This window comes from Maribacter sp. MAR_2009_72, from assembly GCF_007827235.1.
GTDB classification, from domain to species: Bacteria; Bacteroidota; Bacteroidia; order Flavobacteriales; family Flavobacteriaceae; genus Maribacter; species Maribacter sedimenticola.
In genome coordinates this window covers 1,903,159-1,960,829 of the sequence record NZ_VISB01000001.1, presented here as the reverse complement: position 1 = coordinate 1,960,829, position 57,671 = coordinate 1,903,159, and the positions used below count along the sequence as shown (strand labels likewise).

Here is a 57,671-nt window from a genome sequence, read left to right as displayed (position 1 = left end):
AAGAAGTACTGGGTAGTCATGATGGGTATGGGAGGCAACAAGTACATTTACCGTACTGGAAAAATTAGAACCCTCAAAACCAAGGTGCATGGTTTTGTTATCAAAACTTTTGCCTTGCATTCCCGGAAAAAGAGGTTTTTTAAAGAATAGCCCAGAAGCTTCTATATTGGTGCTCCAGTCCGCATCTGGTGTCATACCATAGAAAAAGGACATGCGTTCATCCTTGGTGGCCTTAGTGATGAACAACGTACCCCCTTTTGAAACAAATTTCAACAAACTGTCCACTGCAGTATTGCTTAGGCCGGCAGTTTCATGAAGTGTTACCACCCTTGTAGTTGGCTCAATCTTAAGTTTTTCGTTGAATTGATTGATCCATAATGTTTTATGGGAAATTTTGGAATAATCGTAAGCCTTGGCCAAATTTTCCGTTTCGTAAATGGCACTATAGTTGGTAGGTTCGATCAAAAATTGAACGAGCGGCTCTTCCGTACTTTTTTCAGGAATATTATATTTATTGTTAGACTTGTATAGTTCTTGTTGACAACTGGCTAACAAACAGATAATTATAAATAGTATACAATATCTTATTTTACTGACAATCATAGGTGTTAATTTCATATTCCAAATTTTGGTTGTAAAAAAATGATCGATTAACCAGATTTGGAACCAACTAAGTACCTAAAGAACGTTTGCAAAGTGCAATTTATTCGATAAATGTAAAATTTCCTCTATTAAACAATCTAAAAAGAAGGTTTTTAAGGTTGTTTTTAATATGTAAAATATTAGTTTACAGGTATTTATAAATAACAAAGGCCCGCAATCAGCGGGCCTTTGTTATGAACTTTTTTTATAATATTATTCTCTAGACATGCGTCTTTCTTTTTTGTGGTCTTTTCTTTTATCGTTAAACTTGCGCTTTTTATGATGGTCCATCTTTTCCCATTTTGCGTATTGTTCCACATCAAGAATGGATTTAATTGCATTTTTACGTTCTATTTGATGGTCTAACCGTTCATTCTGGCGCTTATACCGTTCTTCTGCTGTTAATTTTTTACCATCTTCTTTCTGTGCTTTAAAATCCTCCATTCTTGACTTGCGCATTTTGGCCTCCTCAATAAAAATGGATTTTAATTTGGATTGCTGAGTTTCGTTCAAATCCAATGCCAACGTCATTTTCTTAGTTTGTAACGTAGCTACTTGTTCTGGGCTCAGATCTTTCATGGTTCCTCTTTTAGACTTCATGTCATGATCCTGTGCCGTTGCCGATAATCCTGCCATTACTAAAATGGCCAATACTAATTTTTTCATCTTTTTATTTTTTTTGCATTTGTTTCTTTGACAGCATTTTGTAGCATTGGTTTAAAAGTATTACTCATTTTGGCAATTAATTAACGGCGTGCCAAAAATTGTTAAATGCAAAAGCACGACCCTTGGATCGTGCTTTTAAGTAGGTTAGAACTGTAAATGTCTTAATTCGTTTGAACTCTGTCGTGCTCCTCGTAAGGGTTAATGACAATGTCTACTTCTTGCTCAATTGTGTTAGAGGCCAATTCTTCTTTTGCTTCTGTATTTGTAGTTTGATGATACACTACAGAGGCAAAAATAAAACAGCTTAAGTAAACTAGACTTTTTAATTTATTATTCATGATTTGGGGGTTTAAATTCAAGTCTAAACTATAGAACTAAATAACATGAAAAAGCCCATTGTTGTGAAATGGGCTTTTTTTGATGTGTAATGTATTTAGAATGTGGTCAACCTTAAACGTTCATCGATCTTATTGGTTTTTCATCGATAGGCCACTAAAATCGGCTAAAATCAGCAACAATTATTTTGGGTCCAAAATGTCGTTAATACGCTCAAAAACATCGTTGTAATGATATGTTGTCATTAAATTGGATGTCCTATTTCTTGCATTCCTGATTTCACGTCTTAAAATGTTCAATTCTGCCCGCGCCATGGTGCGAATATCAGATTGGCTAGTGTTGACAACTGTCGATTTTCTGTAGCCACCGTAATCAGACGCCTTAGTTTGGTTTTCTGCGGTCAATAGATATGCTAAACGGTCTATATGGGCTTTTTGAAGGTTTCTTCTATAAGTATCCACAGCTTTCCCGTTTTTGGTTTCGGACCAGATGCCGGTTCTAAGTTCACCCATCATTTGCGCAAGTGAATAGGCATTCTTTTGGTCTAACGTTTCATTTTCTATAAGTCTTGCCATTTTGCCTAGGCTCAGTACATTGTTCAAGGTGCGTACCTGCATGCTACGCATTTGCTCTAAAAATCCGGAGTATTCCGTACGTTTAAGAATTTCCTCGTCCAACATCCACGTGGGGGTAGAAAATAACTCTTCGTTCAGGAATGCCATAGCCCTTTGTTGATGATCTTTGGGAACCGCTGTATAAACCGCACCCTCTTGATCATAGGTCTTATGGTTTTCGTATACCCCGCCAATATTGTTGGATACATGTCCCATATATCTATTGAATTGGGCAAAGACCTGTCCGTATAGTTTATCTAGGTCTTCATAGTTTTTGCCGTCTTCTGCCGTCCATTCTATTAATTTGGGTACAATACGTTTTAAGTTGGCAATACCATATGCACTTGCTTTCATGGCATCGTCACCTAAATCTTCGGTCTGTGAGCTTGGATCTACAATATCGCCAACCTGCTGATGGCCAAAACGGTATAACGGATCACCGGCATGTGCCAATATCCATTTATCCAAAATGGGTTTTTCCTCTTCAGCAGATGTATTCAAAATAGGCTTGTAACCCCATTGTATGGCATATTTGTCATATATGCCAATATTTGGCATTAATGCAACCCCTTCATCTCCTGGTTGGGCTATATAGTTAAATCGTGCATAATCCATAATGGAAGGTGCCGTACCGTATTTTTGGGTAAAGGTTTTTGATCGTAACGAGTCTACAGGATAGGCAACACTGCTACCCATATTATGTGGCAGCCCCAATGTATGGCCAACTTCGTGTGACGAAACAAACCGTATGAGCCTACCCATAATTTCATCATCAAAAGATACACCCCTGGCAGCTGGGTTTATGGCCGCAGTTTGTACAAAATACCAATTTCTCAACAAAGTCATGACATTATGGTACCAGTTGATGTCCGATTCAAGAATTTCACCGCTACGTGGATCGCTAACATGCGGTCCGTTTGCATTGGGTATGGGCGATGCAAGGTACCGAACAACGGAATACCTTACATCTTCTGGAGACCATTCCGGGTCTTCCTCTACCGTTGGGGGTTCCTTGGCAATAATGGCATTTTTAAAACCGGCCGCTTCAAAGGCTACTTGCCAATCTTCAATTCCTTGTTTTATATAAGGAACCCATTTTTTAGGGGTTGCCCTATCAACATAATAAACAATCTGTTTTTTTGGTTCAACGAGTTCGCCATTGTTATATTTTTCAATGTCCTCATCCCTGACCTCCAAACGCCAACGGTCTAGAAATTTAATGGTTTTACTTTCTTGGGCATCTAGGCCATAATCTACTTGACCACGTGCAAACCAACCTACACGCTCATCAAAGTATCTACGTTTCATAGGTTCCTCAGGTAATAGTACCATAGAGTTATTGATTTCTACCGAAATTGAACCTAAGGTAGAATTACTTGGTGGGTTACTGGCCAAATACGTTTTTACATGGCGTACTTCTACATTTAAAGGATAGCTCTTTATAGACTCTATGTATCCCCTGCCTTCATCTAAACGCGAAACCTTATATCTCTTTCGGTACTGTTCTGGCATTCCAAAAGCTTTGGTATCCTTGGTAAAAATATCATTTACCTCAATGACCGTACTGGGCGAGAGCGAATCTTTTTTTACGGCCTTTATATCAAAGGAAAAAAGTACAGGCTCAAAATTAGAATTGACAACCGCTTCATGTACAGGTAGGGAATCTGCCGCCACTACGTCATGTGAAACCACACGAAGCAATACTTTTTTATCTTTCTTTTCCCAGCGAAGTACCTGAGTATTGATTTTTCCACCACCAAACCCTATTCCCGATGCGGTTTTGGAAATACGGCTTACCATCAACATTTCTTTATTGAAAAGCGAATCCGGTATTTCAAAAAAGTGATTTTCATCTACCATATGGGTGGTAAATAGTCCCGTATCGCTAATAGCGTCTTTGGTAATAACCTTGCTATAGGGCTGGATCTTGTCTTTAGAGGGTTTACCGGCTTCCTGCTCGGTATCTTTTTTCTTTTTCTTAAAAATTTGTGCTTCGGTATTCTGATAACCAAAAACACATACTAGAACGAGTAACTTTAGAAGTAGTTTTCTTTTCATTTTCTTGAGTTAGTTAGGTAATTTTCAAAGATTGAAATAATATCTGTAACAAATAGTTAATAATTTCTTAAGCCTATTTGTAACAATGTCCGGAAGAAGGCGTCTATTAAGTAGGAATAATCATTTTTTCATTCTGAATTAGTCAATTATAAAGCCTTTGCAAACCGCAAGGGCTTTATTTTATATTATGGATTAGTGAAAATAATGGGAAGGATAAAATGGAACATTCCAATAAGCAATAGAACGGCAATGAGGTTTAATACAATACCGGCACGTGCCATTTCATGAACCTTAATATAACCACTGGCAAAAACGATTGCATTGGGCGGTGTGGCCATAGGAAGCATAAATGCACAACTACTGGCTATGGTAATAGGTATAAGTAGATGTACGATCGGTAATCCCAAACCTAAGGCAATACCTGCGACGACCGGTGCCAAAACGGCTACAAGGGCAACGTTGCTCATTAATTCTGTCATAAAGAGCATTAAGATAATTAATAGAGTAGCGGTAAATAGAATGCTAAGGTTACTCTGTCCTATAAGCTCTGCAACCAAATCCACAATACCAGATACGGACATGCCATTGGCAAGGGAGAGTCCGCCACCAAATAAAATAAGGATACCCCAAGCAAGTTTTTGGGTATCCTGCCATTGAAGGATAAAATCTCCTTTCTTTAAATTATAGGGCAAAGTAAATAAGGCTATAGCGGCAAACATACTGATAAGGGTATCCGTAAGTCCCAAAGAAGGAAATAGCGTATTTATGAGTGTTCTAAAGACCCATAGAAATACGGTAACCGCAAAAATGATAAGTACCATTTTTTCTTTCCTTGAAGTAGGTCCCAATTTGTTAAGCTCTTGATGAATAATGGTGTTGGATGCCTTGAACCTTAAATTTTGTGTGGGAAAGAACAATTTGGTTAAAACCAAATAACATATGGAAATCATGATGAGGGAAAAAGGTAGCCCTATGATCATCCACTTTAAAAAAGATATTTCAATTTGATATTCATTTTCCAATAGGCCAATGAGTACGGAATTTGGGGGCGTACCTATGACCGTTGCAATACCACCGGCATTGGCCGCAAAGGCAATACCCAACATTACGCTCAAGGCAAAATTTCTGTCCCTTTTTGTAAATCCGTCCTCATCCTCTATTAACAGATTGATCACGGACATGGCTATAGGTAACATAACAACGGTACTGGCCGTATTACTGATCCACATGCTCAATACCGCCGTAGCGATCATAAAGCCCAATACGACCTTATTGGCGGTAGTACCTGTAAGTCTAATAATATTCAGGGCAATACGTTTATGTAAGTTGACTTTCTCCAAGGCCAGAGCCATAACAAAGCCGCCAAAAAAAAGAAAGACAATAGGGCTGCCGTAATTTGCTCCTACATCTGCAATGGGCATTATTTTTAAAATAGGAAAAAGCAACAGGGGCAACAATGCGGTTACTGATATGGAAACCGCTTCGGTTACCCACCATATTACCATCCACAATGCAACCGCTATAACAGCATCAGCATTTTCAGATATAATAACACTGGGCAGGGCAATTAAAATACAAAATACAATAGGACCTGTAATCAATCCTATTTTACTACTTAGGTTCATGCTGGTTGGTTTTGCCAGCTTCTAAGCTACTATTTTTTATTTTTCCTTGAAAAGGCTATTTTAATATTTCAACTAAAAGAACATCGCCCTCCTTATAGATTTTAGCCAACTGTTGTTTTGTAATACCTTTAATGCCCTTGTCCCATGCTTTGTTACTTAGATCGGCCTTGTTTTTAAGGGCATCCAATTCTATTTTCTTTTCTGACTTTAAAATGTCAAAAATAACTTTCTCGTTATCCGATAATTGTAGAGGTTTTTTCTCCGGTCTCATTTGCGGGAAGAACAATACTTCCTGTATAGAGGCATTATTGGTCATGAGCATAACCAAACGGTCAATGCCAATACCAATACCAGAGGTAGGGGGCATACCGTATTCTAGGGCCCTAAGAAAATCTTGGTCAATGAACATTGCCTCATCATCACCTTTTTCCGAAAGCTTCAATTGTTCTTCAAATCGCTCTCTTTGGTCTATAGGGTCATTAAGCTCTGAATAAGCGTTCGCCAACTCTTTACCATTTACCATAAGCTCAAAACGTTCTGTTAACGCAGGGTTGTCCCTATGTTCCTTTGTTAGCGGACTCATTTCCTTGGGGTAATCGGTAATAAAGGTTGGCTGTATATAATGATGCTCACATTTTTCGCCAAAAATTTCATCGATCAGTTTGCCTACACCCATAGTATCATCGACCTCTAAACCTAATTTTTTAGCCGTTTCACGTAGTTCATCTTCTGGCATTCCTGCAACATCAATACCTGTGTGTATTTTTATAGCCTCTAAAATAGGTACTCTTGCGTAAGGAGCCTTGAATTCAATTTCGTGTTTGCCTACGGTTACCTTAGTGGTTCCATTGGCATCCATTGCAATTTTCTCCAATAATTTTTCAGTGGTAGCCATCATCCAATTGTAGTCTTTGTAGGCTACATACAGTTCCATTACCGTAAATTCTGGGTTATGGGTACGATCCATACCTTCGTTTCTAAAATCCTTGGAGAATTCATAAACACCATCGAACCCACCAACGATCAATCTCTTTAGGTAAAGTTCGTTGGCAATACGTAAATACAATGGAATGTTCAGGGCATTATGGTGCGTTAAGAAAGGACGTGCCGTAGCACCACCTGGTATTGGTTGCAAAATAGGCGTTTCTACCTCTAAATAACCTTTATCATTATAGAACTCACGAATACTATTGGTAATCTTGGTTCTCTTAATGAACGTTTCCTTTACTTTTGGATTGACTACCAAATCTACATATCGTTGGCGGTAACGTAATTCTGGGTCGTTGAACTCATCGTAAACCTTGCCTTCCGCATCTTTTTTAGGCAATGGCAATGGTCTAAGCGATTTGCTCAACATGGTAAACTTCTTTACCATTATCGTTTTTTCACCCACCTGAGTGGTAAATAAATCGCCTTCTATACCAATGATATCTCCAATATCCAACAATTTTTTATAAACATCGTTGTATAAGGATTTGTCCTCTCCAGTACAGATTTCATCTCTATTGAAATAAACTTGAATTCTACCAGAACTATCCTGTAGCTCGGCAAAAGAGGCTTTTCCTTGAATTCTACGAGACATTAATCTACCGGCAACGATAACCTGTTTACCTTCCTCATAATTGGATTTTATGCTTGCCGATGTGGCATTAACAGGGTATAGCGCAGCTGGATATGGATTGATGCCCAGCGCTCTTAGTTTTTCCAATTTTTCTCTTCTGATAAGCTCTTGCTCCGATAATTGCATGCCGTCGTTTATTTAGCTGGCAAATATAATCGATATGTATTAATCTTTCAATCTTGTGGACACTAAAGGATAGAGTCTATCCACAAATTTTTTATAGGCAAGGGAAGAAGGGTGTAGCCCGTCATCGGCAACCAGTTCGGGCTCGTTCAAACCATTTCTAGTAATATCCGTAATGTTAAGGAAGGTTATGCCCATTGATGTACAGGTTACTTTTGCAAAATGATTATAATCGTCCAGTGCTTTAGAAATTTGTTCATTACCATTTAGTTGACCATAAGGGGTATAAAAATAGTCTGGTATTGATAGTACGATCACTTTGTTGGAATCATTGCCCGCCAGTTGAACGGCTTTTTTCAAAAGTTCTGGAAATTCTGATTCATATTGGGCAAATGGCCGGGATTGAAATTGATTGTTTACCCCAATGAGCAGGGTGACCAAATCATAATTGCCAGATTCCCTACCCATTATAGATGCAATCAATTGGTCCGTTCTCCACCCGGTTTGGGCAATGACCGTGGTCTCTACGTTTAGGTTTTTTGTTTCCTCTATTCTAGTATCCAATTGTGCAGGAAAGCTTTGTTCAAAGTCTACACTTTCACCGACCGTATAACTGTCTCCAAGAGCTAAATATGTTGCCTTTTGCGTATTGCCATTTTGCTCTTGTATAGGTTCTGATCTAATGTCATCGGTTTGGCTACAAGATGGTGCTGTAGTAATGAGCAATAGAAGCAATGTAATTTTAAACGGTGTATAAATTTGTTCCATATAGTAGATATAACGTAAAAAAGTAGCTAAGGTTCTTTAAAATATAAGGAATTTACTATAGTCGTAAAAGGATTATTAATCAATCAAAATGTAAGGTAGTAGCATAATTGGGAATATATGCCTCGCCGGAAACAATTTTAAATATATCATCTTCTAAAGTAGAAATAGGGCTTTCTATAATTCTGTTGACTTCCCTGCCATTTTTGTAAAATATAAATGTTGGAACCCTACGAATATGAAGCGCCCATTCCTCACCTTGCGGACTTTTTTTGTAATTGTCCTTTCGTTTGTCCACCGCAACTATTTTTAAATTCTCCATAGGATAATTGGCCTCTTTCAGGATTTTTACAAATCTAGGTAGCTCACGTTTGCTATCCCCGCACCATGTTCCCATAAAAACTAAGATTTTAAATGCACTTAAATTTGGTCTAAACAACGTTATTTGGGAGTTATCAGTTTCATATTTTTCATAATTAGGTGTGTACCAAGATGCATAATTTTGGAACATTAGGTGATTTTCGGTAATTTTTCCTAGCAAAAAAGGTTCTTGGTTAACAAGGGTAATTTCCTGGTAAGATTGTTGTGCAATTACATTGTAGATAATGCCTAATACCAATGTAGTAATCAAAAAGGGTAATCTCATAATATTCAGATTTAAAATTAAGCCTGAAAATTCTGGAAATTGCGGATATATAACGATTTGTAGTGGGTGGAAATAGGTACTAGACCCGTGGTGGAAATAATTGTATTAGTGATATTGTTGTTTTATTTCAGTGCGGGTGGTTACTTCTAATTTTTTGTAAATATTATTGATGTGGGTCTTAACGGTGCTTACTGATATAAACATTGTAGAGGCTATTTCTTTGTTGGTCTTGTTTTGTAAAATCTGCTTTACTATATTTTGCTCTTGTTCCGTTAATTTGGCATAGGCAAGTTGGCGTATCTTTTTTGCGTTTATTTTAGGCATTGCCAGTAAATAAATATTAAAGACCACTGAAATGAACAGTAGTAACGGTAATAACCATTTCCACAAAGGTGAGCTTCCGGTATTATTGTTTGCTATTTGTTCGTCTATCTCTATTTCCTTTTTATATTGTGCGGTAAACACGGTATTGGGATATTTAGTGGACAATCTTTCACCCAATTCCTTATAATAATTATTGGCGATTATATCCTTTATATAATAGGTGTAAGTTTCGTTCCTTTTATCCGATAAAAAGTTGTAGATATAAAGTTCTGCCAAAGGTTCGTTTAACTGTTCTCCAAAATCCTGTAATGTTCCAAACCATTTTTGTAGGTTCAATTTCTTACTTGCATCACTTCTAAAATCATTAAATTCAAAAGCCATTTGTTCTTTTAGTACATCTATTTCCAAAAAAATTTGAGAAGTATTGTTTGTAGATATTATTTCACATAACATTTCATCTGAAAAGGACCTTGGAAAGTTTATGGTATCTGTATTTTTTGCTATGAATAGAATACTCTTACTGCTTTTGCAATTACCGAAAAAATGATCTGGCAATGATGAGGTTTCGCTACAATCGTCTAAATGAATCCTATATATTCTATTTTCCTCCAGTAAATTGTTTCCGTAAAAATTAAAATATCCTAAAGAATCTGTACCTGTTTTTTTGACAACTTGCTCCAAGGAGATCCTATCTAATTTTCTATAGTCTTCAATGATGGATAAATAGATGGATTTTTCGTTTTGGGGATTCGCTATCTGGCCGCTAAATTTGTACTGGGCCAAACTTACGCTACAGCAACATAACGAGATTGCGAAAAAGATGTGTTTAAACATTGATTCTGATATGAGCATCTAAAATAAAAGATTTTGTAACAAAGCGGTTTTATTAACGACCAATAAGGTACATCAATCAATCAAAATATAAATCAAATGAGTTTAATTAGAGTATTGCTTGCCATTTTTTTTCCGCCTTTGGCAGTTTTGGGCAAAGGTTGTGGGTCTTTTTTAATTGTTCTACTTTTGACCTTTTGTGGCTGGGTGCCTGGGGTAATTGCCGCATTGGTAATTTTGAACAATCCTAACTAGATATAAAACATGAAATTTTCAAAAATGCTAACCGCTGTATTAATTGCAGTGGTGTTCGTTGCGTGCAATTTTACCGAGGAAATCTACTTTAACAATGACGGGTCTGGGAAGATGAGTATGCGTTTTGATGGTGGTGAAATGCTACAAATGCTTCCAAGTACAGATTCTACCGCATTGGAAAAAGCTATAGACTCTACAATTGTGTTTAAGGATGTTCTAAGGGATAAAAAAGATAGCATTGCCACATTGACGCCGGAAAAGCAGGCCAAACTAAAAAAATTGGAGCCTTTTAAATTGCATATGCAGGTAGATGCGGAAAGAGGTATAATGAATTTTGACCTGTTTAGGGATTTTAAAAAAGTTGCCGAGATCAACGATGCATTTAATACTTTTCAGAATGCCAGTTCAGTGGGTCCAATTGCAGGGGGTAAATCCATGCCGGGCAATGTTTCGGAGGAAAGTACTAGGGTAGACTATACATTTAAGAATAATAGGTTTAAACGAGAAACAATTGTATTGGATCAAGCTTTATTTGAAAATAGTATAGATAGTTTGGCCAGTGCAGAGATGTTTTTGTCAAGTTCTACCTACACATTCAAATACCATTTTCCAAAACGTGTTAAGTGGACCAACATTAATGAAGCTACCTTTTCAATGGATGGCAAAACTTTGGTGCATGAAGTTAGTTTTTTGGATATGATGAAGAATCCTGAATCTATGGTTATTGAGGTGGAATTGGAAAAATAGGATATAGCTTTTATATTTTTGTGAAATGAATAAACGGTTGCACATACAGGATTTAGGTCGTAAGGATTATAAGGAAACTTGGGACTATCAAGAACAATTGTTCAAGGAAATCCTTGATCTTAAAATACGCAACAGAAGAGAGTCGCTTGACTTAAAAACACCCAATCATTTTTTGTTTGTTGAGCATCCTCATGTTTATACTTTGGGCAAAAGTGGCGATATGGCCAACCTACTGGTAGATGAAAAAATATTGGAGGAAAAAGGGGCTGCTTTTTATAAAATCAATAGGGGAGGTGATATTACCTATCATGGTCCGGGACAAATCGTTGGTTACCCTATTCTAGATTTGGACAATTTTTTCACGGATATTCATAAGTATCTGCGTTATTTGGAGGAAATGGTCATTTTAACATTGGCCGAATATGACATCAAAGCTGAGCGTTCCCCTGGCGAAACAGGGGTTTGGTTAGATGTGGGCACTCCTTTTGCACGGAAAATTTGTGCCATGGGAGTTAGGGCAAGTAGATGGGTGACCATGCATGGCTTTGCTCTAAACGTAAATGCGGATTTGGGTTATTTTGACATGATGATTCCGTGTGGTATAAAAGGTAAGGCGGTAACTTCCTTGAATGTTGAATTAGGTAAAAAGGAAGTGGACCTGGAAGAGGTAAAGCAAAAGTTGCTAAAACATTTTCAGGTACTATTTGAAATTGAGTCATAAAAAAAACCGAAGCGAAAGCTCCGGTTCAAGATATTGGATAGTTTGGTGTTTACTTATTATAGGAGGTAAGCATTGTACTGCTCATTAAATCTCCATTTTTCTTATAAGTTTCTTGTTTTACCATACCTACGCCTTCTGACAACCAAACCCTTGAAGGGAATACTTGATTGGCCATCATCATTTTAGAACGGTTTTCACTGTAGAGTACAAAACATTCATAAGTACCGGCAGGGGTAGTTACACTTTCTTTTTTCTCCACTTTTCTATTTGTCATATCTACGGCCATATTCATATTTATACCGCTCATACTTATTTTCATGGTTACATTGGCGTCATTTAGGTTTTGCCCTACACTAAGATCATTGGGTATTTCAATATCGTTACCGGATATTTCAATATCCATATCGCCGTACTGCTGCATCATTTCAGTTGGTAGCAGAGATTCATAATCTAAGGTAACCATATTTCCTGTACAGGAAAGGTTATAATCAGTATCGTAAATATCCTTTCCCTTATTATCTTTTAAGTTTATTGCCATTGTGGCATTGGTGGTACCTCCTGTATTAGAAACATTGACTACCTTAAAAGAACTTACATTTTCAACTTTGCCTTTTTTGTTATAGTTCGTGTATTCCATGGCGACCCCTTCGGTCATTGGATAGAATTTACTGCAATTATCCTGAGCGATCATGGTGGTTATACTTAATAGTAAAACCAAAAATAATATTGCCTTTGTTTTCATATAGTACGGTTTACTTTAATGTCCTAAATATTTAAAAATATGAAAATAAGCCAGTGTAATTATGCAATTTGTATGAACGGTATATAAATCTTTGTCAAACCTAACATAACATGTATCATCGTATTTTATATACTTTAATACTATTTTCTTGGTCTTTGAAAACAAACTCTACTTTCTTATTGTTATTAATATCGGCCATGTCAATAGATGAGCTTCCAAAAATGGGGAAATCGGGAATGGGTTTGGCTTGACTATCGAAAACATATATTTTTTGGTTCTGTATATCGGTAACCGATACATAGATTTTATCGTTCAAATAAAATATTTCCGGTTTAGAATATACTCCTAGTTCAAGTTCAACTTTTTTATCACGTATGCGCAATATATTGTCGTTCATAATAGCCAATGTTTTAGAAGTGGCATCCATTCCGTGATCTTTAGTAAGTTGTAATTTACTAGATGTTACTTTTCCTTGTGTATCTATTTGAACCAATGAACCGTCTAAGGTGGTAAAAGTGAATTTATTTTGATAGAGTTGAACGGGGTTATTGGAAAACGAGAACTTTTCCTTTACTGGTATTCTTGTCTTGCCCACTCTATTTACAATTCTCAAAAGTCCGTTTGCAAGTTTAAAAACAAGATAATCCTTTCTCCCAATACGGAAATGTTGGGGGGTGCCTTCTATATTGCCCTCGGCTGAGGTATAGGTAAATCCTTTTACAATTTCGCCCTTACTATTGTACATGAATACCTTATTTTCTTGGGTAACCACAAAACGGTAGTCCTTACGGCCTTCATAATCAAATACCGCTAAAGGATTTACATTGCCGCCACTATAGTTCATGGTAAAGGGTTGTACTTCATTGCCATTTCTATCCAATATTAGAAATTCGTTATTTGTGGTAAAAGCAAGTTGTAATTTTCCGTTCTTAAAAAGGTCTACTTGATGAATTTTGCCCTGTATGTTGCTGTTAAGTTGTTTTTTCCATAAAATCTTTCCATTTATTGAAATTAGATACAAGGTATTTTCCTGGTCTTGGACAATAATTTCTTTTTTACCGTTATTATGGTTGGTCACAAATTGAGGTAATGTGGCTAGATCGGTTTGTAGCTGAGTCTCAAATACAGGGCTTACAGTATGTTGTTCATCTTCTTCGGTAATTTTCTTGATCAAGAAGTTTAAATGAAAAAAACCTTTATCCGCAATTACTTGATTTGCAAAGACATAATCCTTTAGATTGCTCTTTAGAAATTCATTACTTAGTGATTCTGAAACTGATTTCTTTAAATAAGTTCCTGCACCTTCTAAATTTGAAATTGTCATTTTACTTGAAGAGGAGGTAAGTTTGGCTTCGGCATTTTTAAATAAAATGGTTTTATCAAACGTATCCCCTGTGCTGATTTTTGAAATGACAGATTCAATTCCGGTCTGGTTTTTTGTGAATACAATGGTATTGTCAACAATACTGGCATAGTTAAATGAAAGATTGCCAATTAATGGATGAAGAGCGGTAAATAGACCCAGTTGTGGTTTTAACTCCAAGATTTCATGTCCGCTAAATTCATGGGTAGCGGTTTTTTCATTTTGTATATAATCTACCAATGAGGCGGTACCAAAAGTTCTTAAAAAGAGAATGTCCTCTTTGTTATATGATGCAATTCCTATTTCTTCTACCGTATATAATAAAGAGTCCTGTTCGTTAATAGGAAACCCTTCTGTTTTTTTGTTTTGTACAAATGCAGCGTATTCTTCAAATCCGTAGGAAGTTACAGAGGTTGCATTGTTTGGGCTAAGTTTCCAAAGGGTATTGGTAATGGGTTTGGTGTGGTTGAGTAGGTTAAGTGAATAATTTGGGGTCATGGAAGGTAGAGCAACACCGTTCATTTGCAATTCCTGTTCTTTCAAGGTTATATCCAATGATAGCCAACTGGCAAAATCAAGATCGGTTTGGTCTTGTGGTAAAATTTGTTGCAATAAAGTTCTGCCGTGTTCTAGGTCTATCCAGATATTTGCCAGTTTTTCCTTATTGGCAGTATTTAAAAATTCATTTATGGATAGATTGTTATTTGATGTGGCATCACGGTTTAAGATAGAACTTAATACCGTTTTTGATGAACTTAAAATGGAATAGCTGCCATAAGGTGCGCTATAAAAGTGAATATCGTTGAACTGATAAGAAGTAATGGTGTTAGAATTATCGGTGATTTTCTCAATATGTTTATTGGTAATTTCGTCTACCTCGATCAGGGCAATACTATCCAAGGTAATGTATGTGAAATCAAAAGTGGTATTATCGTTGGCTGTAAAAGTTAATAAACCTTTAGTTTGATTAGTTAGGAAATTGAACGTTTCTAGTTTGCTGACAATACTTTTAATGGGCCGTAGGTGTTCCAATTTATTATATGGCTCATTTGATGCAATAGCGGACTTGAGCGATTCATATTCATTTATTTGTATGGCAAGAACGGTATGGTCGGGAATTGCTTCTAAAATATCATTCTCCGTGTTTTTGTGGGGTGTACATGCAAAACAAAAAAGTATAGCAAAAACATATATAAGTAATAATCGCATGAAAATTGATTTGTGTAAAGTTATGGTATTTGTATTATTTGGAGAGGTCGTCCGCTAAAAGCCTAAAACTCATTCTATGGTATTTGGTTGGGCCGTATTTTTGAATTGCGGCCCTATGTTCTTTGGTAGGGTAGCCTTTGTTTTTTTTCCAATTGTACATAGGATATTCTTCATGGAGCTGTAACATGTAAGCATCCCTTGCTGTTTTTGCCAGCACTGAGGCGGCTGCAATGGTGGTGTATTTGGAGTCGCCTTTAACAATACAGGAATGTGCTATTTTTTTGTAGGGCTTAAATCTATTCCCGTCTACTATAATATATGAGGGTTGCGGAGTAAGCTGGTCAATGGCTTTATGCATGGCTAACAATGATGCGTTTAAGATATTGATTTCATCAATTGTTTCAGGGTGTATATGTACAATACCAAAAGAAACGCATTCCATTTTTAATATGGGTTCCAGCGTAATTCTTTTATGGTGCGATAGTAACTTGGAGTCGGTTAAAACTGAATTTTCAAAATGTTCTGGTAAAATGATCGCAGCGGCGGTTACTGGACCTGCTAAACAACCTCTTCCGGCTTCATCTGTACCTGTTTCGTTAATGTTTTTATGATATTTAAGAAGCATTATGTTTTTTTTAACTTAAAATTTGGAATTTTAAATTCAACTAAAAAGTTAAATGATTGAATATATTTTATTAAAATTTCAAAAATTAAGAATAATTAAATAATAGTGATATTGTTTTTAACATTTGATTTTTTTGAGTTAAGATAGATTTTGCATGAGAGTGCAATTTTTATGAATTTTACCGCAAGCTAATTCAAAAACAAATTTTATGAAACAGAAGTTGACGTGGATGTTGACGCCGCTATTGGTGTTCTTCATGACATTTTCCTATGCACAGGAAAAAACAGTGACCGGTGTTGTAACCGATCAAAGCGGATTGCCTCTACCGGGTGTATCTGTTGTAGTGGTTGGAACAACAAACGGTACTCAAACAGATTTTGATGGTAATTATGCCATTAATGCAACTCAAGGTGGGCAATTAAGGTTTTCTTACCTAGGGCAAAAAACAGTTACCTTAAATGTTGGGGCGTCCAATACATTGGATGTACAATTGGAAGAAGATGCGCAGGCATTGGAAGAAGTTGTGGTAACGGGATATACCTCTCAGAGAAGATCGGATATTACCGGTTCTATTGTTGAGGTAAATGCCGATAAATTATCGGAAATCATTACTCCTAGTGTTGAGCAGGCATTGCAAGGTAATGTATCTGGTCTTGCAGTTTCTGCAACTTCCGGTACTCCTGGTTCTACTGCTAACATTAGAATTCGTGGTATTAGTTCTATTACCGCGGGTAACGAACCATTATATGTAATCGATGGTGCTCCGGTAAGTAATGATAATGTTGGGTCAAGTGGTGCATTTTCATCATTGTCCGCATTGGCAGGTTTGGACAATAACAACATTAAATCCATTACGGTATTAAAAGATGCATCTGCAACGGCACAATATGGTGCTAGGGGTGCAAACGGTGTTATCTTGATCACTACCAAAAAGGGTAGGGCTGGAGAAACTGTGTTTGATGTAAATTCAAGTTACGGTTTTCAAAGAGATGCAATTACTGGACCAGTTCCATTAACTGCTGCAAATCGTTTGGAGTTAACTGCCGAAGCTTATTTCAATGATGGAATTACAGCTACCAAGGAAGAGGCTATAAGCCAATTATTGGCAGGTAGTTTTGCTGATTGGGATGCAGCTGGCAGACCAGAAGCACGTTGGGACCTTGCAGTTAGAAACAGTGCTGCGTCGGTACAACAACATAGTATATCTGCTTCCGGTGGTGGCGAGGGTCATACGTTCTACGGATCGGTTGGTTATATGAATCAAGAAGGTACCGTTGTTGGGCCTTCATTTGAAAGAATTTCCGGTGCATTGAACTTTTCAAAGGATTTGACTGAAAACATTACGTTCAGCTCTAATAACTCGGCAACCCATTCTTTACAGAATGCTTTCTTGGAAACTAGTGCATATTTTGAAAGTCCTAGATCGGCAAAATTCTTTTTGTCTCCGTTAGTATTGCCATATAATGCAGATGGTTCTTACAATGAGTTTGGTGGTTCTTTGCCAAACCCACTATATAATAATGAGAACAACATCTATGAGAACAGGTTAACGAGAATTATTTCCAATAACAACTTAAATTGGAATTTAGGTGGTGGCCTTTCATTTGGTTCTTCGTTCAATGTAGATTACCAAGGATATAACTACAGAAATTATTCAAACAGAAATTATGGTTACGGTGTGCCAACATCTGGTGATGCTGAGCAATATGACAGAACCAATGTATTCTATGTTTTCCAGAACTATTTTGATTACAACTATGATATCAATGATAACCATAGGTTTGATTTCAAGGTGTTACAGGAATACCAGTCCAATAGAAGATATTTCTTAGGTGGTTCAGGTCAGAATTTTGCTGATGACGGTCTGTTTTATTTGGATAACGTAGGTACACCTAATTCAGTTAGTTCTAGCTTTTCTGACTTTTACGTAGGTGCTTACATGGGACTTATGAAATATTCTGCCTTTGATGGTAAGTACGTTTTAGATTTATCTTACAGAAGAGAAGGTAACTCAAGATTTGGTAAAGATAACAGATGGGGTAACTTCTGGTCTGTTGGTGGTGCTTGGAACATCCATAGAGAAGACTTTTTGGCAGATTCTAATGTAATAGATAACTTAAAGTTAAGAGGTTCTTATGGTGTAACAGGAAACGCAAACATAGATTTGAACTTATACCAATCATTATTTGGATATAGTGAGGATTATGGTGGAGAAGGTGCGCAATATGTAGATACATTTGGTAATGACCAATTATCTTGGGAGCTTTCCAAGACCATTGATGTAGGTGTAGATTTTGGATTGTTCAAAAACACCGTTAGTGGTAGTGTTGCTTATTTTCATAGAACTTCAGAAGATTTATTGCTGAATGTTCCACTTTCACAAACTACTGGTTTTGCAAGTCAATATGCTAATATTGGTGAGTTGACCAATAAAGGTGTTGAAGTAGATCTTAACTTTAACGTTGTAAATACTGAGGATGTGAATTTCTCCATCGGCGGTAATTTCTCTACGGTTAAGAACGAGGTTACTAAATTACCTTTAGATCCAAATGGAGTTGAAAGAACCATTACTACGACAAGGACAAGAATTGAAACTGGTCATCCGGTAAGGGAGTGGTACATGCCAACTTGGGCAGGTGTTAATCCAGAAACAGGTATAGAAGAGTGGTACGTTAATGGAGTTGATGGTGAAACAACTGCTAACTTCAATGAAGCAGAAGCTGTATTTCAAGGGTCAAATGCCGTACCTACTTTTACTGCTGGTCTTAATTTAAATTTCAAATACAAGAACTTCTTTATTAATGCTAACGGATATTACTCTGGTGGTAACAAAATATATGAAGGATGGCACTTGTACCTAAACCAATCTAATGCTTATCCTATATTGGCTTTCAACGGCTATACGTCTTTGTTGGATAGATGGCAAGAGCCTGGTGATATTGCCAGAAACGGTAAATTTACTACTGGTGCTCCAGGATGGCAGAGACATTCTAAGTACTTATATGACGGTGATTTCATGAGACTTAGAGCGTTAACTGTTGGTTTTGACCTTCCACAAAAAGCGGTGGATAGAATTGGTATCAATAAACTTAGGTTCTTTGTAAGAGGAAATAACCTATTGACTTGGGTTAAGGATGATAACTTATTGCATGATCCTGAGGTTGATGTGGATAGTCAAGGGGGTGATGTTACACCTGGTGAAACTGGATTGGAAACTCCTCCTGCTAGAACAATTTCTGTTGGAGTTAATTTGAACTTCTAAAAAAAATTAAATATGAAAAATAATAAAATAATTATGCTATTATTGGCCTCAATGGCGATAATAGTCGGTTCATGTACTACAGATGATCTTGATCCTACGTTGGCTCAAAGTAAGAACGTAGAAGGTAGTATCACAAAAGTGGATAACTTGTACAGTATTCTTAAGGGTGCTCATAATGTTATGACCTCTGAGGAGTATTATGGTAGGGACTTAATTGCCAATAATGAGGTAAGATCGGATAACGCTTTTTCCAATGGTAATTCAGGAAGGTTCACTACTCAATCTCAATTTCAATATAATGCAAATACAGGATTCATTTGGGATGATGTATATGAAATGATGTCCAATGCAAATATTATTATTAATACAGACTTATCTTCATTGGAAGGAGACTTGGCATATGGTGAGCATATTCAAGGTCAAGCAATGATTTTAAGGGCTCTTGGTAATTTTGATTTGTTAAGGGTTTATGGTCAGCAGCATGCAGGTGGTACTTTAGGTGTGCCAATTGTAAATACGTTTAAAGGAGATGATTTGTTCCCATCAAGGAGTACTGTTGAAGAGGTAAAACAAGCTATTTACACAGACTTACAAACTGCTTTTGATATGATGGATTCTTCTTATGATACTTCTAAGATTCTCGTTTCTAAGTATGTTGCCAAAGCTTTAGAGTCTAGGGTTGCAGTTTATTTTGAAGATTGGGGTAGAGCGGTTACGGCTTCAGAGGCGGTAATTAATTCTGACCTGTATTCAGTTATCGGTGCTGATGCTTATGTGTCTAGCTGGGCCGGTGATGGTGGTTCTAACGTAATATTTGAACTTGCCTTTAGTGGGTCAGACAATTTAGGACCTAATGCTTTATCTTACATCTACAGATATCCAAGTGATGCTCCTGCAGGTTACGGGGATCTTCAAGTTATGTCAGATGTATTGGATATTTATGATGATGGTGATGTTCGTTTGGGAATCTTTGGATTTCAAAATGAAGGAACTGAACTAAGAAACATTGGCAAATATCCAGATACTGCCATAGGTGCGGATAATATTCCTTTGTTCAGATATGAGGAGGTTATTTTGAACTATGCAGAGGCATTGTTCGAAACCAGTGGAGATGCTTTGACTCAGTTAAATTTAATTGCTGAGAATAGAGGTGCGGTACCTTATACTTCCGTAACCAAAGAAGATATTCTTAACGAGCGTAGAAGAGAACTTATTTTTGAAGGTTTCCGTTTTGATGATTTAATGAGAACGGGTCAATCTGTAAATACAACGGGTGTATTGGAGAATACTGTTGAGACATTGACGTATCCAAACAATTTATTTGCTTGGCCAATTCCAATATCGGAAATCAATGCAAATTCAAATATGCAACAGAACGACGGTTACTAAACCCATATTTTGTAAATAATAGTAAACCCTGCTAAAAAGCAGGGTTTTTTTGTTATAATAAAATTCACATTTACTTAGCAACAAAAAAATTAACTTTGCACGGGTAACATCGCTTCATGAAATATATATTAATAGTTTTTTTATTTTTTACATCCTGTATTGTATTTGGTCAAAAGGGGGAGTTAAGAAAAGGGGCCAGTATAGATTCGCTGGCATCATTAAATAAGAAAAAGGTAAGTGGTCCAATGGGTAGGCAAAAATCGGATACCATAGGTATCACGATCAAGGACTACAAGATAATTACTTTTGCTAGGGATACCACATATTTGGATACTACACTCACCATCAATAAGGAATACAAGTATAATTATTTAAGGAAAGACGATTTTGAACTTATGTCCTTTTCCAATATAGGAGAGGCGTATAATTCATTGGGCTTGGATTTAGAAAGAGCTAATATTTATCCTTACCTCGGGGCAATTGGTAAGGATCGGAAATATTTGGAAAAGGAACAGATAGTATATTATAACGTTCCAACCCCAATGACCGAGTTGTTTTTTAAAACAACCTTGGAACAAGGTCAGTTTTTGGACGCGAACCTAACATTTAACACATCGCCCAGACTTAATTTTTCCATTGGTTATACCGGTCATCGTTCTTTAGGAAAATACAATGACAACCAAATACAGTCGGGCAATTTTACCATGACAACTAATTATTTGTCTAGGAACAATAGATATGCATTGAGGGCGCATATAGCTGCGCAAAATATTATATCACAAGAAAATGGTGGGCTGTTGGAAAAGGAGCTGCAATTTGAATCTGGCGATGAAGATTTTACAAATAGGCCTAGGGTAGATGTTCGTTTTGATGATGTCGACAATAAGATATTAGGTAAAAGATATTATTTGGATCACACCTATAAACTTATTAGGAAACAATTGGATTCTACCCGCTCAGAGAAAACTTCATTGTCCATTGGTCATGTGTTTAATTATGAAACCAAGTACTATCAATTTATGCAAACGGTCAATGATACCATATTTGGCAATGCCATACTTTCAGGTATAAACGATAAGGCCGTTTTGAAAACATTTTACAATGAGGCAAATGCACAATTTTATAATAGAACTTTGGGGAAATTAACAGGTGGTCTGCAAATGTATAATTATGATTATTATTTTGATAGTCAATTTACCACAGAGGAAGGAGTGGTTATACCTAATAGATTAAATGGTACTGAACTGGCCTTAGGGGGTAAATATGAAAAACGTATTGGTGGTTTTGATTTAAATGCGGAGCTTAAGTATAATTTATCGGGCAATTTGACCGGAAACCTTTTAAATGTTACCGCATCATATAAGATCAATCCTAAAAACAACCTTAAATTCACTCTGCATACCTCTTCAAGAATGCCCAATTTTAATTACCTGCTTTATCAAAGCGAGTATTTAAATTATAATTGGGATAATTCAAATACCTTTAATAAGGAAAGGGTAAGTAGTCTTAGGGGAGAATTGAATTCTGTAACATGGGGTAATCTTATGGTAAAATTCAGCAATTTGGATAATTACACATATTTTGCACCGGTTTCTGATGTTGAAATTGATGCCGGTATGGAGCAAGCTTTTATAAAACCGGTTCAAGAAAGCAATGGTATAACCTATTTAAAGGTTAAATATGAAAAGGAATTTAGGGTTGGTATGTTTGCATTGAACAATACGGTGATGTATCAAAATGTAACGCAAGAGGAGCAAGTAATGAATCTTCCTCAATTAGTTACTAGGAATACATTGTATTTTTCTTCGGATGTATTTAAAAAAGCAATGTATTTACAAACAGGCATAACCTTTAAATATTTTACTGCATATAATATGAATGCGTACAATCCTGTTTTAGGAGAGTTTTATACTCAAAACAATGAAGAGTTGGGGGGCTATCCATTACTGGATTTTTTCATCAATGCACGTATTCAGCAAACACGTATTTATTTAAAGGCAGAACATTTTAATTCTTCATTTACGGGGTATAATTATTATGCCGCACCCAATTATCCGTATCGGGATTTTGTTATCCGTTTTGGTCTAGTCTGGAATTTCTTTTCCTAGTTGCCTGGTCTCGTTTCTCAACCTGCTGTAAACATGTTGGTTAGCGCGCCGTTGCAATGGTCGTATGTTTTAAAAGGCTGTTTATCAGAACGTTGTGTATTATTTATCCTTTAGGGGTATTTTCCGTTCCCATAAAGTTCAGTAAATCAGCGGGGTAGGTGGCGGTCCAAAAAAAACCTCATTTTTTTTAAAAAAAGCCTTGTAGGTTTGGAAATAGGGTGTACATTTGCAGCCCGCTAACGATGAAGATCACGGTCTTTGTCCGCCGCCGGGGCAAGTTCATAAAAATGTTGTTTTACCGGGCCTGTAAAGAAAATTTTATTTTTTTCACAAAGTAGTTGTCAGGTTAAAAAACAGTTGTATATTTGCACCCGCTTAGGGAATTACCTAGGGGAAACGAGGCGAGGGAATCGGGAGATTCGGTGCCTGGTTTATGGAAGTTCATTGAAATATTGTGGAGATAGGAATCGAGTTCAGGTGAGGACCTGGATGAGAGGAACAAGAATTAAGGAAACATACAATTTAATATATCGTAAGGTATATATAAGGAATTGAATCGAGAGTCGGGGCCGGGAGAGATTTTGACTTCGTTGGGACGAATATATACAGAACAACGATGAAGAGTTTGATCCTGGCTCAGGATGAACGCTAGCGGCAGGCCTAACACATGCAAGTCGAGGGGCAGCGGGGAAAAGCTTGCTTTTCCGCCGGCGACCGGCGCACGGGTGCGCACCGCGTATGGAACCTGCCTTGTGCAGGGGAATAGCCTTTGGAAACGAAGATTAATGCCCCATGGTACCACGACCCGGCATCGGGATGTGGTTAAAGCCCTCGGGCGGTACAAGATGGCCATGCGTCCCATTAGCTTGTTGGTAAGGTAACGGCTTACCAAGGCTACGATGGGTAGGGGCCCTGAGAGGGGGATCCCCCACACTGGTACTGAGACACGGACCAGACTCCTACGGGAGGCAGCAGTGAGGAATATTGGACAATGGAGGAGACTCTGATCCAGCCATGCCGCGTGCAGGAAGAATGCCCTATGGGTAGTAAACTGCTTTTATACGGGAAGAAAAAGGGCTACGTGTAGCCTACTGACGGTACCGTAAGAATAAGGACCGGCTAACTCCGTGCCAGCAGCCGCGGTAATACGGAGGGTCCGAGCGTTATCCGGAATTATTGGGTTTAAAGGGTCCGTAGGCGGGCCGATAAGTCAGGGGTGAAAGTCTGCCGCTCAACGGTAGAACTGCCTTTGATACTGTCGGTCTTGAGTTATAGTGAAGTTGCCGGAATATGTAGTGTAGCGGTGAAATGCATAGATATTACATAGAACACCGATTGCGAAGGCAGGTGACTAACTATATACTGACGCTGATGGACGAAAGCGTGGGGAGCGAACAGGATTAGATACCCTGGTAGTCCACGCCGTAAACGATGGATACTAGCTGTCCGGGGCCTTGAGTCCTGGGCGGCCAAGCGAAAGTGATAAGTATCCCACCTGGGGAGTACGTTCGCAAGAATGAAACTCAAAGGAATTGACGGGGGCCCGCACAAGCGGTGGAGCATGTGGTTTAATTCGATGATACGCGAGGAACCTTACCAGGGCTTAAATGCATATTGACAGGTCTAGAGATAGATTTTCCTTCGGGCAATTTGCAAGGTGCTGCATGGTTGTCGTCAGCTCGTGCCGTGAGGTGTCAGGTTAAGTCCTATAACGAGCGCAACCCCTACCGTTAGTTGCCAGCATGTCATGATGGGGACTCTAACGGGACTGCCGGTGCAAACCGTGAGGAAGGTGGGGATGACGTCAAATCATCACGGCCCTTACGTCCTGGGCCACACACGTGCTACAATGGCAGGTACAGAGAGCAGCCACGTCGCAAGGCGGAGCGAATCTATAAAACCTGTCACAGTTCGGATCGGGGTCTGCAACTCGACCCCGTGAAGCTGGAATCGCTAGTAATCGGATATCAGCCATGATCCGGTGAATACGTTCCCGGGCCTTGTACACACCGCCCGTCAAGCCATGGAAGCCGGGAGTGCCTGAAGTCCGTCACCGCAAGGAGCGGCCTAGGGCAAGATCGGTAACTAGGGCTAAGTCGTAACAAGGTAGCCGTACCGGAAGGTGCGGCTGGAACACCTCCTTTCTAGAGATTGTCCTTTTAAGGACGGTCCCTGACGAAGAGAAGAATGGAACCACGGTCCCGGTCTTTTGATTTAATAATAGTTTCTTTGGTAATTGTTCGATTGTTACATCTCCATAATTATGATATATAAGTAATTGCTTTTTTCTGCGAGGTATTTATACTGAAAAGGAAGAGTAGGGACAGTCCCATAGCTCAGCTGGTTAGAGCGCTACACTGATAATGTAGAGGTCGGCAGTTCGAGTCTGCCTGGGACTACAAACAAAAAGGTCGTTTTTGGTTAAGCGGCACGTTCATTAAGGATTGAAGGAAATTTTAGGAGTTGGGTATCCCAAGTTGGCGTATGGTCATCGATTAACTGATAACTGTTAACTGATAGCCGACGACTGAAAACGGGGGATTAGCTCAGCTGGCTAGAGCGCCTGCCTTGCACGCAGGAGGTCATCGGTTCGACTCCGATATTCTCCACCAGGCAATGCCCGGGATATGAAATACGATCTTAGGAGCTTGCAGTGATTGGCATAGATGATTTAATTGTCTATCGCGACTCGCGATCGTTCATTGACATATTGGAACAGGAGGTAAGACATTTTTAATGTTTTACCGACTAAAAAAGAAAGAAACACGAATCTTTATTAAGTAAAGAGTACGAATTAAGAATAGAATAGATTAAAGATCTGGCGACAAGCTGGAAAAGGGCGTATGGGGAATGCCTAGGCTCTCAGAGGCGAAGAAGGACGTGATAAGCTGCGAAAAGCTGCGGGGATCGGCACACACGATATGATCCGCAGATATCCGAATGGGGCAACCCGGCATATTGAAGGTATGTCATGGCGTAAGCCAAGCAAACCCGGGGAACTGAAACATCTAAGTACCCGGAGGAGGAGAAAACAAAAGTGATTCCGATAGTAGCGGCGAGCGAAATCGGATTAGTCCAAACCGTTGTTGTTTCGGCAATAACGGGGTTGTAGGACCACGACATTCGAGATGTGATGAACTAGAACGCTTTGGAAATAGCGACCATAGAGGGTGATAGTCCCGTATAGGCAAAGAGCATTTAGATAGTGGTATCCTGAGTAGTGCGGGGCACGTGAAACCCTGTATGAATCCGGCGGGACCATCCGCCAAGACTAAATACTCCTGAGAGACCGATAGTGAACCAGTACCGTGAGGGAAAGGTGAAAAGAACCGTGAATAACGGAGTGAAATAGATCCTGAAACCATACGCTTACAAGCGGTCGGAGCCCATATGGGTGACGGCGTGCCTTTTGCATAATGAGCCTACGAGTTACTTTTACTGGCAAGGTTAAGTTCTTCAGGAACGGAGCCGTAGCGAAAGCGAGTCTTAATAGGGCGCCATAGTCAGTAGTAGTAGACGCGAAACCGTGCGATCTACCCATGGGCAGGTTGAAGCTGTGGTAACACATAGTGGAGGACCGAACCCGTTGACGTTGAAAAGTCTTGGGATGACCTGTGGGTAGGGGTGAAAGGCCAATCAAGCTCGGAAATAGCTCGTACTCCCCGAAATGCATTTAGGTGCAGCGTGTAGATAGTTTCATAGAGGTAGAGCTACTGATTGGATGCGGGGGCTTCACCGCCTACCAATTCCTGACAAACTCCGAATGCTATGAAATGTTTCTGCGCAGTGAGGGCATGGGTGCTAAGGTCCATGTCCGAGAGGGAAAGAACCCAGATCACCGGCTAAGGTCCCAAAGTATATGCTAAGTTGATATAACGCGGTGGAACTGCATTGACAGCCAGGATGTTGGCTTGGAAGCAGCCATTCATTTAAAGAGTGCGTAACAGCTCACTGGTCGAGCGGTTCCGCATGGATAATAATCGGGCATAAGCATATCACCGAAGCCGTGACTTTGTATTTATACAAGGGGTAGGGGAGCATTGTAACTGCGTCGAAGGCGTACCTGCGAGGGATGCTGGAGCGGTTACAAACGAAAATGTAGGCATAAGTAACGATAATGCGGGCGAGAAACCCGCACGCCGAAAGACCAAGGTTTCCCCAGCTATGCTAATCAGCTGGGGGTCAGTCGGGACCTAACGCGAACCCGAAGGGGATAGTGGATGGACAACAGATTAATATTTCTGTACCTGCTCACGCTAAAAGTGACGGAGGCGAGAAGTTGGTGCGTACAGACGGAATTGTACGTTGAAGGGAGTAGTAATACCCCGATAGTACACCGAGGCCACGGCCAAGGTGATAATCCAGCATATCGACTTCCAAGAAAAGCGAGTGAAGCAGCCCGTACCGTAAACCGACACAGGTGGTTGGGATGAGTATTCTAAGGCGCTCGAGAGATTCATGGCTAAGGAACTAGGCAAAATAGACCCGTAACTTCGGGAGAAGGGTCGCCCCCTTATGGGGGGCCGCAGTGAAGAGGTCCAGGCGACTGTTTATCAAAAACACAGGGCTCTGCAAAATCGAAAGATGAAGTATAGGGCCTGACACCTGCCCGGTGCTGGAAGGTTAAGAGGAGATGTCATTCCTTCGGGGAGAAGCATTGAATTGAAGCCCCAGTAAACGGCGGCCGTAACTATAACGGTCCTAAGGTAGCGAAATTCCTTGTCGGGTAAGTTCCGACCTGCACGAATGGTGCAACGATCTGGACACTGTCTCGGCCATGAGCTCGGTGAAATTGTAGTATCGGTGAAGATGCCGGTTACCCGCAGTGGGACGAAAAGACCCCGTGCACCTTTACTATAGCTTCGTATTGACCTTGGTCAAGCAATGTGTAGGATAGCTGGGAGACTTTGAAGCCGCATCGCCAGGTGTGGTGGAGTCATTGTTGAAATACCAGCCTTTGCTTGTCCGGGGCCTAACCCTCCAAGAGGGAACAGTGCGTGGTGGGTAGTTTGACTGGGGTGGTCGCCTCCAAAAGAGTAACGGAGGCTTCTAAAGGTGCCCTCAATACGGTTGGCAATCGTGTGTAGAGTGCAATGGCACAAGGGCGCTTGACTGGGAGACATACAGGTCGATCAGGTTGGAAACAAGAGCATAGTGATCCGGTGGTTCCGCATGGAAGGGCCATCGCTCAAAGGATAAAAGGTACGCCGGGGATAACAGGCTGATCTCCCCCAAGAGCTCATATCGACGGGGGGGTTTGGCACCTCGATGTCGGCTCGTCACATCCTGGGGCTGGAGAAGGTCCCAAGGGTTGGGCTGTTCGCCCATTAAAGTGGCACGCGAGCTGGGTTCAGAACGTCGTGAGACAGTTCGGTCTCTATCTACTGCGGGCGTTAGAAATTTGAGTGGATCTGACTCTAGTACGAGAGGACCGAGTTGGACCGACCGCTGGTGCACCAGTTGTTCCGCCAGGAGCATCGCTGGGTAGCTATGTCGGGATTGGATAAGCGCTGAAAGCATATAAGCGCGAAACCAGCCACAAGATGAGATTTCTTTAAAGGGCCGTGGGAGATGACCACGTCGATAGGCTATAGGTGGAAGGGCGGTAACGTCCGTAGCCGAGTAGTACTAATTGCCCGTCAGGCTTGCGCATACGCTCGTCCCGTTCCTTGGAACGGGGCGGACGAGGGTCTTTACTTCTTTCTTTTTATACCGAAACATACTTTTTGATATAAGTGCCTCTTTCCTTTATAGTATCCTGTTCCATTCATGTCAACGATATTGCGGCGGAGGCCGCGATCGGGAATGCCCGATCCAAAACTTAGGTGGCCATGGCGACGGGGCCCACCCCTTACCATTCCGAACAGGGAAGTTAAGACCGTTTGCGCCGATGGTACTGCTATACCAAGTGGGAGAGTAGGTAGCCGCCTTTTTCGAAAGCCCCTTACAACTTTGTAAGGGGCTTTTTTTATGTCATGCGGAAAGGTCACCGTAAGTATATCACACCGGACAAACGGTGATAAAATAGGATATTTATTTATGGATGAAATCTTTAAAGTCCAAACAAAGGATTATTTTATAGTATCAAAATTTATTTAAGCTGTACAATTCGCCAATTCTTAACTTAAAATTTAAATAGAGGATTTATAATAAAAGGCAATCATAATATTCTAGCCACTTTATTTTTAAAATTTAGTAATATATGGTTATGATGAGAAGGTGTTTTTTATTTTTTTTCTGCTACTACATTTATATGATTAATAAACCAATTTTTTAAATATCAATAGTAATTGTTAAGTGATTTGCTAATTAATTGCGATAAAATTATTATAAATCAATATTTTTTAAAGGGTAATTTTGGTAAGGATATTATTTTTTTAGTTTTTTTTTACAAAGTAGTTGTCAGGTTAAAAAACAGTTGTATATTTGCACCCGCTTAGGGAATTACCTAGGGGAAACGAGGCGAGGGAATCGGGAGATTCTGTGCCTGGTTTATGGAAGTTCATTGAAATATTGTGGAGATAGGAATCGAGTTCAGGTGAGGACCTGGATGAGAGGAACAAGAATTAAGGAAACATACAATTTAATATATCGTAAGGTATATATAAGGAATTGAATCGAGAGTCGGGGCCGGGAGAGATTTTGACTTCGTTGGGACGAATATATACAGAACAACGATGAAGAGTTTGATCCTGGCTCAGGATGAACGCTAGCGGCAGGCCTAACACATGCAAGTCGAGGGGCAGCGGGGAAAAGCTTGCTTTTCCGCCGGCGACCGGCGCACGGGTGCGCACCGCGTATGGAACCTGCCTTGTACAGGGGAATAGCCTTTGGAAACGAAGATTAATGCCCCATGGTACCACGACCCGGCATCGGGATGTGGTTAAAGCCCTCGGGCGGTACAAGATGGCCATGCGTCCCATTAGCTTGTTGGTAAGGTAACGGCTTACCAAGGCTACGATGGGTAGGGGCCCTGAGAGGGGGATCCCCCACACTGGTACTGAGACACGGACCAGACTCCTACGGGAGGCAGCAGTGAGGAATATTGGACAATGGAGGAGACTCTGATCCAGCCATGCCGCGTGCAGGAAGAATGCCCTATGGGTAGTAAACTGCTTTTATACGGGAAGAAAAAGGGCTACGTGTAGCCTACTGACGGTACCGTAAGAATAAGGACCGGCTAACTCCGTGCCAGCAGCCGCGGTAATACGGAGGGTCCGAGCGTTATCCGGAATTATTGGGTTTAAAGGGTCCGTAGGCGGGCCGATAAGTCAGGGGTGAAAGTCTGCCGCTCAACGGTAGAACTGCCTTTGATACTGTCGGTCTTGAGTTATAGTGAAGTTGCCGGAATATGTAGTGTAGCGGTGAAATGCATAGATATTACATAGAACACCGATTGCGAAGGCAGGTGACTAACTATATACTGACGCTGATGGACGAAAGCGTGGGGAGCGAACAGGATTAGATACCCTGGTAGTCCACGCCGTAAACGATGGATACTAGCTGTCCGGGGCCTTGAGTCCTGGGCGGCCAAGCGAAAGTGATAAGTATCCCACCTGGGGAGTACGTTCGCAAGAATGAAACTCAAAGGAATTGACGGGGGCCCGCACAAGCGGTGGAGCATGTGGTTTAATTCGATGATACGCGAGGAACCTTACCAGGGCTTAAATGCATATTGACAGGTCTAGAGATAGATTTTCCTTCGGGCAATTTGCAAGGTGCTGCATGGTTGTCGTCAGCTCGTGCCGTGAGGTGTCAGGTTAAGTCCTATAACGAGCGCAACCCCTACCGTTAGTTGCCAGCATGTCATGATGGGGACTCTAACGGGACTGCCGGTGCAAACCGTGAGGAAGGTGGGGATGACGTCAAATCATCACGGCCCTTACGTCCTGGGCCACACACGTGCTACAATGGCAGGTACAGAGAGCAGCCACGTCGCAAGGCGGAGCGAATCTATAAAACCTGTCACAGTTCGGATCGGGGTCTGCAACTCGACCCCGTGAAGCTGGAATCGCTAGTAATCGGATATCAGCCATGATCCGGTGAATACGTTCCCGGGCCTTGTACACACCGCCCGTCAAGCCATGGAAGCCGGGAGTGCCTGAAGTCCGTCACCGCAAGGAGCGGCCTAGGGCAAGATCGGTAACTAGGGCTAAGTCGTAACAAGGTAGCCGTACCGGAAGGTGCGGCTGGAACACCTCCTTTCTAGAGATTGTCCTTTTAAGGACGGTCCCTGACGAAGAGAAGAATGGAACCACGGTCCCGGTCTTTTGATTTAATAATAGTTTCTTTGGTAATTGTTCGATTGTTACATCTCCATAATTATGATATATAAGTAATTGCTTTTTTCTGCGAGGTATTTATACTGAAAAGGAAGAGTAGGGACAGTCCCATAGCTCAGCTGGTTAGAGCGCTACACTGATAATGTAGAGGTCGGCAGTTCGAGTCTGCCTGGGACTACAAACAAAAAGGTCGTTTTTGGTTAAGCGGCACGTTCATTAAGGATTGAAGGAAATTTTAGGAGTTGGGTATCCCAAGTTGGCGTATGGTCATCGATTAACTGATAACTGTTAACTGATAGCCGACGACTGAAAACGGGGGATTAGCTCAGCTGGCTAGAGCGCCTGCCTTGCACGCAGGAGGTCATCGGTTCGACTCCGATATTCTCCACCAGGCAATGCCCGGGATATGAAATACGATCTTAGGAGCTTGCAGTGATTGGCATAGATGATTTAATTGTCTATCGCGACTCGCGATCGTTCATTGACATATTGGAACAGGAGGTAAGACATTTTTAATGTTTTACCGACTAAAAAAGAAAGAAACACGAATCTTTATTAAGTAAAGAGTACGAATTAAGAATAGAATAGATTAAAGATCTGGCGACAAGCTGGAAAAGGGCGTATGGGGAATGCCTAGGCTCTCAGAGGCGAAGAAGGACGTGATAAGCTGCGAAAAGCTGCGGGGATCGGCACACACGATATGATCCGCAGATATCCGAATGGGGCAACCCGGCATATTGAAGGTATGTCATGGCGTAAGCCAAGCAAACCCGGGGAACTGAAACATCTAAGTACCCGGAGGAGGAGAAAACAAAAGTGATTCCGATAGTAGCGGCGAGCGAAATCGGATTAGTCCAAACCGTTGTTGTTTCGGCAATAACGGGGTTGTAGGACCACGACATTCGAGATGTGATGAACTAGAACGCTTTGGAAATAGCGACCATAGAGGGTGATAGTCCCGTATAGGCAAAGAGCATTTAGATAGTGGTATCCTGAGTAGTGCGGGGCACGTGAAACCCTGTATGAATCCGGCGGGACCATCCGCCAAGACTAAATACTCCTGAGAGACCGATAGTGAACCAGTACCGTGAGGGAAAGGTGAAAAGAACCGTGAATAACGGAGTGAAATAGATCCTGAAACCATACGCTTACAAGCGGTCGGAGCCCATATGGGTGACGGCGTGCCTTTTGCATAATGAGCCTACGAGTTACTTTTACTGGCAAGGTTAAGTTCTTCAGGAACGGAGCCGTAGCGAAAGCGAGTCTTAATAGGGCGCCATAGTCAGTAGTAGTAGACGCGAAACCGTGCGATCTACCCATGGGCAGGTTGAAGCTGTGGTAACACATAGTGGAGGACCGAACCCGTTGACGTTGAAAAGTCTTGGGATGACCTGTGGGTAGGGGTGAAAGGCCAATCAAGCTCGGAAATAGCTCGTACTCCCCGAAATGCATTTAGGTGCAGCGTGTAGATAGTTTCATAGAGGTAGAGCTACTGATTGGATGCGGGGGCTTCACCGCCTACCAATTCCTGACAAACTCCGAATGCTATGAAATGTTTCTGCGCAGTGAGGGCATGGGTGCTAAGGTCCATGTCCGAGAGGGAAAGAACCCAGATCACCGGCTAAGGTCCCAAAGTATATGCTAAGTTGATATAACGCGGTGGAACTGCATTGACAGCCAGGATGTTGGCTTGGAAGCAGCCATTCATTTAAAGAGTGCGTAACAGCTCACTGGTCGAGCGGTTCCGCATGGATAATAATCGGGCATAAGCATATCACCGAAGCCGTGACTTTGTATTTATACAAGGGGTAGGGGAGCATTGTAACTGCGTCGAAGGCGTACCTGCGAGGGATGCTGGAGCGGTTACAAACGAAAATGTAGGCATAAGTAACGATAATGCGGGCGAGAAACCCGCACGCCGAAAGACCAAGGTTTCCCCAGCTATGCTAATCAGCTGGGGGTCAGTCGGGACCTAACGCGAACCCGAAGGGGATAGTGGATGGACAACAGATTAATATTTCTGTACCTGCTCACGCTAAAAGTGACGGAGGCGAGAAGTTGGTGCGTACAGACGGAATTGTACGTTGAAGGGAGTAGTAATACCCCGATAGTACACCGAGGCCACGGCCAAGGTGATAATCCAGCATATCGACTTCCAAGAAAAGCGAGTGAAGCAGCCCGTACCGTAAACCGACACAGGTGGTTGGGATGAGTATTCTAAGGCGCTCGAGAGATTCATGGCTAAGGAACTAGGCAAAATAGACCCGTAACTTCGGGAGAAGGGTCGCCCCCTTATGGGGGGCCGCAGTGAAGAGGTCCAGGCGACTGTTTATCAAAAACACAGGGCTCTGCAAAATCGAAAGATGAAGTATAGGGCCTGACACCTGCCCGGTGCTGGAAGGTTAAGAGGAGATGTCATTCCTTCGGGGAGAAGCATTGAATTGAAGCCCCAGTAAACGGCGGCCGTAACTATAACGGTCCTAAGGTAGCGAAATTCCTTGTCGGGTAAGTTCCGACCTGCACGAATGGTGCAACGATCTGGACACTGTCTCGGCCATGAGCTCGGTGAAATTGTAGTATCGGTGAAGATGCCGGTTACCCGCAGTGGGACGAAAAGACCCCGTGCACCTTTACTATAGCTTCGTATTGACCTTGGTCAAGCAATGTGTAGGATAGCTGGGAGACTTTGAAGCCGCATCGCCAGGTGTGGTGGAGTCATTGTTGAAATACCAGCCTTTGCTTGTCCGGGGCCTAACCCTCCAAGAGGGAACAGTGCGTGGTGGGTAGTTTGACTGGGGTGGTCGCCTCCAAAAGAGTAACGGAGGCTTCTAAAGGTGCCCTCAATACGGTTGGCAATCGTGTGTAGAGTGCAATGGCACAAGGGCGCTTGACTGGGAGACATACAGGTCGATCAGGTTGGAAACAAGAGCATAGTGATCCGGTGGTTCCGCATGGAAGGGCCATCGCTCAAAGGATAAAAGGTACGCCGGGGATAACAGGCTGATCTCCCCCAAGAGCTCATATCGACGGGGGGGTTTGGCACCTCGATGTCGGCTCGTCACATCCTGGGGCTGGAGAAGGTCCCAAGGGTTGGGCTGTTCGCCCATTAAAGTGGCACGCGAGCTGGGTTCAGAACGTCGTGAGACAGTTCGGTCTCTATCTACTGCGGGCGTTAGAAATTTGAGTGGATCTGACTCTAGTACGAGAGGACCGAGTTGGACCGACCGCTGGTGCACCAGTTGTTCCGCCAGGAGCATCGCTGGGTAGCTATGTCGGGATTGGATAAGCGCTGAAAGCATATAAGCGCGAAACCAGCCACAAGATGAGATTTCTTTAAAGGGCCGTGGGAGATGACCACGTCGATAGGCTATAGGTGGAAGGGCGGTAACGTCCGTAGCCGAGTAGTACTAATTGCCCGTCAGGCTTGCGCATACGCTCGTCCCGTTCCTTGGAACGGGGCGGACGAGGGTCTTTACTTCTTTCTTTTTATACCGAAACATACTTTTTGATATAAGTGCCTCTTTCCTTTATAGTATCCTGTTCCATTCATGTCAACGATATTGCGGCGGAGGCCGCGATCGGGAATGCCCGATCCAAAACTTAGGTGGCCATGGCGACGGGGCCCACCCCTTACCATTCCGAACAGGGAAGTTAAGACCGTTTGCGCCGATGGTACTGCTATACCAAGTGGGAGAGTAGGTAGCCGCCTTTTTCGAAAGCCCCTTACAACTTTGTAAGGGGCTTTTTTTATGCGGAAAGGTCACCGTAAGTATATCACACCGGACAAACGGTGATAAATGGTGTAAAAGAAAAAGTCCCCAACTATCTAGAAGATAGTTGAGGACCTAAAAAAGTAATTCAAATAATCCTATACCCTAGGCAAATCTCCGTCTCCTTTTAAAGGTAGAGCTGAAGACCCCATCAAATACTTATCTACATGATGCGCTGCTTGTCTTCCTTCTGAAATAGCCCAAACGATAAGAGATTGTCCCCTACGTTGATCGCCGGCCGCAAAAATACCGGGGATATTGGTTTGATAATTATCTTCGGAAGCTTTGATATTGGTTCTTTGATCTAATTCTACACCAAATTGCTCTGCCAAAGTTGTCTCAGACCCTGTAAAACCCATGGCTAGTAAAGCCAATTCACACTTCCATTCTTTTTCTGTACCTTCTACTTCCTTTAATTGCGGTCTTTGGCCAGGAGTTTTAATCCATTCCACTTCAGAAGTTATCAATCCTTTTAAATTTCCATTTTCATCTCCAATAAATCGTTTGGTAGAAATGCTAAAGAAACGTTCAGCACCTTCTTTATGAGAAGAGCTCGTTCTTAACCTCATTGGCCAAAATGGCCAAGGTTGGTCCTTAGGTCTTTCTGGTGTGGACATTGGCATAATTTCAAAGTTTGATACGGAATTGGCTCCATGTCTTATGGAAGTGCCAATACAATCTGAACCTGTATCACCACCACCAATTACAACAACATCTTTATCCGTAGCCTTAATTTCCTCACCTAAATCTTGTATACCGTCTACACGTTTATTGTTCTGACTTAAAAAATCCATGGCTTGAACAACTCCTTTTAGATCTGCACCTTCTATAGGTAAATTTCTTCTAACGGTAGCTCCACCAGAGAGGATTACTGCATCAAACTCTTGTTTTAATTCATTTGCCATGATATCCTTACCGACATGGACATTGCATTTAAATGTAATACCTTCTTCCTTTAGAACTTCTAGCCTTCTATCAATCACACTCTTTTCCATCTTAAAATCTGGAATACCGTATCTAAGAAGACCGCCTGGTTTAGCATCCCTTTCAAAAACAGTGACCAAATGACCAGCGCGGTTTAATTGTTGTGCAGCCGCAAGACCAGATGGTCCCGAGCCTATAACCGCAATTTTTTTATCCGTTCTGTTAAGTGGGGGTTTTGCGGAAATCCACCCCTTTTCAAAAGCAGTCTCTACTATATTCTTTTCGATATTTTCTATAGTGACCGGATCTTCATTTATTCCTAAAACACACGCTTCTTCACAAGGTGCAGGACAGAGCCTACCTGTAAATTCAGGAAAATTATTGGTTGAGTGCAAGATTTCACTCGCTTTTTCCCATTTGCCACGATAGACTGCATCATTAAAATCTGGTATTAGGTTACCCAAAGGGCAGCCACTATGACAAAATGGTATACCACAATCCATGCAACGTGCGCCTTGGTCCTTTAGTTCGCTTTCCGGCATTTTAACCGTAAACTCCTTGTAATTTTTTATACGTTGTTCTACAGGAGCATATGCTTCTACTTTTCTATCGAATTCCAAAAATCCTGTTGTCTTCCCCATGTTTCGATTTTATATGGTTTGTAAATTTTCTTTTTCTAAGCGCAAAAGGGCTTGTCTATATTCTTCTGGCAGAACCTTCACGAATTTTGGTAAATATGATTCCCAGTTTTCCAATATTCTTTGTGCCAATGGACTTGATGTGGAATTATAATGACTTGTAATTAAATCTTTTAATTGATTAATGTCATTGTCTTCCGTTACATCCAATAGGTTTAGACCTTCTGTACTACACTGTTTTCTAAAGGTTTTTTTCTGATCAAGGACATAAGCTATACCGCCGCTCATACCAGCACCAAAGTTTCTACCTACTTCACCCAGTATAACTGCAACACCCCCTGTCATATATTCGCAACCATGATCGCCAATTCCTTCAACAACGGCTTTTGCTCCCGAGTTACGAACACAAAAACGTTCCCCGGCCTTACCGTTTATATAAGCCCTACCTGCGGTAGCACCATATAGCGTAACATTGCCTGTGATTACATTATCTTCTGGGACTATAGTAGATTTTTCAGGTACTTTTATAACAAGTTTAGCCCCTGAAAGCCCTTTTCCTAAGTAATCATTGGTGTTACCATTAACGACCATAGTAAGTCCTCTGGTTGCAAAAGCACCAAAACTTTGTCCTGCTGAGCCCGTAAAATTAAGTCGTAAGGTATTTATAGGCAATCCTTCTGCACCGTAAGTCTTAGAAATTTCATTACTGATTATTGCGCCTACTGCGCGATCGGTATTGCAAATAGGATAATCCAATATCAATTTCTCCTTTCTGAACAATGATGGATTAGCTTTTGCTATAATATCAAATTCAATAGACTTATCAATATCGTGTTTTTGTTTTTCGGTATTATAGAATTTAGTGCCCATAGGTACATCTACCTGATGCAATATAGGTGTAAGGTCAATACCTGCGGCCTTATAGTGTTCTATAGCTTTTTTACGATCCAATTTTTGAACTTGGCCAACCATTTCATTAATGGTTCTAAAACCTAATTGCGCCATAATTTCCCGTAATTCTTGTGCTACGAAATACATGTAGTTGACTACATGTTCCGGTTTACCTGCAAATTTTTTCCTCAATTCAGGATTTTGTGTTGCAATACCTACTGGACATGTATTTAGATGACAAACCCTCATCATAATACAACCAGAAGCTACTAGCGGAGCGGTTGCAAACCCAAATTCCTCAGCGCCTAATAAACATGCTATGGCAACATCCCTTCCGGTTTTCAATTGTCCATCACATTCAAGAACGATCCTATTCCTTAAATCATTTAATACTAGGGTTTGTTGTGCTTCTGCAATACCAAGTTCCCAAGGTAATCCGGCATGCTTTAGGGAAGTTAATGGGGAAGCACCTGTACCACCATCAAAACCACTTACAAGTACAACATCTGCTTTGGCCTTTGCAACCCCTGCGGCAACTGTACCCACACCCACTTCAGAAACCAATTTTACATTGATCCTTGCTTTTCTGTTCGCTGATTTTAAATCATAAATTAATTGGGACAAATCCTCAATTGAATAAATATCATGATGTGGCGGTGGTGAAATTAGACCCACATATGGGGTGGAATTTCGGGTTTTAGCTATTTGTGGATTTACCTTTGGTCCAGGTAATTGGCCACCTTCACCAGGTTTGGCACCTTGGGCCATTTTTATTTGAATTTCCTTTGCATTGGTCAAATAATTGGATGTAACGCCAAATCTTCCGGACGCTACTTGCTTTATGGCACTATTTTTCCAATCTCCCGTTGCATTCTTATAAAAACGGTTCTGGTCCTCACCACCTTCTCCAGAATTACTTTTACCACCAATACGGTTCATGGCGATTGCCAAATTTTCATGCGCTTCTTGACTAATGGAACCGTAGGACATTGCCCCGGTCTTAAAACGCTTGACAATTTCTGTCCAAGGTTCAACTTCTTCTAGCGGAATTGGGTCATAGTTGGAAAATTCAAAAAGTCCCCTAATGGTCATCAGGTTTTTGGACTGTTCATTAACCATACTGGAATATTCCTTATACGTGTCCGGCTCGTTATTACGAACGGATTTTTGAAGTTTTGCAATTGTAAGCGGATTGAACATATGTTTTTCTCCATCTCTTCTCCATCTGTACTCGCCTCCAATCTCTAAATCCAAAGAAGCTGCAATTTCACTTTTATGAAATGTTTTTCTATGTCTTAAAGCAATTTCCTTTTCTATTTGATAAAGTCCAATACCTTGAATACGGGTTGGTGTATTGGGGAAATATTTATCAACAACTTTGGTGTTGATACCGATACATTCAAAGAGCTGAGATCCACGGTAAGAATTCAAAGTAGATATCCCTATTTTGTTCATTACCTTCAGGATTCCTTTACCAATGGCCTTATTGTAATTTTTAATGGCCTCGTCAAAAGTTATTTCGGTGATATCATGTTCTTCTATTTGTTCTGCTATGATTTCATTAACCAAGTAAGGATTTATAGCACTGGCCCCGAAACCGAATAGGAGTGCAAAATGATGTACTTCCCTAGGTTCCGCAGATTCTATAATGATACTTAACTTGGAACGTTTTCCTAATTTTTGCAATCCGCTATTTACGAACGAACAGGCCAATAGTGCAGGTATGGGGGCAAATTCCTCGCTAACGCTTCGGTCAGAAAGTATAATTATATTGGTGCCTTGGTCAACTGCTTTAGAGGCTTGGTTCAATACAGACTGCAACGCATCTTCCAAACCATTGTGTCCTTTATTAATATCATAAAGAATGGGTATTGAAACCACTTTGTAATCAGGACTAACATCATAATTTTTTATTTTGTCCAAATCTTCCTTGGATATCACAGGGTTTTGAATTTTCAATTTTCTGCAGTGAAGTTCTGAAAATTCAAAAATATTGTGGTCGCTACCAAGAGTTAAACTAATATCTGTAATCAATTCCTCCCTTATTCCATCTAAAGGTGGATTGGTAACTTGAGCGAACAATTGTTTGAAATAATTGTATATAAGCTGTGGACGTTGAGACAATACCGCAATAGGGGTATCTGAACCCATAGATCCTATTGGCTCCTTACCGGCTTTTGCCATTGGTAGGACTATTGTATTGATATCTTCCAAGGTATATCCAAAGACAGACTTCCTTTTTTCAAGGGATTCTTCGCCCAAGAACAATGGGCAATCATTATATGGTATATCCTTTAAGTGAACCAAGTTATCCTTTAACCATTTACTATATGGTTGCTGTTTGGCAATTTTCTCCTTTATTTCCTCATCATTTACAATTCTGCCCTCTTCCATATTTACCAAGAACATTTTTCCTGGTTCTAGTCTTCCATGAAATTCAACATTTTCAGGAGTAATTTCCACGACGCCAGTTTCTGATGACATAACAACATAATCATCTTTGGTAACGGTATATCTAGAAGGCCTTAAACCATTTCTGTCCAAAACCGCACCAATAAAGTTGCCATCTGTAAAGGGTATTGATGCAGGTCCGTCCCAAGGTTCCATCATACAGGAATGATATTCATAAAAGGCTCTTTTTGCCTCTGACATTTCCGTATTTTTCTCCCAAGCTTCAGGAACAAGAATCATCATTACTTCAGGTAATGATCTACCGGTCATTAATAATAATTCTACCACCATATCCATTGTGGCAGAATCTGATTTTCCAGGTAATATGATCGGTAAAATATTCTTTATTTCATCACCGAACATTTCACTCTTTAAAAGCTCTTCCCTAGAGTACATTCTAGATACATTACCTCTAAGGGTGTTTATTTCTCCATTATGGCACATGTACCTGAACGGTTGTGCCAAATCCCATGTAGGGAAAGTATTGGTAGAAAAACGTTGGTGCACCAAGGCTAATCTGGTAACCACGCGCGAATCCATCAAATCTGAATAATAAAGACTAATGTCCAAAGGCATTAACAGTCCTTTGAATATGATGATTTTTGTTGATAGGCTTGGAACGTAGAAAAATTTATTTTCGGATAATTTGGATTTTATAATAGTATGCTCCGTTATTTTTCTAGCGATGAACAGTTTTAGGTTGAATTCAAAATATTCCTGTTCAGGATTTTCTTTGGCAACGAATATTTGTTTTACGAACGGTTCCGTTTCAGAAGCAATTCTACCGGGTACGGAACGATTAACGGGAACATTACGCCAACCTAATAATTTTAGGCCTTGTTTTTTAATATTTTCCTCAAATACGGAAATACAGAAATCTCTCTGGTTTTCTTTTCTTGGAAAGAATATATTACCAACGGCATAATCTCCTGCATCCGGTAGGTCAAAGTCACAAACTGCCTGAAAAAAATCGTGGGGTATGTCAATAAGGATACCGGCTCCATCTCCTGTCTTTCCATCGGCGCTAACGGCACCTCTATGTTCCAATCTTTCCAGTATTTCTAATGCCTTATGGATGATGTCATTAGATTTTTTTCCTTTTAGGCTGCAAATAAAGCCAGCTCCACAGTTGTCGTGTTCAAATTCTGGTAGGTATAACCCTTGCTTCTTCAATGTCATATTTGTGGTATTTCTTCAAAAATATCAATTTATTTGAATTATATTCAATGTTTCAAACTAATTCAAGTAATAAATTCAACGATTCTAATTAAACCATAAAAAATCGACAATTATCAATTTTTGATTGGTTCAATTTATCAGATTGATAAATTTAAGTTAAAGCGAGTGAATAATGGAAGAAAACTGGGGGGTAAAATTCGCGAAGTAGTAGTTTGTAACAATTTCACCCAAGCTTATGTGGTGATCAACAATTTTTATTTGGCAAAAATATAATTGTACCCCCTAATAATTTAGGGGGTGCATTTATAAAACCTATTTTTTATTGTAAAATACTACGGGAAATAACAATTTTCTGAATTTCCGAAGTGCCTTCATAAATCTGTGTTATTTTGGCATCACGCATAAGTCTTTCTACATGATAGTCCTTTACAAAGCCATTACCTCCATGTATCTGAACTGCCTCAACTGTAGTTTCCATAGCCACTTTAGAGGCATATAGTTTTGCCATTGCTCCTGAAAGGTCATAATTTTTTCCGTTATCCTTGTCTCTTGCTGCTTGGTATACCAATAATCGTGCAGCTTGTATTTCAGTATGCATATCTGCCAATTTAAAGGCAATAGCTTGGTGATTACTGATTTCTGTTCCAAAAGCTTTTCGTTCTTTTGAATATTTTAAGGCAAGTTCATAGGCTCCTGCAGCAATACCTAATGCTTGGGCGGCAATACCTATTCTGCCACCTGCCAAGGTTTTCATGGCAAATTTAAATCCAAAACCATCTTCACCTATTCTATTGCTTTTTGGGACCTTTACATCATTGAATATAAGAGAATGAGTGTCGCTTCCGCGTATCCCCAATTTATTTTCTTTAGGGCCAATTTCAAAGCCTTCAGCTCCTTTTTCAACGATCAAGGCATTAATGCCCCTGTGCTTTTTTTCCTTGTCTGTCTGTGCAATAACAATATAAACACTGGCTGAACTACCATTGGTTATCCAGTTTTTTGTGCCATTTAATATATAATGGTCACCATGATCTATGGCCGTGGTTCTTTGGGACGTTGCATCACTACCGGCTTCCGGTTCGGAAAGACAGAACGCGCCCAGAACTTCGCCAGTTGCAATTTTGGTAAGGTATTTTTCTTTTTGTTCTTCTGTGCCAAATGCTTCCAATCCCCAGCACACCAAAGAATTGTTGACCGACATTATTACAGAAGTAGAGGCATCAATTTTTGAAAGTTCTTCCATGGCCAATACATATGATAAAGTGTCCAGGCCGCTTCCCCCATATTTAGGGTCTACCATCATCCCTAAAAATCCTAATTCGCCAAGTTTTTTAACCTCTTGTTCAGGAAATCGTTGGGCATCGTCTCTTTCGATTACTTCCGGTAATAGTTCGGTTTGCGCAAAATCCTTTGCAGCTTGTTGAATTAGTTTTTGTTCTTCGGTTAAAGAAAAATCCATGTATTAGAGGTTAAAAGTTATGTTCTCAAAGATAAAGATATACGAAGAGAAAATCTAGAGCAATCTTGATCAGTAATGGCTCGGCGCTACTTTGAATTTGTTAATAACATATTAAATTTCAGGTGGTCTATGCTCTATATTCGTTAAAACGATGTCAATAAAAACTCGTTAATATTTAATTAGTGGTATTTAAGTATTTGGATGTCAGATATCTTGGCTATTATTGTCAATTCATTAGGAATTCACGTACAATTTTAAATATCTTTAGATAATTTAATTTTTTGGAATTTGAACTTATATTTGACAACTTACTAGAAGACATTAAAAAAACCAACAAGTATGGAGACCATTATTATCATAGTTTTTTTAGCAGGATATCTTGCTATTACCTTAGAGCATAATTTAAAAATAGATAAGCTTATACCGGCCTTGGCCATGATGGCGATTTTATGGGCCATTATTGCTTTGAGCCATCTAGATGTTTTTGAGGTAAATACGGTACTCCAAGAATTGGAACCAACACATTTAGATGAAATTTTATTGCATCATTTAGGTAAGACCGCAGAAATTCTGGTCTTTTTATTGGGTGCCATGACCATTGTGGAAATCATTGATTATTTTGATGGTTTTGCCACTATTAAGGGATATATAAGGACGCGAAGTAAGAAGAGATTATTGTGGTTGTTCGCCACATTGGCATTCGTGTTATCTGCAATAATCGATAACTTAACGGCAACTATTGTATTGATAACCATATTACAAAAGGTAATCAATGATAGAAATACGCGACTTTGGTTTGCAGGTATGATAATTATTACGGCAAATGCCGGTGGTGCATGGTCACCAATTGGGGATGTTACGACTACTATGCTTTGGATAGCCAATAAGGTATCTGCCGGTCAATTGGTTATTCATGTTTTAATACCATCTATAGTTTGTATGGTGGTGCCAACTTTTATAGCCAGTAACAATAAGGCATTTAAAGGAGTTATTGAAGGTGAGTTCGTGTCAGAGGAACCTAAATCCAAATATGGTTCTATAATGCTTTATTTAGGTTTGGGCGCAATTGTTTTTGTTCCTTTTTTCAAGACGGTTACCCATTTACCACCTTATGTAGGTATGATGTTGTCTTTGGCTGTAGTGGCAACCTTTGCGGAAATTTATAGTAATAAAAAGTTTAGCATTTCAAATGTAGATGGTGGAGATCATGAAGAAGGCGGTCACCATAGTCCGGTACATCATTCTTTATCCAAAATTGAATTGCCAAGTATTCTGTTCTTTCTAGGAATATTGTTAGCTGTTGCCGCACTTGAATCCCTAGGACTTTTATTTCATTATGCGCAAAGTTTGAACGAGGCCATTCCTAATACGGATATCGTGGTTATGTTGTTTGGAATTGGATCGGCTGTTATAGATAATGTGCCATTGGTTGCTGCAAGTATGGGGATGTTCAGTCAGGCGCTTGATAGTCCTTTATGGCACTTTATAGCATATTCTGCTGGTACAGGAGGAAGTATGCTGATCATTGGTTCGGCTGCGGGAGTCGTTGCCATGGGAATGGAGAAGATTGATTTTTTCTGGTATTTGAAAAAGATTACGTGGCTTGCATTAGTAGGTTTTGTTAGTGGTGCGGCAGTATTTATATTATTAAGAGATTTTGTGCTTCACGGATAATTTAATTGACAATTCATCGTTATAAAGGCAAATTCAATACTTAAAGAACACTATGTTATTATTCCAGGATTTGGCTCAAGATGCGAGCGATGAATTAATGTCAGAAGAAAAAACTTTATCGGTTATAGATCTGATCTTTAACGGTGGTACGGGTAGCGTTATCATTATTACAGTTCTTTTTATAATGTTGGGTGTAGCCCTTTATATTTATTTTGAAAGACTCTTAGCGGTCAACGCTGCTTCCAAAATAGATAAAAATTTCATGAACCAGATTAGGGATCACGTTACTACGGGTAAGCTTGAAGCTGCAAAAATATTATGTGCACAAACAGATTCTCCGGTTGCTAGATTGACGGAAAAAGGAATTTCAAGAATTGGAAAACCTTTGGATGACATCAATACGGCCATAGAAAATGCCGGAACTTTGGAAGTGTATAAGCTTGAAAAAAACGTAAGTATACTTGCTACAGTTGCAGGAGCAGCACCAATGATCGGTTTTTTGGGAACCGTTATTGGTATGATTCTTGCATTTCATGAAATGGCCAGTAGTGGTGGTCAAGCGGAAATGGGTTCATTGGCATCTGGTATTTATACGGCAATGACAACAACGGTAGCTGGTCTTATTGTAGGGATTATAGCGTATGTAGGTTATAATCATTTGGTAAATAGAACAGATAAGGTCGTTCATAAAATGGAGGCCAACGCCGTAGAATTCCTAGATCTATTAAACGAACCCCTTTAATTTTATCCTATGAAATTAAAAGGAAGAAATAAGGTCAGTCCAGACTTTAGTATGTCCTCAATGACGGACATAGTATTTTTGTTGCTGGTATTTTTTATGCTAACGGCCAACTCGCCAAATGCCCTGGATCTTTTGCTTCCAAAGGCAAAGGGTAAATCTACGAATACCCAAAACGTATCGGTTAGTATAGATAAAAACTTGCAATACTTCGTAAATAATGAGCGCATTAATGGGGAGTATATTGAGATAGAACTTAAAAAGGCACTTGCTGGGCAGGATAATCCTACTATTATTCTAAGGGCAGAGGAAAGTGTAGCAATAAAGGAGGCGGTAAACGTAATGGATATCGCCAATAGAAATAATTATAAGGTTATTTTGGCGGTACGCCCTAATTAAATGGCTTTTCTAGATACAAGACATAAAAAGAAATCGTTGACACTTACCACATTGTTGTTAAGTGCTCTGCTATTGGTTTTGTTTTATATAGGGCTAACTTATATGGATCCCCCCGAAGAAAATGGAATTTCCGTCAATTTTGGAACCATGGAATTTGGTAGCGGTAAAGTACAGCCCAAGGAAAAGATTCGGTCAGAACCATTGGATACTCCTCCTGTGGAACCTGTACAACAAGAAGTTGCCGAAACGATTGAAGAGCCTGTAGAGGAAGTGGAGGAAACTGCGGCCGAAAAAGAATCACCTTCAGAAAAATTGTTAACTCAAGAGTCAGAGGAGGCCATAAAGATAAACCAGGCCAAAGAAGCCAAAAGAAAAGCAGATGAAGCTGCTGCCGATGCAAAGAAAAAAGCAGAGGCCATAGAGAATAAGAAAAAGGCAGAAGCAGCTAGAATTGCTCAGCAAAAAAAGGACGCGGAAGAAAAGGCCCGCCAAGAGCAGGAAGCAAAAAAACGAGCTTTAGATGAGATGATGGGCGGCCTGAACAAGTCAGACGGTACAGCTTCCGGTAGTGAAGGAGACGATAATAAGGCTGGTGATAAAGGGCAGCCAGATGGTGATCCTTATGCAACCAGTTATTACGGTAGTCCGGGTAGCGGAAGCGGAACAGGCGGGTATGGTCTTAATGGAAGGTCTTTAGTGAACAAAGGGAAAGTGCAACAAGAGTGCAACCAGTCGGGTAGGGTTGTTGTTAAGATAGTTGTGGATAGAAACGGAAAAGTTGTTAGCGCAACTCCAGGTGTTAGAGGTACAACAAATAATGATCCTTGTTTATTGGAACCGGCAAGAAAAACGGCATTTATGCATAAATGGAATTTGGATAGTAATGCCCCAAGTCAACAAGTAGGTTTTGTTGTTGTTAACTTCAAATTGGGAGAGTGACCTATAAGAATACGTTAAGTTGGATGTTTGCTCAACTTCCAATGTATCAAAATAAAGGTAAGGATGCTTTTAATGCCAAGTTGGATGGTATAAGGAACCTGACCGGCTATTTAGGCAATCCACAAGTAAAATTTAAAAGTATCCATGTTGCCGGCACCAATGGTAAGGGTAGCAGTAGCCATATGCTGGCGTCGGTCTTACAGGAGGCCGGTTATAAGGTAGGACTTTATACATCACCACATTTAAAGGATTTTAGGGAACGTATTAGAATCAACGGGCGTAAGATTAAAAAGACCGAAGTGGTTCGTTTTTTTGAAGAGAACAAAGGATTTTTTAACGAAAATAAGTTTTCCTTTTTTGAGATGACGGTGGGTATGGCCTTTTCCCATTTTGCAAATAAAAAAGTAGATATTGCCATAATAGAAGTAGGATTAGGAGGCAGATTGGATTCTACAAATATTATTACGCCAGAAGTGAGCTTGATCACTAATATTGGTTTTGATCATACGGATATGTTAGGGGATACATTGGCCAAGATAGCTTTTGAGAAGGCTGGTATTATCAAGAATAATGTTCCTGTGGTTATTAGTGAATATAGCAAAGAAACCGCTCCTGTATTTATTGAAAGGGCCAAAAAAATGAATGCGGAAATTACTTTTGCGGAGAAAGAGACCTTTTCTTCTTATGAAGTTGGACTGTTGGGAAATTATCAGCAAAAAAATAGTAAAGGTGTTTTAGCTACACTGGAAAAATTAAAAAAGTTTCCTGTTGACGAAAGTCATATTGTAAATGGTTTAAAAAACGTAGTTGTAAATACCAAGCTTATGGGGAGGTGGCAGCAATTAGGGGAACATCCTACCATAATTTGTGATACTGCCCATAATAAAGAGGGGCTCGCGATAGTATTAAAACAAATTCAAAAACAGCAATATGAAAAACTGCATATAGTTTTGGGATTTGTAAAGGATAAGGATGTTAGGGGTATTATGGGTTTATTTCCAAAAGATGCACTATATTATTTCACTCGGCCAAAAATTGCAAGGGGCTTAGATGAAAATCAGTTGACCACACTATTTCTTGAAGCTGGATTTCATGGGAAGGCATATAAGACTGTAAATAAGGCGTTTAAAGCTGCTCAAAAACATGCAAAAAAATCCGATTTTATTTATGTTGGAGGAAGTAATTTTGTCGTAGCGGAAGTTCTTTGATTTTTTATTGATTTTTCTTTTGTGAATTGTAAAACTATTATATATTTGCACTCCTTTTGGGGCTCTTAGCTCAGTTGGTTCAGAGCACCTGCCTTACAAGCAGGGGGTCACTGGTTCGAATCCAGTAGGGCCCACAGGTTAAAAGGCTTCCATTTTTTGGAAGCCTTTTTTAATGGTATATTGTAGTTAATCTGAGTAAGGATAAAAAAGCCTTACTACAACATTAGGGATATTAGCTCAGTTGGTTTAGAGCGCTGCCTTGACAGGGCAGAGGTCACCGGTTCGAATCCAGTATATCCCACAAATATTCCAACTGGCCGTTATGATAGGATTATAATGGGTTCTTGCACGACAGTTTTATTATAATTAGTTATCTTTCTTCTACAATCTATACTTGTTTCGCACGTTAAATATCAGAGACTTATAGTTTTGATTTCGCAAATAAGTTTAAACCTTTATGCTTAAAAACCTAATTAAATTTTTAGTGCAAAATAAACTCGTGGCCTTTGTGCTTTTAGTAGTGTTTTTGCTTTGGGGTTTAATTAGTGCACCGATCTATACGGACAATTGGTTAATAGGCTCTAATGCCGTTGCAGTAGATGCAATACCCAACTTGGGAGATAACCAACAAATTATTTTTACCGAGTGGGAAGGACAGTCCCCACAAGATATAGAGGACCAGGTTACCTATCCGCTTACTACGAATCTTTTGGGGTTGCCGGGGGTAAAATCTGTAAGGAGTTCTTCTATGTTCGGTTTTTCGACCATTTATCTTATATATGAAGATAATGTAGATTTTTATTGGGGTAGAAGTCGCATACTGGAGAAATTAAGCAGTTTACCTTCCAATTTGCTGCCAAAGAATGTAGTGCCCAAATTAGGACCTGATGCTACTGCCCTTGGTCAACTTTTTTGGTATACTGTAGAAGGAAGGGATGAACAGGGAAATGTTACGGGTGGTTGGGACTTGCACGAGTTGAGAAAAGTTCAGGACTTTTATATTAAAAATGCTTTGTCCTCTGCCGAAAATGTTGCAGAGGTAGCCTCAATTGGTGGGCATGTTCAAGAGTATCAAATAGAGCTCAATCCTTTGTTAATGCGCCAATATCAAATTTCCCTTCAAGAAGTGGTAAGGGCCGTTGGTGAATCCAATAAAAATGTAGGTGCAAAAACTTTGGAAATCAATAATGCGGAATATTTGATTAGAGGCCTAGGTCTTATTGAAAATATTGAGGATATTGAAAATGCGGTCATAACGACCAATGATTATGTGCCCCTTTCCATAAAAGATATTGCAGTTGTTTCATTGGGTCCAAAAGAACGAAGGGGTATTCTTGACAAGGAGGGAGCCGAGGTTGTTGGGGGAGTTGTTGTAAGTAGGTATGGAGCTAACCCACAAAAGGTTATTGAGTCCGTTAAGGACAAGATTTCACAAATAGCAAAAGGCTTACCTTCTAAAATGCTTGAAGATGGCAGGACATCACAATTGACCATAGTGCCATTTTATGATCGCACAGAGCTGATAAAAAATACATTGGGCACCCTTAATTCTGCTCTAGCCATGGAAATTTTGATTGCAATCTTGGTCATTTTGGTCATGTTGAGAAATTTAAGGATTTCCTTGGTAATTTCCGGTTTATTGCCTGTGGCTGTACTTATGGTTTTTATAGTGATGAAGTTGTACAATGTTGAGGCTAATATTGTTGCACTTTCAGGTATAGCAATAGCCATTGGTACAATGGTAGACTTGGGTATAATTCTGTCTGAGAACATTGTACAAAAAATTGAGAATAATCAGCAGGGGGCTGGTATTGATGATTTGGTCATTGAAGGGGTCAACGAAGTTTCTGGCGCCATAATTACGGCAGGTTTGACCACGATATTAAGCTTTATCCCTGTGTTTGTATTGACCGGTGAAGAGGGGCGATTGTTTACACCATTGGCATTTACTAAAACGACCGCACTTTTGGCCGCTATGTTTTTAGCCTTGTTTATTATACCCCCTATTATATCAAAATGGTACAGCGTAACCCATAAAAAATATGATATTGGAAGTCTTGGTTCCATAGGTTTGGGGCTTGTGGGGTTAGTAATGTGTATTTGGGGTTTTTGGATCGGAATAGCATTAATTGGTCTTGCGGTGTTGAAGTTATTGCAGGATTACAACAAAATAGCGAATTCGAATAGTGGAAAGTTAAGGTTAATTTGGCTGGTCGCATCTATAGTATTGATACTGACTTATTATTGGAAGCCTCTTGGTTTTCAGGCTTATTTTGCTACTAACTTAGTTTTCGTAATCCTCTTTAGTTCACTTGTATTAGGTGGGCTTTATATATTTCATAGGTATTATGAGGTTATATTGGTTTGGGCTATGGAACATAAGACAATATTTCTGATCATACCTTTATCCATTTTAATTTTAGGGGCACTGACGTATAGTACCATTGGGAAGGAATTTATGCCAAAATTAAACGAAGGTTCATTTTTATTGATGCCGACATCTACTGCGCATACCGGAATATCGGAAAATAAAAGAATTTTACAACAGTTGGATATGGCCGTGGCAAGCATCCCAGAAATAGAAACGGTAGTTGGTAAGGCCGGCAGGGTTGATTCTGCATTGGACCCTGCACCATTATCTATGTTTGAGAATGTAATTCTATATAAACCGGAATTTATTTTGGATGATAAGGGTAGGCCCATTTCATTTTTGACAACCAAAGAGGGATTGTTCCAAACAAAGACAATGGGTGAAGTGACTTCTGGTTCCGGGGTGTCTGTTGATGAATTGATTGTGGACAAAAACGGGGCGTATTATAGAAACTGGAGACCTCACATTAGAAATGCAGATGATATTTGGGAGGAAATTGCCGCAGTGACCACATTGCCAGGTGTGACTTCTGCGCCCAAATTACAGCCAATAGAAACAAGGTTGGTCATGTTGCAGACCGGTATGAGATCACCAATGGGGATTAAAATATTTGGGCCCAGTTTGGATGTGATAGAATCATTTGGACAAGTATTGGAAAATGAGCTCAAAAATATTGAAGCTATAGAAAGTGCTTCCGTATTTTCGGATAGAATTGTAGCTAAGCCTTACATTAATGTTTTATTTAATAGAACCAAAGCAGCAAGATTTGGTTTAAGTATTAGTGGACTGCAGGAAATATTGGAGACGGCAATGGGCGGCAAGGTGTTGACCCAGACCATTGAAGGAAGGGAGCGGTTTGATGTTACATTACGTTATCCTAGGGATTATAGGGATGAACCTGAAGATATTGGCAATATACTGGTTGCACTACCAAGTGGTGGGAGTATACCTTTGAATCAAGTGGCAGATGTTCAATTTGAAAAGGGCCCGCAGGTCATCAAAAGTGAAAATGGCTTTTTAATGGCTTACGTACTTTTTGATAAAAAAGAGGGTTTTGCGGAAATTTCTGCTGTTGAACAGGCAAAGGAACAAATAGAACTTAAAATCAATAATGGGGAAATAATTGTGCCCAAAGGTGTAAATTATAAGTTTTCAGGTACTTATGAAAACAATGTTCATGCCGAGAAAACATTGTCTTTGATCATACCGTTGGTGTTATTGGCAATTTTGTTATTACTTTATGTACAGTTTAGGTCATTGACAATTTCATTCATGATTTTTTCCGGAATTGCGGTAGCTTTTGCAGGAGGATTTATATTGTTGTGGTTTTATGGTCAAGATTGGTTTTTGAACCTAAATTTTCTGGGCCATGACCTTAGGGAAACCTTTAATGTTAAGACAATTAATATGAGCGTTGCGGTCTGGGTAGGGTTTATAGCTCTTTTTGGTATTGCAACAGATGATGGCGTGGTAATTGCAACATATCTTAAACAGAATTTTGAGGCTAATAAACCCGGTACTGTCAATGAAATTAGAAATGCGGTCCTGGAAGCAGGGAAAAAAAGGATTAGACCTTGCTTAATGACTACGGCCACAACATTATTGGCATTGCTGCCGATAATTACGGCAAAAGGACATGGTAAGGATATTTTGATACCCATGGCCATTCCTAGTTTTGGAGGTATGCTGGTAGCTTTGGTGACGTTATTGATTGTTCCGGTACTCTATTGTTTATGGCAGGAACAAAAATTAAAAAATAGTGAAATTAGGTAATGGAAAATTTCAATACATACAAGAAATACGTCGTTTACCTTATGGTATTATTAGGGGGACTTTTGTTGGGCTATCTATTCTTTGGCCAAACTAAACCCGCGGCAAATGACCATGTGCAACATAATGAACAAAACAACTATACGTGTTCTATGCATCCTTCTGTGGTAAATGAAGGCAAGGGTATTTGCCCAATTTGTGGAATGGAGCTTGTGCCTATGGGTAATATGGACCAGATTACTAATGAATACCGGTTTACAATGAGCGAGAGGGCTATTTCCTTGGCCAATGTCCAGACCCATAAAATAATTTCAAATAGTATGGGCGGTGAAGTGGTGCTTGCCGGGGAAATAGCTCTAAACGAAAATACAAATGCAACCCAGACTACTTTATTTGATGGTCGTATAGATAAGCTTCATATTAAGTATGTTGGTGAATATGTTAAAAAAGGCCAAGAAATAGGCACTATTTATAGTCCAGAATTGTATTTGGCCCAGGATAAACTATTGACTTCATCTTCTTATAAGGATACACATGAGAAATTATATGCTGCTGCTAGAAATACCTTGGGACTGTGGAAATTGACCGATAAGCAGATAGATGATTTATTGAAATCTGGGAAACCTATTGTGAACTTTCCTTTGGTGGCAGATGTTTCTGGAACCGTAGTAGAGATTTTAGGCTCTGAGGGCTCTTATTATAAACAAGGGGATCCATTGTTCAAGGTTTCAAACTTATATTCGGTCTGGGCAGTTTTTCAAGCCTATGAAGACCAATTGCCATTACTTAAGATGGGACAGGAAATATTAATTAGTTCCGAAGCTTTTCCTTCTGAGCCAGTAGTGGCTAAAATATCTTTTATTGAACCGGTTTTGGACAAGGGCAAGCGAATTGTTGCCGTAAGGGCCAATGTAGCGAATGGAAAAGGGCAATGGAAACCCGGTATGTTCATAAAAGGAAAGGTTAAAATAGAACATACAGATAAGCAAATGGTTATGGTTCCTAAGAGTGCGGTCTTATGGGCGGGTGAGCATTCTGTGGTATATACCAAGCCTAAATCCTCAAAGCCCATATTTGAAATGAGGGAAGTAAAATTAGGAGAGGCCATTGGTGATAGCTATGTGGTTTTTAAGGGACTGGAAATAGGAGAGGAAGTGGTTACCAATGGTGCATTTACAATTGATGCTGCCGCTCAATTACAGGGTAAAAAATCCATGCTGTACGCAAAGGAGACTTCTATGGAGCAAATACCGGTAACTAGTGACAAGGGTGCAATATTTCCCAATGAAGTAAATGACCAAATTAAGATTGCACTGGGCACTTATTTCGAATTAAAAAATAATTTGGTGTCATCTAAAAGTTTGGACGTCCATAATAGTGCCAAGAAATTAGATGAACAATTGTTGCAAATAGAGGTAAGTGAGGGTAATGCCAAATTTCAATCAACCATGAAATCGGCAAAAAAAATGGTGAAGGAAATATTATCAGAAGAGAGTTTGGATCAAAAGCGTATAAGCTTTAAAAAATTATCTAGCGCATTCACTTATTTAGCTGACCATGTACAAGGTTTTGGCGAACCCATTTATGTGCAGCATTGTCCAATGGCGGATAACAATACGGGTGCAGATTGGTTGAGCCTTGAGAAGGCAATTAGAAATCCGTATTTTGGGGATAAAATGTTAACATGCGGTTCTGTGACCAAAGTTCTGGATTAAATATTATATATGGTCTAAAACCCGCTCTAAAGCCATCCCTCTTGACCCTTTAATAAGGATTGTCGATTTTTTCGGTACGGAATGTTCCGTTAGATATTGCTTTAACTCATCAAAATTCTTAAATTTTTTCAATGCGGTCTTTGTGCGATAGAAATTTTCGCCAACAAACATCACCTGGTCAAAATTCATTTGTTCGGTTATCTGTGCTACTGTTTGGTGCTCCTCTTCAGCAGAGTTTCCTAATTCGAACATATCTCCCAATATAGTTATTTTGTTTGTCCTGTCTAATGTGTTGAAATTTTCCAATGCCGCTTTCATGCTTGTGGGATTGGCGTTATAAGCATCTAAAATTATATAGTGGTCCAGGTTTTCGATTATTTGGGAACGGTTGTTCTTAGGGGTATAGTTTTCAATAGACTGCTTAATTTTAGGAACATCAACATTAAAATATTTACCCATGATGACGGCAGCACAGCAGTTGTGGAAATTATATGATCCTATGAGATTAGAGGTTACCTCCGTATCATCGAACTTAAGACGAACAAAAGGCTGTGCGCCCAAGAATTCAATTTTATAGTAGGAGGAATTTTCCGTGCTGAACCCGTATTTGCGAGTGTATGATTTTAATTTATTGAGCTGTATTGGGTCATCAGCATTTAGAAATATGGATTTATCGTGTTTTATCAAATATTCATATAATTCGCTTTTACCTTTTATAACGCCATCTACGCCTCCAAAACCTTCTAAATGGGCTTTTCCAAAATTGGTTATATATCCAAAATCTGGCTGTGCTATATGACATAAAAAAGCTATTTCTTCTAAATGGTTGGCACCCATTTCCACAATAGCAAATTCGGTATCTGGTGTAATGGACAACAAAGTTAATGGAACACCAATATGATTGTTAAGATTGCCTTTCGTTGCAACGGTTTTGTACGTGGAAGATAAAACGGCATTAATGAGCTCTTTGGTGGTGGTTTTTCCATTGCTACCGGTAAGACTGATTATTTTGGCCGAGCAAAATTTTCTATGGTAGTTGGCCAATTGTTGTAAGGTGGTAAGGCAATCGTCTACCAAAATAGTCCTGTCGTTTTGAATAAATTCCTCTTCATCCACGATGGCATAGCTGGCACCTTGTTCCAAAGCTTTTTTTGCATAGGTATTGCCATTGAAATTTTCACCTTTCAATGCAAAAAATATATCCCCTTTGTTAATATTTCTAGTGTCCGTACTTACTGATGGATACTTCAAAAAAACCGTATGTAACTCTTGAATATTCATAAAATCGAAGATATAAAAAAAGCCCTTTGTGAAAAGGGCTTTTAATAGTTATGATATGAACAAAATGTTATTTGGCTTTTTTACCTCTAACCGTTTTGTTCTTAGTCTTTGATTTTGAACCAACTCTAGACATTGCACATCTAAACCCTATATAGTCCGTTGCCATATATTGTGGCAAATACCTTCTTTGTGCAGGGTCTAACCAATATGCCCTATCTCTCCAAGAACCGCCTTTGTATACTCTAACTTCATCATTGATAAGCGTTGTTCTGTTGTTTGATGAGTCGTAACCTTTTATAAGGTTTCCGGCAGAGTCCCTGGCCACGGAGTGCTTTGGTGAGTTGTACATCTTTTTCTTGTCGTCCTGTTCCTCATCATCGCTAAACCTGTCATAGAACCTAGAAGAACCTGAATCTCCGTCTCTATAACCTCTGTTGTCGCTTGATGAGAAGTTGGTTCTTAAATAAGTCTCTTCTTCGTCTACAGGAACCATTTTTATTTCTCCCGGAAGGTTAACGGCAATAACTTTTCCATTGGGCAGGGTATCAAAGGCAATGGAATCTTTTAAGACCTTGACTTTGCCATCTTCCCCTATGGCGCTTTTCATATAAATATTACCTCTATAATAGTTAAAATCGCTTACCTCGTCATCAACAATAGGTCTATAGACATCCGCAACCCACTCGGCCACATTACCTGCCATATCGTAAAGGCCTAAATCATTTGGTTTGTAGGACATAACTTCCGCCGTAATATCGGCACCATCGTCAGACCATCCTGCAATTCCGCCATAGTCACCTTTACCTTGTTTAAAGTTGGCCAATTGATCTCCACGTCCTACGCGTTGTCCGTTACGAGTATAATCGCCTTCCCAAGGATATTTTTTTCTACCTCTATAGTTGTTGTATTCCCTTTGCCCAACTTGTGCCTGTGCAGCATATTCCCATTCCGTTTCTGTAGGAAGTCTGTATTCTGGCATTATGATACCACTACTTCTTTTTGCGAAAGCAGAAGTACTATCTTTTTTCATTTTACCTTGAAGCGAATCTATTTGACCATTATAAACAGATTCTGGCCTGTTTAAATATGCTTCTGTGCTAAAAGTGCCCTGTACTTCTCCGGTTGCGGCCTGGTATTTGGCATCTTCGGATAGATAACCTTCACGTTCCAACATAACTTCGTTTACACGGTCAGTTCTCCATTCTGCAAACTGTGTCGCCTGTATCCAGTTAACGCCTACCACAGGATATTCTGCATATGCTGGGTGTCTTAAGTAGTTGTTGGTCATGGTTTCGTTAAATCCTAACCTGTTTCTCCAAACCAAGGTATCCGGCAAAGCTCCTACATAAATATTGGTATATTTAGGATTTTCCGGAGGGTATACGCTTTTTAAATAGTCAAGATACTCAAGATACATTACATTGGTCACCTCTGTCTCATCCATGTAAAATGATTGTACATGTTGGGATGTTGGCGTGTTGTTCCAATCATGCATAACATCATCCTGTACCTTACCCTTGGTAAATGTACCACCTTCAACAAATACTAATCCAGGAGCGGTTTCTTGTTCCTTGAAGTCTGTATTATATTGAAAACCACCTTCCTTGGCATTTATTTTCCAACCTGTAGCTCTAGACGTATTTTTGGACGATGAAGATTTAGAACAGCTGTTAACCGTTAATCCCCCAACGATAACAGTGCATGAGAGTACAACTTTTATTAAACGTTTTTTCATAATTAGGACTTGAGTTCAATTTTTTATAAGTTATAGTAGTTTGGCTTCTATTCCTTATAATACTAAGTTTTCTTTTAATTTGTTTGTCACTTTCGCTCAATAGAACGGTGTTTTTATAAGATTATTTTACAATTCAAAATAATTTAAATGATTCTATCACCGTCCCGTTTACGTAAAATGGGCTTACTTAATTATCTTAACGGACAAATAAACTAAATAGTATGGTTTAGGGCATTTCTTTTAGAGCTGATCGGCGCGCCTGCGAATTTCTTATTTTAGAAGTGTTAGTGCTGCTTTGATTTAACCTGTTCTTTATTTTTTCTAATAAAAAACTAGATAACAATACAAGATAACGGTAAAAAGTCCGTTTTCATGTAAAATATTAAGGGTGATTATATATTAAAGGTATATTTCGCTCCTATTTTAAAGATGTAATTCCAATGAGAAAAATCTCAATAATTTTCTTTGTACTTGTAATTGGGAAAATTGCGGCCCAGAATGACCAACGTGTTATTACCACCGCTGTACCATTTCTAACTATAGCTGCCGATGCAAGGTCTGCCGGTATGGGTGATATGGGGGTTGCAACTTCTACCGATGCCTTTTCTCAGCAATGGAATCCTGCAAAATTTGCATTTGCCGAGCGTAAAATGGGTATTGGGGTAAGTTATACCCCGTATTTGGAGAGTATTATTACGGATATATCGTTATTGAATGCCAGTTATTTTAATAAGTTGAACGAACAAAGTGCGTTTGCGGTAAGTTTGCGCTACTTCACTTTGGGCGAGATAGAATTAAGGCAGTTTGCCAATGACCCCGGTACTATTGCCAAACCAAATGAGTTGGCTCTAGATGGTTCATATTCCTTAAAGTTAAGCCCTACGTTCTCTATGGCGGTGGCCGGTAGATATATCAGGTCAAATTTAAAATTACCACAAAACGGGTCTGAGGATTCGCAGGCGGCAGGTTCGTTTGCTGTAGACGTGGCCGGTTTTTATAGGTCTAGGGAAATAGCTTACAATAATTTTGATGGTCGATGGAGGGCAGGATTCAATCTTTCCAACATTGGAGGAAAAATTCAATATGATGCGGGTGGACAGGAAAATTTCTTGCCAAGTAACCTAAGGTTTGGAGGCGGATTTGATTTCATCTTGGATCAGGATAACGTTGTAGGGTTAACTGCGGAATTTAGCAAGCTTCTTGTGCCAACGCCCCAGGATTTTGATAATGATGGCGATGTAGATGCGGAAGACAATGATATTTACCAAAATGAAAGTGGCTTTAGTGGTATATTCAACTCTTTTACTGATGCCCCGGACGGATTCAGTGAGGAGTTAAAGGAATTTACATGGTCCTTAGGTGCAGAATATACCTATCAAGATTCATTTATGTTCAGAACGGGTTATTTCAACGAAAGCGAGGATAAGGGTTCCCGAAAATTCTTTACATTGGGTGCGGGCTTTAAATTTAATTCTGCCCAAATAGATTTATCCTATCTTTTCTCTACCTCTCAGGTAAGGAATCCTTTGGAGAACACGTTAAGGTTTTCCTTGACCTTTAATTTAGGGGAGGAG

Annotated in this window: 31 protein-coding genes, 6 tRNA genes and 6 rRNA genes (2 of these 43 only partly in view); 26 read left to right on the top strand and 17 right to left on the bottom strand. The window is 39.9% G+C overall.

Annotated elements, in window-relative coordinates:
* The 9 genes from JM81_RS08090 to JM81_RS08055 all read right to left on the bottom strand — a co-directional run.
* A protein-coding gene (locus JM81_RS08090; protein ID WP_144802110.1) for a DUF2194 domain-containing protein crosses the window boundary here: on the bottom strand, positions 1 to 618 show its start. Its footprint begins 3,330 nt before the window's first position; the window shows 618 of its 3,948 coding nt (coding positions 1-618); the start codon lies at positions 616 to 618; its stop codon lies off the left edge, out of view.
* A gap of 237 nt (positions 619 to 855) precedes the next feature.
* Positions 856 to 1,308, bottom strand: a complete 453-nt coding sequence (locus tag JM81_RS08085; protein ID WP_144802107.1) for a hypothetical protein — start codon at positions 1,306 to 1,308, stop codon at positions 856 to 858.
* A 161-nt stretch (positions 1,309 to 1,469) separates the two neighbouring features.
* The gene (locus JM81_RS18405; protein ID WP_179213221.1) at positions 1,470 to 1,646 is read right to left on the bottom strand and encodes a hypothetical protein; all 177 of its coding nucleotides are present in this window, start codon (positions 1,644 to 1,646) and stop codon (positions 1,470 to 1,472) included.
* A gap of 180 nt (positions 1,647 to 1,826) precedes the next feature.
* Complete coding sequence (locus JM81_RS08080; protein ID WP_144802104.1) at positions 1,827 to 4,316, bottom strand: zinc-dependent metalloprotease; 2,490 nt, start codon at positions 4,314 to 4,316, stop codon at positions 1,827 to 1,829.
* Between the two features lie 185 nt (positions 4,317 to 4,501).
* A complete protein-coding gene (locus JM81_RS08075) occupies positions 4,502 to 5,941 on the bottom strand; it encodes an SLC13 family permease (protein WP_144802102.1) in 1,440 nt (479 codons plus the stop codon).
* A 55-nt stretch (positions 5,942 to 5,996) separates the two neighbouring features.
* Positions 5,997 to 7,688 (bottom strand): lysine--tRNA ligase, encoded by a 1,692-nt coding sequence (gene lysS, locus JM81_RS08070; protein ID WP_144802099.1) that lies wholly within the window; start codon positions 7,686 to 7,688, stop codon positions 5,997 to 5,999.
* 39 nt (positions 7,689 to 7,727) lie between these two features.
* Positions 7,728 to 8,453: an SGNH/GDSL hydrolase family protein gene (locus JM81_RS08065; RefSeq protein WP_144802096.1), complete on the bottom strand. Its 726-nt coding sequence runs from the start codon at positions 8,451 to 8,453 to the stop codon at positions 7,728 to 7,730.
* A gap of 79 nt (positions 8,454 to 8,532) precedes the next feature.
* Positions 8,533 to 9,096, bottom strand: a complete 564-nt coding sequence (locus JM81_RS08060; RefSeq protein ID WP_144802093.1) for a thioredoxin family protein — start codon at positions 9,094 to 9,096, stop codon at positions 8,533 to 8,535.
* A gap of 105 nt (positions 9,097 to 9,201) precedes the next feature.
* Positions 9,202 to 10,254, bottom strand: a complete 1,053-nt coding sequence (locus JM81_RS08055; RefSeq protein ID WP_186435547.1) for a response regulator transcription factor — start codon at positions 10,252 to 10,254, stop codon at positions 9,202 to 9,204.
* Between the two features lie 96 nt (positions 10,255 to 10,350).
* On the opposite strand from JM81_RS08055, the gene JM81_RS08050 reads away from it, so the two are divergent.
* The 3 genes from JM81_RS08050 to lipB are packed head-to-tail and all read left to right on the top strand — an operon-like array spanning position 10,351 to position 11,974.
* Entirely contained in the window at positions 10,351 to 10,506 is a 156-nt protein-coding gene (locus JM81_RS08050; protein ID WP_074669928.1) for a YqaE/Pmp3 family membrane protein, read from the top strand.
* Between the two features lie 9 nt (positions 10,507 to 10,515).
* On the top strand, positions 10,516 to 11,253 hold the full coding sequence (locus JM81_RS08045) for a hypothetical protein (RefSeq protein ID WP_144802088.1): 738 nt from the start codon (positions 10,516 to 10,518) through the stop codon (positions 11,251 to 11,253).
* A gap of 25 nt (positions 11,254 to 11,278) precedes the next feature.
* The gene (gene lipB, locus JM81_RS08040; protein WP_144802085.1) at positions 11,279 to 11,974 is read left to right on the top strand and encodes a lipoyl(octanoyl) transferase LipB; all 696 of its coding nucleotides are present in this window, start codon (positions 11,279 to 11,281) and stop codon (positions 11,972 to 11,974) included.
* A gap of 49 nt (positions 11,975 to 12,023) precedes the next feature.
* Here the strand turns inward: lipB and JM81_RS08035 are convergent, their stop codons facing one another.
* The 3 genes from JM81_RS08035 to JM81_RS08025 all read right to left on the bottom strand — a co-directional run bounded on the left by JM81_RS08035 (position 12,024) and on the right by JM81_RS08025 (position 15,913).
* Positions 12,024 to 12,716: a DUF3108 domain-containing protein gene (locus JM81_RS08035; RefSeq protein ID WP_144802083.1), complete on the bottom strand. Its 693-nt coding sequence runs from the start codon at positions 12,714 to 12,716 to the stop codon at positions 12,024 to 12,026.
* Positions 12,717 to 12,831: 115 nt separating this feature from the next.
* Positions 12,832 to 15,288, bottom strand: a complete 2,457-nt coding sequence (locus JM81_RS08030) for a ribonuclease HII (RefSeq protein ID WP_144802080.1) — start codon at positions 15,286 to 15,288, stop codon at positions 12,832 to 12,834.
* A gap of 34 nt (positions 15,289 to 15,322) precedes the next feature.
* On the bottom strand, positions 15,323 to 15,913 hold the full coding sequence (locus JM81_RS08025) for a ribonuclease HII (protein WP_144802077.1): 591 nt from the start codon (positions 15,911 to 15,913) through the stop codon (positions 15,323 to 15,325).
* A gap of 208 nt (positions 15,914 to 16,121) precedes the next feature.
* Between JM81_RS08025 and JM81_RS08020 the strand changes: the two genes are divergently transcribed.
* The 13 genes from JM81_RS08020 to rrf (JM81_RS07960) all read left to right on the top strand — a co-directional run bounded on the left by JM81_RS08020 (position 16,122) and on the right by rrf (JM81_RS07960) (position 34,666).
* Positions 16,122 to 19,175, top strand: coding sequence for a SusC/RagA family TonB-linked outer membrane protein (locus JM81_RS08020; RefSeq protein WP_261374997.1), 3,054 nt, complete (start codon positions 16,122 to 16,124; stop codon positions 19,173 to 19,175).
* Between the two features lie 12 nt (positions 19,176 to 19,187).
* Entirely contained in the window at positions 19,188 to 20,564 is a 1,377-nt protein-coding gene (locus tag JM81_RS08015; protein WP_245838975.1) for a RagB/SusD family nutrient uptake outer membrane protein, read from the top strand.
* Between the two features lie 116 nt (positions 20,565 to 20,680).
* The gene (locus tag JM81_RS08010; protein ID WP_144802074.1) at positions 20,681 to 22,672 is read left to right on the top strand and encodes a putative porin; all 1,992 of its coding nucleotides are present in this window, start codon (positions 20,681 to 20,683) and stop codon (positions 22,670 to 22,672) included.
* A gap of 613 nt (positions 22,673 to 23,285) precedes the next feature.
* A 16S ribosomal RNA gene (locus JM81_RS08005) occupies positions 23,286 to 24,816 on the top strand.
* Between the two features lie 181 nt (positions 24,817 to 24,997).
* Positions 24,998 to 25,071, top strand: a tRNA-Ile gene (locus JM81_RS08000).
* Between the two features lie 136 nt (positions 25,072 to 25,207).
* Positions 25,208 to 25,284: transfer RNA gene (locus tag JM81_RS07995), tRNA-Ala, on the top strand.
* Positions 25,285 to 25,493: 209 nt separating this feature from the next.
* Positions 25,494 to 28,325 (top strand): 23S ribosomal RNA (locus JM81_RS07990).
* Between the two features lie 168 nt (positions 28,326 to 28,493).
* Positions 28,494 to 28,605, top strand: a 5S ribosomal RNA gene (gene rrf, locus JM81_RS07985).
* 741 nt (positions 28,606 to 29,346) lie between these two features.
* A 16S ribosomal RNA gene (locus JM81_RS07980) occupies positions 29,347 to 30,877 on the top strand.
* 181 nt (positions 30,878 to 31,058) lie between these two features.
* Positions 31,059 to 31,132: transfer RNA gene (locus tag JM81_RS07975), tRNA-Ile, on the top strand.
* 136 nt (positions 31,133 to 31,268) lie between these two features.
* Positions 31,269 to 31,345: transfer RNA gene (locus JM81_RS07970), tRNA-Ala, on the top strand.
* Positions 31,346 to 31,554: 209 nt separating this feature from the next.
* Positions 31,555 to 34,386, top strand: a 23S ribosomal RNA gene (locus JM81_RS07965).
* A 168-nt stretch (positions 34,387 to 34,554) separates the two neighbouring features.
* A 5S ribosomal RNA gene (rrf, locus tag JM81_RS07960) occupies positions 34,555 to 34,666 on the top strand.
* Together the 16S, 23S and 5S rRNA genes with 4 tRNA genes alongside form the textbook arrangement of a ribosomal RNA operon.
* Before the next feature lie 156 nt (positions 34,667 to 34,822).
* On the opposite strand, the gene JM81_RS07955 is transcribed toward rrf (JM81_RS07960), so the two are convergent.
* From JM81_RS07955 to JM81_RS07945, 3 genes are all read right to left on the bottom strand, one after another.
* Entirely contained in the window at positions 34,823 to 36,289 is a 1,467-nt protein-coding gene (locus tag JM81_RS07955) for a glutamate synthase subunit beta (protein WP_144802071.1), read from the bottom strand.
* Positions 36,290 to 36,298: 9 nt separating this feature from the next.
* Positions 36,299 to 40,807 carry a glutamate synthase large subunit gene (gene gltB / locus JM81_RS07950; RefSeq protein WP_144802068.1) on the bottom strand — a complete coding sequence of 1,503 codons (4,509 nt, stop codon included), beginning with the start codon at positions 40,805 to 40,807 and terminating at the stop codon, positions 36,299 to 36,301.
* 319 nt (positions 40,808 to 41,126) lie between these two features.
* Positions 41,127 to 42,266 carry an acyl-CoA dehydrogenase gene (locus JM81_RS07945; protein WP_144802066.1) on the bottom strand — a complete coding sequence of 380 codons (1,140 nt, stop codon included), beginning with the start codon at positions 42,264 to 42,266 and terminating at the stop codon, positions 41,127 to 41,129.
* 339 nt (positions 42,267 to 42,605) lie between these two features.
* Here JM81_RS07945 and nhaD point away from each other — a divergent pair, with 339 nt between their 5' ends.
* The 9 genes from nhaD (at position 42,606) to JM81_RS07900 (ending at position 53,081) form a co-directional block, all read left to right on the top strand.
* Complete coding sequence (gene nhaD / locus JM81_RS07940; RefSeq protein WP_089263275.1) at positions 42,606 to 43,940, top strand: sodium:proton antiporter NhaD; 1,335 nt, start codon at positions 42,606 to 42,608, stop codon at positions 43,938 to 43,940.
* Positions 43,941 to 43,992: 52 nt separating this feature from the next.
* Entirely contained in the window at positions 43,993 to 44,682 is a 690-nt protein-coding gene (locus JM81_RS07935; protein WP_089263277.1) for a MotA/TolQ/ExbB proton channel family protein, read from the top strand.
* A gap of 9 nt (positions 44,683 to 44,691) precedes the next feature.
* Positions 44,692 to 45,078: an ExbD/TolR family protein gene (locus JM81_RS07930; RefSeq protein ID WP_089263279.1), complete on the top strand. Its 387-nt coding sequence runs from the start codon at positions 44,692 to 44,694 to the stop codon at positions 45,076 to 45,078.
* Complete coding sequence (locus tag JM81_RS07925) at positions 45,079 to 46,017, top strand: energy transducer TonB (RefSeq protein WP_144802064.1); 939 nt, start codon at positions 45,079 to 45,081, stop codon at positions 46,015 to 46,017.
* On the top strand, positions 46,014 to 47,225 hold the full coding sequence (locus tag JM81_RS07920; RefSeq protein WP_144802061.1) for a bifunctional folylpolyglutamate synthase/dihydrofolate synthase: 1,212 nt from the start codon (positions 46,014 to 46,016) through the stop codon (positions 47,223 to 47,225). Before JM81_RS07925 ends, JM81_RS07920 begins: the two co-directional genes overlap by 4 nt.
* A 59-nt stretch (positions 47,226 to 47,284) precedes the next feature.
* A tRNA-Val gene (locus JM81_RS07915) sits at positions 47,285 to 47,359 on the top strand.
* Between the two features lie 92 nt (positions 47,360 to 47,451).
* Positions 47,452 to 47,526: transfer RNA gene (locus JM81_RS07910), tRNA-Val, on the top strand.
* A 183-nt stretch (positions 47,527 to 47,709) separates the two neighbouring features.
* Positions 47,710 to 51,369: an efflux RND transporter permease subunit gene (locus JM81_RS07905; RefSeq protein WP_409994645.1), complete on the top strand. Its 3,660-nt coding sequence runs from the start codon at positions 47,710 to 47,712 to the stop codon at positions 51,367 to 51,369.
* Complete coding sequence (locus tag JM81_RS07900; protein WP_144802055.1) at positions 51,369 to 53,081, top strand: efflux RND transporter periplasmic adaptor subunit; 1,713 nt, start codon at positions 51,369 to 51,371, stop codon at positions 53,079 to 53,081. Before JM81_RS07905 ends, JM81_RS07900 begins: the two co-directional genes overlap by 1 nt.
* A gap of 3 nt (positions 53,082 to 53,084) precedes the next feature.
* On the opposite strand, the gene murF is transcribed toward JM81_RS07900, so the two are convergent.
* Both murF and gldJ read right to left on the bottom strand, forming a co-directional pair.
* Positions 53,085 to 54,362, bottom strand: a complete 1,278-nt coding sequence (gene murF, locus JM81_RS07895; RefSeq protein WP_144802052.1) for a UDP-N-acetylmuramoyl-tripeptide--D-alanyl-D-alanine ligase — start codon at positions 54,360 to 54,362, stop codon at positions 53,085 to 53,087.
* Between the two features lie 67 nt (positions 54,363 to 54,429).
* A complete protein-coding gene (gene gldJ, locus JM81_RS07890) occupies positions 54,430 to 56,097 on the bottom strand; it encodes a gliding motility lipoprotein GldJ (RefSeq protein WP_144802050.1) in 1,668 nt (555 codons plus the stop codon).
* Between the two features lie 440 nt (positions 56,098 to 56,537).
* Between gldJ and porV the strand changes: the two genes are divergently transcribed.
* A protein-coding gene (porV, locus tag JM81_RS07885; protein ID WP_089263294.1) for a type IX secretion system outer membrane channel protein PorV crosses the window boundary here: on the top strand, positions 56,538 to 57,671 show its 5' portion. Its footprint extends 15 nt past the window's final position; 1,134 of the gene's 1,149 nt are visible here — the first part of the coding sequence; the start codon lies at positions 56,538 to 56,540; its stop codon lies beyond the right edge, outside the window.

Coding starts and splice junctions, on each gene's coding strand:
- JM81_RS08085 (WP_144802107.1), bottom strand. CDS start 1,308: ATGAAAAAATTAGTATTGGCCATTTTAGTAATGGCAGGATTATCGGCA.
- JM81_RS18405 (WP_179213221.1), bottom strand. CDS start 1,646: ATGAATAATAAATTAAAAAGTCTAGTTTACTTAAGCTGTTTTATTTTT.
- JM81_RS08080 (WP_144802104.1), bottom strand. CDS start 4,316: ATGAAAAGAAAACTACTTCTAAAGTTACTCGTTCTAGTATGTGTTTTT.
- JM81_RS08075 (WP_144802102.1), bottom strand. CDS start 5,941: ATGAACCTAAGTAGTAAAATAGGATTGATTACAGGTCCTATTGTATTT.
- lysS (WP_144802099.1), bottom strand. CDS start 7,688: ATGCAATTATCGGAGCAAGAGCTTATCAGAAGAGAAAAATTGGAAAAA.
- JM81_RS08065 (WP_144802096.1), bottom strand. CDS start 8,453: ATGGAACAAATTTATACACCGTTTAAAATTACATTGCTTCTATTGCTC.
- JM81_RS08060 (WP_144802093.1), bottom strand. CDS start 9,096: ATGAGATTACCCTTTTTGATTACTACATTGGTATTAGGCATTATCTAC.
- JM81_RS08055 (WP_186435547.1), bottom strand. CDS start 10,254: ATGTTTAAACACATCTTTTTCGCAATCTCGTTATGTTGCTGTAGCGTA.
- JM81_RS08050 (WP_074669928.1), top strand. CDS start 10,351: ATGAGTTTAATTAGAGTATTGCTTGCCATTTTTTTTCCGCCTTTGGCA.
- JM81_RS08045 (WP_144802088.1), top strand. CDS start 10,516: ATGAAATTTTCAAAAATGCTAACCGCTGTATTAATTGCAGTGGTGTTC.
- lipB (WP_144802085.1), top strand. CDS start 11,279: ATGAATAAACGGTTGCACATACAGGATTTAGGTCGTAAGGATTATAAG.
- JM81_RS08035 (WP_144802083.1), bottom strand. CDS start 12,716: ATGAAAACAAAGGCAATATTATTTTTGGTTTTACTATTAAGTATAACC.
- JM81_RS08030 (WP_144802080.1), bottom strand. CDS start 15,288: ATGCGATTATTACTTATATATGTTTTTGCTATACTTTTTTGTTTTGCA.
- JM81_RS08025 (WP_144802077.1), bottom strand. CDS start 15,913: ATGCTTCTTAAATATCATAAAAACATTAACGAAACAGGTACAGATGAA.
- JM81_RS08020 (WP_261374997.1), top strand. CDS start 16,122: ATGAAACAGAAGTTGACGTGGATGTTGACGCCGCTATTGGTGTTCTTC.
- JM81_RS08015 (WP_245838975.1), top strand. CDS start 19,188: ATGAAAAATAATAAAATAATTATGCTATTATTGGCCTCAATGGCGATA.
- JM81_RS08010 (WP_144802074.1), top strand. CDS start 20,681: ATGAAATATATATTAATAGTTTTTTTATTTTTTACATCCTGTATTGTA.
- JM81_RS07955 (WP_144802071.1), bottom strand. CDS start 36,289: ATGGGGAAGACAACAGGATTTTTGGAATTCGATAGAAAAGTAGAAGCA.
- gltB (WP_144802068.1), bottom strand. CDS start 40,807: ATGACATTGAAGAAGCAAGGGTTATACCTACCAGAATTTGAACACGAC.
- JM81_RS07945 (WP_144802066.1), bottom strand. CDS start 42,266: ATGGATTTTTCTTTAACCGAAGAACAAAAACTAATTCAACAAGCTGCA.
- nhaD (WP_089263275.1), top strand. CDS start 42,606: ATGGAGACCATTATTATCATAGTTTTTTTAGCAGGATATCTTGCTATT.
- JM81_RS07935 (WP_089263277.1), top strand. CDS start 43,993: ATGTTATTATTCCAGGATTTGGCTCAAGATGCGAGCGATGAATTAATG.
- JM81_RS07930 (WP_089263279.1), top strand. CDS start 44,692: ATGAAATTAAAAGGAAGAAATAAGGTCAGTCCAGACTTTAGTATGTCC.
- JM81_RS07925 (WP_144802064.1), top strand. CDS start 45,079: ATGGCTTTTCTAGATACAAGACATAAAAAGAAATCGTTGACACTTACC.
- JM81_RS07900 (WP_144802055.1), top strand. CDS start 51,369: ATGGAAAATTTCAATACATACAAGAAATACGTCGTTTACCTTATGGTA.
- murF (WP_144802052.1), bottom strand. CDS start 54,362: ATGAATATTCAAGAGTTACATACGGTTTTTTTGAAGTATCCATCAGTA.
- gldJ (WP_144802050.1), bottom strand. CDS start 56,097: ATGAAAAAACGTTTAATAAAAGTTGTACTCTCATGCACTGTTATCGTT.